Below are 57671 nucleotides of genomic sequence, written 5' to 3' on the forward strand. Positions count from 1 at the left end.
TATTGGTTTTTGTTTTGTTCGGGGGGGGGGCGGGTCACCACCAAATTTTCGTTGGGGGGGTGGGTGGGGGGGGGGGGGGGGGGGGGGTTGGCGCCGCCGCCCCCCCACCCCCCGCCGCGGTGATCCGTTAAGCGACCTGCAGCTCTACGACGTCACCGGAGACCAGCCCGTAGGAGGCCAACGTCTGGGAGCTTTCCAGCTCGACGCTGCCGTCCTTGATCAACAGTCGCTGCTGTTGCACCGGAATCCCGGTCTCCGTCTCGAGCGCCGCGGAGAGGTCCTTCACCGTGGCGGCGGCGTCGAGGCTGACCTCCACGGGCCCGCTCTCGAGAGTGACCACGAGCACGGTGAGGGGGTCGGCGGTGGGGTCGCTGAGTTCCACCGGTGCCTGTCGGCCCGCGGGTGAGCCGGGAACCGCGGCAGGTTCGCCGGGTACTCCGGGCACTGTGTCCTCGCCGGGTACTGCGGGTACGGCAGGTGCCCCCGGCGCGGCAGGCAGTGGCGGTACTTCGGGGACAACCGGAAGCGCCGGCAGCGCAGGCAGTTGCGCCGACGCGGTGACCGGCAGCAACCCGGCGGTGGGAACGGCCATGGCGGCGGCGATGAGTCCGACCGTCATGCCGCGACGTAATCGGGTACTGAGAGGCAGACGTGCGTGGTGCTGAACTCTCATCGTGGTGAATCCTTTCATCGTCCTCGTGGGACGCGTTGGGGAATCGAACCAGGAAATCGAGATGTCACGCTGTGTGCACAAGTGGCGCTGTGTTCTCGCGGGCGTCCCCGCGAATCCAGTGTGCCACCGCACCACGCTGTCGCCGGGCTGCCTGCGCGCACGTGCGCGGTCGGACCGGGTGGGTAGTCGGCTACACCGCGCCGTACCTGCGCGAAGTGAACACTCGAGTGCCTTCCGGCGTGTCGAAGGTGGCGGTGGTCGAGGCGCCGATGATCAGCAGCGTGCGCATGTCGACCTCGTCGGGATCGAGCTCACCCAGGGTGGTCACCCGCACCGATTCGGTCGGCCCGCCCACATCGCGACCCAACACCACCGGCGTGGTCGGCTTCCGGTGTTCGAGCAGCACGTCGCGCATCGCACCGACCTGCCAGCGTCGTTGCGAGGAGGCGGGGTTGTAGATGGCGATGGCCATATCGGCCGCGGCGACCGCCGAAAGACGTTGCGCGACAACCTCCCACGGCTTGAGCCGATCCGACAGCGAGATCATCGCGTAGTCGTGCCCCAGTGGTGCGCCGACCCGACTCGCCACGGCATTGGCGGCGGTCAGCCCCGGAAGCACGCGGACGGGCACGTCCTTGAACTGCGGTTCGGCCGACACTTCGAGGACGGCCGCGGCCATGGCGAACACACCCGGATCGCCCGAGGAGACCACCGCGACGCGAGCGCCGCGCTTGGCCAGGTCCAGGGCCATCGCGGCGCGCTCGGATTCGACCTTGTTGTCGCTGGCGTGCCTGCGCTGACCCGCCCGTTCGGGAACACGGTTGATGTAGGTGGTGTAGCCGACGAGATCCGTCGCCTCGGCGAGCGCCGCGGTGACCTGCGGAGTGGTCCAGTCGGCATCGCCGGGGCCGAGGCCGACAACCACGACTTCGCCTGGCGCGACTACGGATTCGAGGTCGGTGTCGGGCGTGGTAGCTGCCCGGTCGACGGTGTCGCGAGCCGGGATCTGCGTGGTCGGGGTCGGGCCGGGGACGAGCACGATCGAGAAGTACGGCACGTCGGCTTCGTCCACATCCGCCGCGGCGAGCACCCGCTGACGGGTACTGCTCGCGCGCTCGACGTAATATGCATCGCCCAACCGACCGGAATCCGAAAGCGCCTGTCGCACACCGGGAAATGTGCGCCCCAGCTTCATGATGGCGGCCGCCTCGGTGGTCCGCAGCCGCTGCGTCAACTCCTCGACCGGCATGGTGCCCGGCAGCACCGTCAACACCTGCTCACCCTCGACCAGCGGTGTCCCCAGTGCCGCGGAAGCCGCACTGACAGAAGTGATTCCGGGAACGATCTCCGCGTCGAACCGATCGGCCAACCGCCGGTGCATGTGCATATAGGAGGAGTAGAACAGCGGATCACCCGCGGCCAGCAGCGCGACCGTGCGCCCCGCGGCCAGGTGCGCGGCCAACCGTTCAGCGGCCTGCTCGTAGAACTCGTCGATCGCACCCTGATAGCCGCCGGGATGATCGGTGGTCTCCACGGTGACCGGGTAGACCAGGTGTTCCTCGATCTGCCCCGCGCGCAGGTACGGCTGCGCGATGGCGCGCGAGATGCTGCGCCCGTGCTTGGCACTGTGGAACGCGACCACATCGGCTTCGGCGATGAGCCTGGCCGCTTTCACGGTGACCAGTTCCGGATCGCCCGGACCCAGGCCGATACCCCACAGTTTGCCGGTGATCGCACTCACTCCTGTTCGCTCGCAATAGCATTCAGTGCCGACGCGGTGATCGCGCTGCCGCCACGGCGTCCGCGCACGGTGAGATATTCGATCCCGCCGAAGTCGATCAGCGCCTGCTTGGATTCGGCGGCGCCGATGAACCCGACCGGGATGCCGATGATCGCGGCGGGTCGCGGGGCGCCCGCGTCGAGCATGTCGAGCAGGTGGAACAGCGCGGTCGGCGCGTTGCCGATCGCCACCACCGCACCGTCGAGTTGGTCGCGCAACAGTTCCAGCGCCGCCACCGATCGGGTGTTGCCCAGTCGCGCGGCCAGGTCGGGCACGCGCGGGTCGGTGAGATTGCACAGCACCGCGTTGTCGGCGGGCAGCCGCTTGCGGGTCACCCCGGAGGCGACCATGTTCGCATCGCAGATGATCGGCCTGCCCGCGTGCAGTGCGGCGCGCGCGGCGGCGACCACGCCGGGGGAGTAGGCGATGTCGGCGGCCAGGTCGACCTGCCCGCACCCGTGGATCATGCGTACCGCCACCCGCTCGACATCGGCGGGGAAACCGGCGAGATCGGCTTCGGCGCGGATCGTCGCGAACGAGCGCCGATAGATCTCGGCCCCGTCGGTGAGGTAGCTGGCACGCACATCGGACATGCCGACAACCCTAGAACCTGCCCCCGACATGCTGTTCGCCGCGGTCGGCTCCGGCCCGCGAGCTCAGGTGCGCGGGCGTTCCAGAATGCGCGACATCACCAGCGAACTGCGGGTGCGCCCCACGCGCGCGTTCTCCCTGATCCGCTCGACGGTCACCTCGATCTCGGCCATATCGGTGGCCATCACGTGCACGAGCGCATCGGCTTCGCCCGCGATCGTGCACACCCCCACGACCTGCGGAATCGGTTCCAGGGTGCGCCGCAGCTCGGCGGGGGAGATGTTGTCGCGGTAGTAGACCTCGACGTAGGCCTCGGTCGTCCAACCCAGCGCCGCCGGGTTGACCTGCGCGGTGAATCCGGTGATCTGCCCGCTGGCGACCATCTTGTCCACCCGCCGCTTCACCGCGGGCGCGGACAGCCCGACCACCGACCCGATCTCCTGGAACGAGGCGCGGGCGCGCACGAGCAGCTCACCCAGAATGCGTCGATCAATATCGTCCACGTCGCTCCCTTGTCTTGTCGAACAATGATTCTGCATTTCGGGACCAATATGCGCAACGAATCGGTGTTACCTGCGCAACGGAACGGCGATTACGGTCGTGGAAACCGTCCGCGCAGCCACCGGGAGCCCTGTTGACCGCCGTCACTCCACTTCGCGTATCCGCACCCACGCGCGTCGCCTCATTGCGCCGCTACGTGCTGTGCCGCCCCGACCATTTCGAGGTGACCTACGCGATCAACCCGTGGATGGACCCGGCCGCCCCGGTCGACCGGGCGCGGGCGCTGGCCCAGTGGGACGTACTGCGCGCGACCCTGGAAGCCCACGGCCACACGGTGGACACGGTGCCCGGCGAGCCGGGTCTGCCCGACATGGTCTTCGCCGCCAACAGCGGCATCGTGATCGGCGGCCTGGCCATGTCGGCCCGCTTCGCGCACCCCGAACGCGCCGCCGAGGGCCCCGCCTTCCACCAGTGGTTCGCCGCCCGCGAACTGCGCGAACTCGCCCCCGCCACCGAAATCAACGAGGGCGAAGGCGATTTCGCGTTCGCGGGCCAACGGATCCTGGCCGGTGTCGGATTCCGGTGCTCGCTGTCCGCGCACGCGGAGGTCGCACAATACTTCGACCTGCCGGTGATCTCCCTGGAACTGGTCGACCCGCGCTTCTACCACCTCGACACCGCCCTGATGGTCCTGGACGACACCACCATCGCCTACTACCCGGCAGCCTTCAGCCCCGCCGCCCGCGACACCCTCGCCCACCTGTACCCCGACGCGATCCTCGCCGACGACAACGACGCGGTCTCCTTCGGCCTCAACGGCCTCAGCGACGGCCGACACGTCTTCCTCGACCCCGGCGCCACCTCCCTCATCGCGGCATTGCGCGAGCGCGGCTTCACCCCCGTACCCGTCGACGTGTCCGAACTGCGCAAGGGCGGCGGCGGCGTGAAGTGCTGCGTGCTCGAGCTGCACAACCGCCGCGACACGACCGCAGGCTAGCCCGGAAGCGACCCCAGCGCATTCCTAGCTGAATGTGGGTGAGTTACGCGTGCACGTTCGGAGATCATGCACGCGTAACTCGTTGGCGCTCATTCGTATTCGGTGCCACCGTCGCGCAACAGGTACGCGGCGGAGACAATTTTGCCGATCGTCCGGCCACCGAGGATCGGCGACTGCCTTTCGACGGCAGGTCGAACTACCAGCCCCTCACGGATATTGGTGCCCGCTCCGCTGACGGTCTCGGTGCCCTCGGCCAACGCCATCAGCAACTCGGCGTCGTAGGCGCCCTCGTAGAGCACCGGCACGCGCGGCAGGGTGAGGCCGAGATCATCGAGCAGTGCGGTGATCTCGTGATGTCCGAGCCAGCGAACCGGCTGCCCACCCGCGTCCACCGCGATGTCGAACAGGCCGAACCCCAGCGACTCGTCCTGGGCGGCGGAAGCACCGTAGTGCAGGTCCTGCACACCCGCGCCGTACACCTCACCGAACAGCCCGATCCGGTCCGCGCCCAGCGAGGCGGCGAGTTTGCGGGCCGCCTCATCGAGCCCGTGGGCCCGAATGGCACGCCAGTACAGGTTGCCGTCGGCCGCGGTCAGCGACAGCGACCGGCCACCAACCCCCTTGGACGACACCAGAATTCGATCACCCTCCCGCACATGGGTGAGCAGGCAGGCGGTGCCGTGAATCTTCTCCGTGGCCACCACTGGCTCCCCGGCGCTGAAGATATCGGGAAATCGCTTGATGTTCTCGACATCGACCCACCGCAGCAAATCCGGTGCCGACTCGACCTGCCCCGACATCGAAACCGGCACCGGCGGAACCCATTTCACGATCCCCAGCGATTCGGCGAAATCGGTTCCCGCGTCCGCGGCCTCCTCGAGATCCACTCCACGCAGCGTGCTAGGCCTGCACACGATGCCCTGCGAAACCTCACCCCGTAGCCGCACCGCCTTCACCCGATTACACAGCGACCCAGCTAGTTTCCCGGTCAACCCGAGCTCGGCGATCAGCTCCCCGGGCAGCACCGACTGCTCCGGGATATAGACCGCGACATCGCCGGTCACGTACTGCCCCTTGGCGACAACGGCCCGATACAACCCGACCTGCGCCAACTCCAGCCGATCAGCATTCGGATGCGCGACAACCACCAGTCGCTCAGCCGTCACCTGCAATGTAGACATAGGAACCCCCTCGTAGTGAGAACGCAAGACTACGAACGATCCAACAATCCGTCGACCGAGTTTCCAGGCGCGAACAACGATGGAAGGTCAGGGCTTTTCGTTGGAACGTGACCGAATGCGGTCGCGCAGGCCGTCGAAGTACGCGTCGTCGCCAGCGTCCGCAGGGCCCGGCTCGGCACCTGCGAGGAGGATTTTCCGGAGTTGGGTTCGATTCCGCTCACGGTCGATGAGCTCACAGATGTAGTCACTGCACGAGTGGTAGCCACGCCGCGCTACCTGTTCGTCGACGAACGCCTGCATCGAATCCGGTAGTGAAACGCTCAGGGTGGCCATCGGGCAATGTTAGAAAGCTATGACCCACACCGTCAATGGTCGACGCGGTAGCCGTTTGCGGTGGCGACGACGTCGGTGACCGGGCCTTGTGGACGGCCGCAGCGGCGGTCGCAGCCGGACCAGTGTTGGCGGCCTGCCACGGTGACTTCTTCGGCGGGTAGGAGCGCGTCTTCTGTTGGGGCGTCCGGGTATTCGGGCAGGACTCGGTCGGATTCGATGGCGGCGGTGAGGTCGGCGCGGACGTCGGTGAGGGATTTGGCGCAGCCGGGGCGGCCGGCGCAGGCGCTGACCTGCAGCCAGGGGGAGGTGGCGTCGAAGATCAGGCCCATCGGGGCAAGGACCCGTACCACGGTTTCGGCGGGGCCCTCCGCGAGATCGGGGATCACCAGGCTGCGCCACGGGGTGACGAACACGGGCTGTTCGATCGCGGCGAGGAACTCGGTGGTCCTGGCCGACAGGGTGCCCAGCGGAACCCCGGCGCCGAGGGTGACCAGGCCGTTGTCCTGGTCGAGCCAGCCGATCGGAATGTCATGTGCGGCACCGAGTTCCAGCGGCGCTCCGGCGGGAGAGCGGTCCAGTGCCTCGATCACCGATTCGACCCCACCGGGGATTTCGTGCAACCGCCACTGTCCGGTTTCGCCGGTGCCACGCAGGTCGAGGAAGCCGCGCGCCGCGTCGAGCATGACGTCCACCGCCTCGCCCGCGGTGACGCGAAGCCCGGTGTCGGCGCCGGCCAGCAGCAATGCGAACTCGTCGTCGCCGACAGCGTGAATGCCGATGTCGCCGTGCAGCGTGCTCACATCACCGCGACCGTCGTCGAGGGTGAACAGCACCCGCCCCGGCAGATCACCCAGCCGCGGATCGGCCAGCAACCCGGCATCCAACCCGACCGCCAGACCCTGCACGTCGGCGAAACCACCGATGCGCCCCGACAGCGGCGACGCGACAATATTGCGCACCCGCTCATGGGTTTCGCTGGGCAACAACCCCGCCGCACCCAAACGCAAGGCGAGCTCGGACGCGTCCCGCACCTGCCTGACCTGAATGTTTCCGCGCGAGGTCAACTCGAGATTGCCGTTGCCCAGATCGCGGGCAGCATCGGCCAACACCTGCAACTGCGCCGATTCCAGCCGTCCGCCGGGCACGCGAATGCGCGCCAACGGCCCATCGGCGGCCTGATGCAACCGCAGAACCCCTGGGCAAGAATCGGGCGCACTCCTGGTCATGATGGTCCAGCCTACGACCCATCCGACCGCGATAGGTCGGCGGTGAGTCACCCAGCCGGCCGCTACGGCGAGGTCGTGCGGTCCGACGTGACCGGGCCGGGTCGCGTGATGGCGCGGCCGTGCGGCCTGGACTCGCGTCACGGCATCGCCGGACCCGATGTGACCAGGCCGACTCGCGTGACGGCCCGGTTCGCGGGTACTCGCCTAGGGTGAGTGGCGGATCCTTCGCCAGCCCAGCACCGACAGGAGAGTCACCGCATGCTGCGTGAGTTCGTGGACAAGCGTGTCGTTCCCGCCCTCGACCGGGTCGCCCACGCGCAGGCGCCCGTGGTGAACCGGTATGTCGAGTGGTTGAGCACCCGCCACCCCGACGATCCGCCCGTGGAGATCGTGCAGCGCCTGTCGCGCCAGTACCTGTTCGTGGTCACCGCCAGCGGTGTCACCGTGGGGCTCACCGCCGCGGTGCCCGGGGTCGGCACGCTGATCGGCCTGGCCGCGACCGGCGTGGACTCCCTGGTCTTCCTCGAGGCGTCGTCGGTGCTGTCGGTCGGTGCCGCCGCGGCGTACCGACTCGACACCGAGGACCCGCGCCAGGCGAAACTGGTATCGAAGGTCGTGCTCGGCGACGCGGGCACGAAACTGCTCGACGAGACCGCGGGCCACAAGACCGGCAAGTGGCTCACCGTGGTCACCGACCACATTCCCGGCCTGTCGAGCATGCCCGACTCCCCGGCCAAGCGTTTCATCGTCAACTACCTGGTCAAACGCACACTGCTGCTGTTCGGCACGCTCATTCCCGCCGGCATCGGCGCGGTCATCGGCGGCGTCGGCAACCACGCGCTTGGCCAGCTGGTGATCGCCAACGTGTACCGCAACCTGGGCACCGGCTCCCCGGACATGCTGGCCGTGGGCACCGAGGTCCCCGCGACTTGACCTTCGACTCGGTCGAACCCCGAGGATGATTCGGTGCCCGACACCGACCTGATCACCATCGGAGCGTTCGCCCGCGCCTGTGGCCTGAGCGCCAGCGCCCTGCGCTTCTACGCCGACGCGGGCGTCCTCGCCCCCGCCGTCGTCGACGACGTCACCGGCTACCGCTACTACACCCCCGACCAGTCCGACACCGCCCGCCTGATCCGCCACCTACGCGCGGTGGACATGCCGCTGCCGGCGGTCGCGGCCGTGCTCGCCGAACCCGACCCGTCCCGCGCCGCCGAGCTGGTCGACCTCCATCTCGCCGACCTGGACCGCCACCTCACCGAGGTCCGAGCCGCCGCGACCGCCGCCCGCACCGCACTGCGCACCGGTCGTGCCGTGTCCGACAAAGCGCCGATATCGCCCGACGGCTGCGAGGCCGACGCACCAGGCGACCCGATACCCACCACCGACCACACCGTGTGGTTGAGCGGACCGATGCTCGCCGCCGCCATCGACCAAGTCGCCACCGCCACCATCACCGACCCGACCATGCCGGTCCTCGACACAATCCTGTTCGAGACAGCCCGGCACGAGCTGACCCTCACCGCCACAGACCGCTACCGCCTGACCACCAGAACACTGCGCCCCACCCGCGGCGCCGAGACAGCGTGGACCGCCACGATCAATGCCGAAGATCTCCGCACAACAGTCTCCTGGCTGCGCCGCCAACACTCCGTAGCTATCCGACCCACCCCCGAGGGCATCGAATTCACCACGCCCGCTACGGATTCCGAGGTCAACCCGGCCGCCGGGCAACCCAGCATCGATGAAAATGCCCACCGCCACTGCCGCCGTTCAACCGAAAACTTCCCCGACTACCGGGCAATGCTGACCGCACTACCCCCAGTCCGCACCAGAGTCGTGATCGCCCGCACCGACCTGCTCACCGCACTGGAATCCGCAGACACCCCCACCATCACCCTCCACACCCACCCGAGCACCCTGTCCGTCGGCCACCATTCCCTACCCGCCACGGTCACCGGCCCCGCAATGACACTCCACTTCCCGGTCACCACCCTCTACCCAGCCATCGCAGCCGCAGTCGGCCCCGACGTCATGCTCGACCTCATAGCCCCCGACCACCCCGCCCGAGTCCGCTCCGCCGACGAAGGCGCCCTATCCACCCTGGCCATGCCCTGCCAACCCACTCCTTGATCAAGATCACCAGGCTCTGGTGGATTTTCCTTCTCGGGCGATGTTTGCGCCATTGCCTGGTGATCAATCGTCCAGGAGTGGGAACGGCCTGGAAAGTTGTGGGTGGGGTGGGCCCAGTAGCATCGACATGCTCGGCGGGCGTCGAGGAAACCGGTGGAAATCCGGTGCGGTCGCGCCACTGTGAACAGCCAGACCCTCTCCGGCGAGCACCGCTGCACCCCCGATGGGCGCGTAACCCGAGGAAGGTCTCACCCTGTGATCCTGCTGCTGTCCACCTCCGACACCGATCTGCTCAGTGCCCGCGCGAGCGGCGCGCAATACCGGTGGGGCAATCCCGCCCGGCTGCTGGTCGAGGATCTGCCGGAGCTGCTCGACGGCGCGGACCTGGTGATCGTGCGAATCCTGGGCGGCAAGCGCGCCTGGGAAGACGGTCTGGACGCGATCCGCGCGAGCGGGGTGCCGATGGTGGCGCTGGGCGGTGAGATCGCGCCCGACGCGGAGCTGATGGAATGCTCGACCGTGCCGGTCGGTGTCGCCGCCGACGCGCACAACTACCTCGCCGCGGGTGGGTCCGAGAACCTGCTGCAGCTGCACAACTTCCTGTCCGACACCGTGCTGCTCACCGGTCACGGTTTCGAGCCGCCCGCCCAGCTGCCCACCTGGGGCGAACTCGACCGCTCCGCGCGCATCCTCGAACCGCACGCCCCGACCGTCGGCGTGGTCTACTACCGCGCCCAGCACCTGGCGGGCAACACCGCCTACATCGAGGCGCTGTGCAAGGCGATCGAGGCCAAGGGTGCCCGCCCGCTGCCGGTCTACGCGGCCTCGCTGCGCACCGCCGAACCCGAACTGCTCACCCTGCTCGGCCGCGCCGACGCGCTGGTGGTGACCGTGCTCGCCGCCGGTGGCAGCAAGCCGGCGACCGCCTCGGCCGGTGGCGACGACGAAGCCTGGGACGTGGCCGCACTGGCCGCCCTCGACGTGCCGATCCTGCAGGGCCTGTGCCTGACCAGCGGCCGCGCGCAGTGGGAGGTCAACGACGACGGTCTGTCCCCCCTCGATGTCGCCACCCAGGTCGCGGTGCCCGAATTCGACGGCCGCATCATCACAGTTCCGTTCTCGTTCAAGGAGTTCGACGCCGACGGCCTGTCCGCCTACGTCCCCGACCCCGAACGCTGTGCGCGAGTCGCGGGCATCGCGGTGCGTCACGCCCGCCTGCGCCACATCCCGACCGCGGACAAGCGGATCGCGCTCATGCTCTCGGCCTACCCGACCAAACACGCCCGCATCGGCAATGCCGTAGGCCTGGACACGCCCGCCAGCGCCATCCGCCTACTCACCGAAATGCGTGCCGCCGGTTACGATCTCGGCGATATCAACGAGATTCCCGGCTTGGTCGAAGGCGACGGCGACGCGCTGATCCACGCGCTGATCGCCGCGGGCGGTCAGGACCCGGAGTGGTTGAGCGCGGAACAGTTGGAGGGCAACCCGATTCGCATCGGCGCCACCACCTACACCCGCTGGTTCGAATCCCTGCCCGCCGACCTGCGCGAGGCGGTCGTCGAAGCGTGGGGCCCGCCGCCCGGCGAACTGTACGTCGACCGCTCCGCCGACCCCAAGGGTGAAATCGTCATCGCCGCACTGCGTTTCGGCAATGTGGTGCTCATGGTGCAGCCGCCCCGCGGCTTCGGTGAGAACCCCGTCGCGATCTACCACGACCCCGACCTGCCGCCCAGCCACCACTACCTCGCCGCCTACCGCTGGCTGTCCTCGCCCGACGGTTTCGCCGCCGACGCGATGGTGCACCTGGGCAAGCACGGCAACCTGGAATGGTTGCCCGGCAAGACAATCGGCATGTCCGCCTCCTGCGGCACCGACGCCGCACTGGGCGACCTGCCGCTGATCTACCCCTTCCTGGTCAACGACCCCGGCGAGGGCACCCAGGCCAAGCGCCGCGCCCACGCCACCCTGGTCGACCACCTCATCCCGCCGATGGCGCGCGCGGAAACCTACGGCGACATCTCCCGCCTGGAACAGCTGCTCGACGAGCACGCCAACATCTCCGCTCTGGACCCGGCCAAACTGCCCGCCATCCGCCAGCAGATCTGGACCCTGATGCGCGCGGCCAAAATGGACCACGACCTGGGCCTGGCCGAACGCCCCGAAGAAGACGTCTTCGACGACATGCTGCTGCACGTGGACGGCTGGCTGTGCGAGATCAAGGACGTCCAGATCCGCGACGGCCTGCACATCCTCGGCCAGGCACCCGAGGGTGAAACAGAACTCGACCTGGTGCTGGCGATGCTGCGCGCCCGCCAACTGTGGGGCGGCGAACAGAACGTGCCCGGCTTGCGAGAAGCGTTGGGGCTCAGCGAAGCCGGTGACGAATCCCGCGAGCGTGTCGACGTGGTGGAAGGCCGCGCCCGCGAACTGCTGGGTGCGTTGCAGGCGACGGACTGGTCGGTGGACGCGGTCGATCAGCTGGTCGACGACTACGCCACCGCGATTCTCGCTGGGGGAGTAGACGATTCGGCCACGGCCGCAGGTCTTGTGGCGGATCAGGCGGACGCAGCTGCAGATGACGTTGCCGCGAATTCCGCAACTCCCGCGACCCCGGCGGACGCCAGCTCTCCCGCGACAGGCAGCGTCGCCGTGAGCGGCCGTCTGCAAGCCGTGAAAGCCGTATTGCGTTTCGCTGCAACCGAAGTCGTCCCCCGCCTACGCGAAACCAGCATCGAGATCACCCGAATCCTGCACGCCCTCAACGGCGGCTTCATCCCCGCGGGCCCCAGCGGCTCCCCCCTGCGCGGCCTCATCAACGTGCTGCCGACAGGCCGCAACTTCTACTCCGTCGACCCCAAAGCAGTCCCGTCGCGCCTGGCCTGGGAAACCGGCCAGGCGATGGCCGAATCCCTGCTGGCCCGCTACCTGGCCGACCACGGCGAATACCCGAAGTCGGTAGGCCTGTCGGTATGGGGCACCTCCGCCATGCGCACCTCCGGCGACGACATCGCGGAAGTCTTCGCCCTGCTTGGTGTTCGACCCGTGTGGGACGAAGCGAGCCGCCGCGTCACCTCCCTCGAGGTGATCTCCCTCGACGAACTCGCCCGCCCCCGCATCGACGTCACCGTCCGCATCTCCGGCTTTTTCCGCGACGCCTTCCCGCACGTGCTCGCCCTGCTCGACGACGCAGTCCGTCTCGTAGCCGACCTCGACGAGCCCGCCGAGTCGAATTACATTCGCGCACACGCACAATCGGACCTGGCCGAACACGGCGACACCCGCCGCGCCACCACCCGCATCTTCGGCTCCAAGCCCGGCACCTACGGCGCGGGCCTGCTCCAACTCATCGACTCCAAGAGCTGGCGCACCGACGCCGACCTCGCCCAGGTCTACACCACCTGGGGCGGTTACGCCTACGGCCGCGACCTCGACGGCGCCCCCGCCGCCGACGACATGCGCACCGCCTACAAGCGCATCGCCGTGGCCGCCAAGAACACCGACACCCGCGAACACGACATCGCCGACTCCGACGACTACTTCCAGTACCACGGCGGCATGGTCGCCACCGTCCGCGCGCTGACCGGCCGCAACCCCGAGGCCTACATCGGCGACTCCACCCGCCCCGACGCCGTGCGCACCCGCACGCTGTCGGAGGAAACCGCGCGCGTGTTCCGCGCCCGCGTGGTGAACCCGCGCTGGCTCGAGGCGATGCGCCGCCACGGCTACAAGGGCGCGTTCGAAATGGCCGCCACCGTGGACTACCTGTTCGGCTACGACGCCACCACCAACGTGGTCGCGGACTGGATGTACGAAAAGCTGTCGGAGAGTTACGTTTTCGACGACGTGAACCGCAAGTTCATGGAGCAGTCCAACCCGTGGGCCCTGCACGGCATCGCCGAACGCCTCCTGGAAGCCGCCGAGCGCAAGCTGTGGGAGCGCCCGGAACAGGAAACCCTCGATAAGCTGCGCCAGGTCTACCTGGAGACCGAAGGCGAACTCGAGTAGTCCACCGAATTCGCCTGCTCGACCTGGAGCAGAATCCGGTCACGGTAGATCCGCAGCGCCGCGATCACCGCCAAGATCGCGGTGAACAACCCGCAGGCGACGCGCACCGCATGGGCCACCCAGATCTCCTGGACCGTGCTGTGCAACTCGTCGACGGTGTACAACGCGCGATCATCGAACAGGATCGGCCAGCGCGGCCACAGGTACAGCATCGAGAGCAGGAACATTCCCGAGATATACGGCACGATCGACGCGAGCAACCAGCCACGAGCCCGCCTCGTCCACAGGCTGACAGCGACCGCGAGAACCGCGCTCAGCGTCACGAACATCCCCAGTGGGCGCATCACACCGCCGACCGACACCACGGCGGTGAACTCGTCGGCCACCTCCAGTGATGCCGGGATATCGTGAAAGTAGTTCGGATACAGGAAAATCGTCTCAGCGATCATGGTGCACAGCACCAGGGTCGCCGAGACGGCGTAGACGGTCGTGGTCGTGAGTGCGGCGGTGAGTTTTCGCAAGGCGTACTCCTGTTCGGGTCTGTCATCGACGCTATGCCACCGTCGCCCCCGAGACATCCGGCGTCAGCCCTGAACTCAGGTCAGGGAATCCACCCAGGCGCTGCCCGTCGTCGCAGCAGCCCCGGAAACCGCGAGCGAGAAGTTCGGCCCGCTTGCCGCAAAACTGCAACACGTTCTAGTGTGAGGCATGGTGTGCCGCCGCGATCGCGCCCGGTACCCACGAAGAAGAAAGGGGCACGATGAGTACCTCCCCTGGCTATTTCACGCACGCCGACGGCGTCTACACGCCCATGCGGTACGCGCTGAGTCTGTGGGCGCCCAGCACGCTGTCCGGGCCGCCCGTGTGCGGGCTGATGGCGCGCGAAGTGGAAGCGGGCTACTGCACCGACGGGTTCGCCCCGGCACGGTTCACCGTCGACCTGCACCGTCCGGTCCCCGCAACCCCACTGACGATCACCAGCGAACTCGTGCGCGACGGCAACCGCGTCCGCTCGGTGACCACCACCGCGCTGGCCAACGAACGCAGACAGATCCGCGGCGATGTCATCGACAAACTGTCCGAATCGTTCGCGGTCAAACAGCCGCAAGCCCAGTGAACGCCATCGCCACGGTCGCCCCGCACAGCACCGCCCCGACGGTCGTGGTGGTCAACAGATAACCCAGCGCGATTGCCCGCGCCACCGGCAACAACCACAACACCACCGCGGGCACCAGCAGCACCGCCAGCGTCGACCCCCAACTGACCCAATACGACACAGCGATCGGCTCGATCTTCGCGAACGAAACAGTCCGCGGCATCGGCACCTGCCACGCGTTCTGCACCGCGAAAGTCGCTGGCACCAAAACGAATACAGCCACGAACAACCCCGCCGCCACACCCCACCCCGACCGCCACCTGACCTGCCCCGCCACCGCTACACCCACACCCGCACCTTCCCACGCCGTCACCGCCGAGCCCTACTTTGCCTCAGGGAGCGTCGGCGCGCTGGGAAGGCGTGCGCGGTGAGTGTTCGCTACGCGGAAATCAGCGTGACGATGAGTTCGTCGGCGATCGACTCCGCCTTCACCATGCCCGAACCCAGATACAGGGTCGCCGCGCGCGGGCGGCCGTCGGCCAGCGGCACCACCGAAACCGCGTCGACGCGACGGCCCGCGAGCTCGTCGTAGGGCGCTTCGTCGGTGACGTCGAAAGCGGTGTACTTGCCCGAGTTGGCGACGTATTCGATGTTGACCGGGTCCACCAGCGGCTCGAACGGATCCCGCCACGGCGACCCGCCGATGCGCAGTTCCGCGCCGTCGACACCGGCATCGAACAGCAGCGTCGACCCGTCGTGGAAGGTGAATTCGATCGGGCCTTCGGTGCGGTCGATCTCGTCGCCCAGGACATAGAACATCCGGCGGACGGCGACGATAGTCCCGTCGACCGCGGCATTGAGCGCCGTGCGGCCGTGCTCGTCGGTGTCGGACATAGGGTTTCCTCTACAGCGGTCGATGCCGGGCGGATGAAACATCATGTCGCCGCGCGCCCACCGCACGCAACTCCGCCCGGCGTGTTCGCGCCGCGCACACCACTCGTACAGTGAATTCATGGTGGACGACACCACCGGGGCGGTGGAACGCGCGGCGCGGCTGCTGGCCGGGCGCCGCGTCGTGGTGCTGTCCGGTGCCGGCTGCAGCACCGACAGCGGCATCCCCGATTACCGCGGTGCCGATTCGCCACCGCGCACCCCGATGACGTACCAGCAATTCGTCGGCGACCCGGTTTTCCGGCAGCGGTATTGGGCCCGCAATCACCTGGGCTGGCGCCGCATGGACGCCGCCCGCCCCAACCCCGGCCACCGCGCCGTCGCGCACCTCGAGCGCGCGGGTGCGGTGTCGGGCGTGATCACCCAGAACGTCGACCTGTTGCATACCAAGGCCGGCGCCCGCAAGGTGATCGATCTGCACGGCACCTATGCGCGAGTACGTTGCCTGCACTGCACCACCATGATTTCCCGGATGACCCTGGCACACCGTCTCGAAATCGCGAATCCTGGTTTTCTGGAAGATGTTTCGGCCACCGGTATCGAAGTAGCGCCCGATGCCGACGCGGTCGTGACAGATACCGGACAATTCCGGATGGTCGACTGCGAATCGTGCGGGGGAATGCTCAAACCCGACATCGTGTATTTCGGCGAGAATGTGCCACCCGACCGGGTCGAAGCCAGTTTCGCCATGGTCGATGACGCCGACGCGTTACTGGTGGCCGGGTCTTCGCTGACCGTGATGTCAGGCTTGCGTTTCGTGCGCAGAGCAGCGAAAAACGGTGTACCAGTGGTGATTCTGAATCGAGGACGCACCCGCGGCGACGAACTGGCCACTCTGCGAATCGACGCGGGCTGCTCGGAAACTCTGTGCGCGCTGGCAACGGAATTGACCGGCTCGCAACCGGCGTCCGCACGCGCGGATTCGGGTCGTTTCATAACGAAATGAACGGTAACTTGATCCCTCGGTGACGGCGGCGGATTCGACGTGGGTAAGCTCTGCGCACCAGTGCATGAAGAGTTCCACCCGCGGCGCAAAGTTTTCCTCGCAGCGGGGTTGTCGGCCCTGCAGCGGGTCGAATGATCGACCCCCACTTGCCAGCCGATCAGAACCAGGGCTTCTCCATGACCGATACCGTCGTTGCCGAATCACGCCTCACGCACCGCCAGACACTCACGATCCTGTCCGGCCTGCTACTGGGGGTGTTCCTAGCCGCGCTCGACCAGAACATCGTCAGCGTCGCGATCGTGCGGATCGCGAACAGTCTCGACGGGTTCGACGAACAGGCATGGGCGACAACGGCATACCTGATCACCGCCACCGTTGCCACCCCCCTGTACGGCAAACTCGCAGACATCTACGGGCGAAAACCGTTCTACCTGCTGGCGATAGCGCTGTTCGTGATCGGTTCCGCGGCCTGCTGTTTCGCCACCACCATGTACCAACTCGCGGGCTGCCGTGCATTCCAGGGCTTGGGCGCGGGCGGTCTGATGTCGTTGGCGTTCACCATCGTCGGTGACATCGTGCCCGCCCGCGAAAGGGTCCGCTACCAGGGCTATTTCCTGATGGTGTTCGGCATCGCGACAGTGCTGGGCCCGGTCGTGGGCGGCTTCCTGTCCGACTACGAGAGCCTGGGCGGCATCGAAGGCTGGCGCTGGGTATTCCTGGTGAACGTGCCCGTCGGGGTGCTGGCGTTCGTGGTCGTGGCGAAAGTGCTGAACGTGCAGCACCCGCGCCAACGCAGCCGCATCGACTGGCTCGGTGCGATCACCCTGGTCGTGGGTGTGGTGCCGCTGCTGATCGTGGCCGAGCAGGGGCGCGTGTGGGGGTGGACCGACTCGAAATCGCTGCTGTGCTACGGCATTTCGGCCGGCGGCCTGCTGCTGTTCGTACTGGTCGAATTCCTGATGAAGGACTCGGCGCTGATCCCGCTGCGACTGTTCCGCAGCTCCACCTTCAGCCTCGCGATCCTGGGTGGCTTCCTCGTCGGCGTCGCGATGTTCGGCGCGATCACCATGGTGCCGCAGTATCTGCAGGTCGTGCGCGGATTCTCGCCGACCCAAGCGGGCCTGCTGATGTTGCCGCTGGTGCTGGGCATCATGGTCGGCGCGCAAGTATCCGGGCTGATCACCAAAGCCACCGGCCACTACAAAGTGCTCCCCGTCCTCGGCGCCCTCATCCTGGCGATCGGCTGCGCCCTGTTCGCCCGCATCACCTACAACGGACCGCTCTGGCAGCCCCTCGCGTTCAGCGCGATCATGGGTTTCGGCCTCGGCGGGTGCATGCAGACGCTGATCATCGCCGCCCAGAACGCCGTGCGCCGCACCGAAATGGGCGTATCGACCGCCGCGGCGACCTTCTTCCGTCAACTCGGTGGCACCCTCGGCGTCGCGGTGTTCCTCACGGTGCTGTTCGACCAACTGCCCGGTTCGATCCTGGCAGCCTTCGGCGGCACCCTGCCACCCGGTTTCGACGCCGCCCGACTCGCGGACCTGCAGAGCGACACCAGCGGCATCGCCGCCCTGCCCGACGAGCTGCGCATCCCCATCCTCGAAGGCTTCACCGACTCGATGCACAGCGTGTTCCTGCTCGCCGCCGACCTCGCGATCGTGGCCTGCATCGTGCTCGTGTTCATGAAAGAGATTCCGCTGCAAGATGATCCGGCCCCCGAGGAACCCGCCGACACCACCTTGCTGCGCGATGTGAGCCTGCACGACGCCCACGAAATGGGCGGCCGACTGCGCCCCGCCGCCACCGGCCGCGTCATCGCGGGCCTGCTCCGCCGCGACGACGACCGCCCCGTCCCCGCCGCCACCCTCACCCTCATCGACCAACACGGACACCAGGTAGCGCGCGGCAACGGCGACGCCGACGGCGCCTACGTCATCGAAGCGCCCCGCCCGGGCAACTACGTCCTCATCGCCGCCGCCGCAGGCCACCAACCCGAAGCGGTGAGCGTGTCGATCGGCGAACGCGCCCAACACGTGGACCTGATGCTGATCGGCGCGGGCGAACTCACCGGCGTCGTCCGCTCGGCCCGCCGCGGCGACCCACTCTGGGGAGCGACGGTCACGCTGACCGACCCCCGAGGCGAAGTAGTCGGTGCGGCGATCACCGGCGAGGACGGCACGTACGTGTGCCGCGACGTGGTCAGCGGCACCTACACACTGGTCGCGGTCGCCGACCACATGCGACCATCGGCCGTCGCGCTGACCGTGCCGGAAACGGGCTCGCTGGTCCGCGACATCGACCTCGAACCGATGGCGATCCTGCTCGGTTCGGCCTGGGTGGACGGCGACAAACCCGTCCCCGACGTGCAGATCACCGTCCTCGATTCCGGCGGCGACCCCGCCGCGACCGCCCTGACCGACGACAAGGGCCGCTACTTGGTCCCCGACCTGCCCGAAGGCGAGTACACGATCGTCGCGCGCGGCTACCCACCGGTCGCGAGCCAGGTGTCTGTGACCCGCGGCGAGATCACCCACGACGTGACATTGGGATACGAGAACGAGGAGTCGATGAATCGGCGGTGAGGTCCGACTACGTCGCGATCGATCCGCGGCACCCGCCGCCGCCCTGAACGAGCAGATCGCGCTGGTGGTCAGGCGGACTCGGCGACCTGTTCGGCGCGGTAGGACTCGGCCAGTTCGGCCAGCGGGATCGACAGGGCCTCGGCCAGTCCGACCACAGTGCCGAAGGCGGGGGAGGGCATCCGTCCCGATTCGATTTTGCGCAGGGTTTCGGGGGAAATACCTGCTTGCAGGGCCACCTCGGTGAGGCCGCGGTCGCCGCGGGCCGTGCGCAGGCGGCGGCCGAGGCGGCGGCCTGCTTCGACCTGTGCGGGGCTGAGCGGGAGGCGGACCATGCTTGCGATGGTAGGTCGTCGCGGAGGGGTTCGCCAATGTCTGTGCTGGTCCGATGCCGGGAAGGTTCGGGGATATCGGGTTTCGCTTCGCGGGGGCGGTTGCGGTGGTAGGTGTCAGGGGAGGTTTATCGAGGTTCGAGAGGTATGGATATGTCGCGACGGTTCGAGGGCAAGGTCGTTTTCATCACGGGGGCGGCCCGTGGGCAGGGCAGGGCCGAGGCGGTGCGATTCGCCGAGGAAGGTGCGAACGTGATCGCGATCGACGCGTGCGCGGAGTTCGCCAGCACCTCGTACGCGGGCGCGACGGAGGACGATCTGGCCGAGACCGTGAAGCTGGTCGAGGCGGCCGGTGGCAAGATCGCCGCGAGCAAGGTCGATGTGCGTGATTTCGAGGCGCTGTCGGCCGCGTTGACGGCGGGGATCGAGCAGTTCGGACGCCTGGATGTGGTGGTGGCCAACGCGGGGATCTGTTCGGCGGCGATGTCGTGGGAGATCACCGCGCAGCAGTGGCAGGAAACCATCGACGTGAACCTGACCGGCGTGTTCCACACCGCGAAAGCCGCTGTGCCGCACCTGATCGAGCAGGGCGAAGGTGGTGCGATGGTGTTCACCAGTTCGGTCGCGGGCATCAAAGGCATTCCGTTCACCGCTCACTACGTCGCGACCAAACACGCGGTCACCGGCTTGGCCAAAACCATGGCCAATGAGCTGGGTGGGCACCGGATTCGGGTCAACACTGTGCATCCGGCGGGCGTGGAGACCGGGATGCAGGTGGCCGAGATGATGCCGCTGTTCGAGGAATACGGCACCACCCTGGCGCCGATCTTCATGAACGCGCTGCCCAGCTACATCTGCCAGCCGGAGGAGATCGCGGCGACCGTGGCGTGGCTGTGCTCGGACGAGGCGGGTCAGATCACCGGTGCGCAGATCCCCATCGACATGGGCAACCTCAACCGCTGAGATTGGTATTTTTATACCACCGCGCCTACGCTCGGTATGAAAATACCGAGTGGAGGCGTGATGGTGGAATTGAAGTCACCCGCGGAGATCGAACGGATGCGGGTCACCGGCCGGTTCGTCGCCGATGTGCTGGCCGGCGTGCGTGCGCTGGCGGACGTCGGGGTGAATCTGCTGGAGCTGGAAGCGTATGTGCGGGAACGGATTCGCGAACGGGGGGCGGCGTCCTGCTACTGGGACTACTCGCCCTCGTTCGGTCGCGGACCGTTCCGCAACACGGTCTGCCTGGCGGTGAATGATGCTGTACTGCACGGACTTCCGCACGACTATGTCCTGCGCGATGGCGATCTGCTGACCGCCGACCTGGCCGTGTCGATCGACGGCTGGGTCGCCGACTCGGCGATCTCGTTCAGCGTCGGCACGCCGGTGCCCGCGGATCAACGCCTGGTGCGCGCCACCGAGGAAGCCCTGTCCGCCGGAATCGCTGCCGCACAACCCGGCAACCACATCGGCGACATCTCCGCCGCCATCGCGAAAGTCGCACGCGCATACGGATATCCGGTCAACACCGAATTCGGCGGACACGGTCTCGGACGCACCATGCACGAGGACCCGCACATCGCCAACGACGGCCGCCCCGGCCGCGGATTCCGGCTACGCCCCGGACTCACCGTCGCTATCGAACCGTGGTTCGCCGCAACCACTGCCCAGGTGTACACCGACGACGACGGCTGGACCATCCGCTCCGCCGATGGTTCCCGCTGCGCGCACAGCGAGCACACCATCGCCGTCACTGCCGACGGCCCGACGATTCTCACCCTGCGAAACTGACCGGTCGCCTTGCTCGACCTGCGAATACTGTGTTCCCGCAACCTGATTCGAATTCCGCCGATCCAGTGATATGTCACATAGCCATGCCGCATCATTGGTTCATCGGGCTGATCTCGGGGTAGGTCGGATCAGCAAGTCGGAGGGAAAATCCATGAACTTCAAGCAGTTGTTGGCTGCCTGCGTGCTCACGATCGCAGCGACCGGCATCACCGCCGTCACCGCCAACGGTGCCCCGTTGAGCGGGCCGTCGGTGGCGGGCATCGACGGTGCCGTGGCATACAACGCCGCGGTGGCGCACGACGGTTCGGAGGCGACCGTCGAACTCACCGCGGGCACATTCGAACTCACGCCGGACGCCGGTGTCGCCGTCCTGGCACCCAACGGCCAGCGCATCGGCTACATCCCCACCACCGTGGCGACCGTAGCCGGTCCCGCCATCAGCGTGATCCCGCAGCTCGACGCCGCGGCCACCACCCTCACCCTCACCCCCGTCGGCGCACCGATCGCGAACCCCGCGGCCCTGCAGAACATCGACCAGACCGGCAACATCGTCGCAGGCATCGCCATCGGCTGCGTGGTCGGCGCCCTGATCGGCCTGATCTTCCTGTTCGTCAGCGCCATCCCCGGCTGCATCATCGGGGCGGTGATCGGCGGCATCATCGGCTCCAACCAGTAGTTCCGAACCCGTTGTGGTGGGCGTGAATTCGCGCCCACCACAACGGTTCGACTGAACCGGAAACGTTGCGGGGGAGGCAGCGTTCCGGTTCTTGTGCTGTTCGCGAAGCGGCACACCGGCCTCGACGATGTCGCTATGGTCGAACTCTGAGTTCGGCATCGCAACCAGCCCGATAGACCGACTAGGAGACCGACTGTGAAACTGCTCGTCACCGGCGGCGCCGGCTACATCGGCGGCGTCACCGCGCACCAGCTCGTCACCGCGGGCCACGAAGTCCACGTGCTCGACAACCTCGCCACCGGCTTTCGCGAAAACGTCCCCGCCGAGGCGACCTTTCACCAGATGTCGGTGCATGATGTCGCCGAAATCCTCACCGCGGAAGCGGGATTCGACGGCGTGCTGCACTTCGCCGCGTCGATCGAGGTCGCGGAATCCGTGCAGAATCCGGACAAGTACTGGCACAACAACATCGAGGGAACCCTGGCGCTGCTGCGTGCGATCCGTGCAGTGCGTATGCCGCGACTGATCTTCTCCAGCACCGGCAGCATGTACACCGGCGACGGCACCACCGCCTTCGACGAAACAGCCGAGGTGCGGCCCAAGAACCCGTACGCGGCGACCAAAGCCGCCATCGACCAGATGATCGCCGGCGAGTGCGGGGCATCGACCACGCTGGGCGCGGCATCGCTGCGCTACTTCAACGCCTCGGGCGCGGTGCTGACCAGCGACGGCGTCCACCTCGGCGAACGCCACGACCCCGAGTCACACCTGATCCCGATCCTGCTCCAGGCCGCCACCGGCGAGCGCCCCCGTTTCACCCTCTTCGGCACCGACTACCCCACCCCCGACGGCACCTGCATCCGCGACTACGTCCACGTCGCCGACCTCGCCGCCGCCCACCTGCTCGCGCTCGACGCGGTGCGACCGGGCCGGCACGAGATCTTCAACCTGGGCAACGGTCGAGGATTCTCCAACCGAGAAGTGATCGACACCGTGCGCGAGGTGACCGGCTCGGACTTCCCCGTAGACATCGAAGCCCGACGCCCCGGCGACCCCGCAGCGTGCGTCGCGTCGTCGGCCAAAGCGCACGAACAGCTCGGATGGGTCCCGCAGAAGACTGAACTGTCCGAAATCATCGGCGACGCTTGGCGATTCCACCGCTCGATGCTCGCACCCGCTGTGCCGTAAGGGTTTCACTCGCGGCCACGAGCGTCGCCTGAACCCCGTGGTCTCGACGGTGCCCTGTCGTGGGACTTACTTGTGCCCAGACCTATTCGGGCCTCGGTTGATGAACGCTCCGTCGGTGAGCACTGGGACGGTGGCGTCCGCGTCCAGTTCGATGGCGATTGCGACATCGTCGGCGAAACCTATCGCGGCGAGTTCGCGGCCGCTCGCGCAGTCGGTGATCAGGGTGCCGACATCCGCTGAACCGTCGAATAGCGTTGCGACCGTGCGTGCTTCGGGTGATGGTGTCGTGAGTCCTCGATCGATCAGGGCGGCAGCGAGTGCTCCCGCGCCGAGCAAGTCTTCGAGAGCTGGTCGCACGGTGTCGGTGCCGGGCCACTGCTCGCCGGCCGGGATGATCGCGATCGGCTGATCGGGAGTACCCCAGTTCTGCGCGACGAGCCAGTCGGCGACGGCGCTGACATTGCGTAGACAAGCAGCGACAACTGGCGTGCCTTCGACAGCGGCGGCGATCGCAGAACCGTTGGGGGAGGGTAGAACCAGGCGTTCAGTGAAGGGTGCGCGGCGCAGCGTCGCCGGGGACAACGACCACGGACCGCTCTCCCGTCGTCCGACCGCCAACTCGGCACCGCGCTCCTCGGCAAACGCTCGCGCCGTTTCATCCCGCCACCGATACGGAAACACCGCAGTTCCCGCCGCAGTCGTCACCGACACCGCAGTCGTAAACGACAGCACATCGATCACCACTACGCACGCTGCCCCGCTCGCCAGCGCCGCCGCCCCGGCCCGCCCCCACTCGAGCCGAACCCCGAATCCTCGCTGTTGTGCCCATTGTGGCGTGGATCGCACCGCTGACCTCCTGATAGACGAATCTGCCAGTCCACCACGCGAATGCGCACGCAGCCACCCATAGCCTCATCGCGCACGCAATGCTCGGGTCACTCTGGGAACGCTCGAGAATGCCGAAGTCAGGACCCGAATCATCGCGGACTCCGGTCTTGGCAAGTTGAATGTCGGTGTGGCTGGCTAGGATTCGCGTCGTGTCACATATCTTGCACGTGTACCTTGTCGATCTGGCAGAGCTCGAGGCAGTCATCGGATCCAAGGACGAGGAGTTCCTGAACAGGCTGATCGCCGAGGTGTCCGACGATCATGATCCGGAGCACGGCTGCTGCGAACCGTGCGATCTTCCTGACTGTGAAGGTCCCGACTGCGAGGAGTGTGACCCCTGCGAGGACGCGCAGCATCCGCAGGCGCTGCGAACCATCTTCGCCGGCGGGCCCTTCGACGAGGACCGCCCCGATGCCTACATCTCGGCTTTGGAACTGGTCTGCGAAGACCTCGGCCGATACATCGGCGACGTGAGTTTCTGGTTCGGCTATAACGGTCTTCCCGACGTGATTCTGAGCCTGGCCTCCAACATGGACGGCCATGACCCGTTCCCCTATACCGACTCGAACGGCTGGGGCCACATCGGGAAGGAAAGCTGCGCGGAACAACTGGCAGAGTGGGAGACCATCGCCGCAGGACCCGACGACCGCGGCGGCTACGCCGACAGCATCGTCGAGTGGTTGCGAGAATCCAAGACCGCCGACAAGGATCTCATCGGCTTCTGGGCAGGATAGGGTCGCCGCAGTACGCGCGGTGTTGCGCTACACGGGTCACTGTGCGGCGAAGTGCTTGTCCGCCAACATTTCTCTGATGCCCGACGGTTTGGCGTGCACTCACGCTGAAGCTATTCGGCGATCCGGTCTCCGAAACTCATTGGTTCGGTCGAGGAAGCGTGATCCAGAAGCGTTGCGCGGGGCCGAGATCGGTGTCGCTAACCCCTTCGAAGACGCCGCCCAGTCTCTGGATCGTTTTCGCAGAGGCGACGTTGTCGATGGCACAGACGAGCAGGACGCGGTCCATATCGAGCTGGCGGGCTTGGTCGAGTGTGCGCTCGAGTGCCCAGGTGGCCAGCCCGCGTCGGCGTGCGGTCGGGCGGATGCCGAAGCCGATGTGGCCTGCCCAGCGGACGTGGTGGCGCAGCGCGATCCCGCCGAGGATCTGCTGGTCGTCGACAATCCACCGATAGGTCGTGTGCGTAGACTCGTCGACCAGTCGTGCCACCCAGGCCGCGAATCCGGCTGGCGAATCGACCTCGTCGGCTGGTGTCAGCCCGAACCCGTCTTCGTGGGGGCCGGGACCCCACTCGTGATGCGCGTTGAGCCAGGCGCGATGCAGGTGCGTGGTTGGTGCGATGAGGTCGAGCACAAGGCGACCGTAGCGCGCTGACCGCATTCAGGAAGACCGATCCAGAGGCCGGGACAGTCGGAGTGGATGGAATTGATCAGAGGTGTCGTTCGAGAATTTCGTGCTCTTCGGCGGAGGTCAGGCCGGCCTTGCGGGGGCGGTTGAGGCCGCGGGACTGTTCGTCGGTCAAGGTGGCGTGGACGGTGTCGGATAAGGGGCGGGGTTTCAATCCGGCGGCGAGGGCGGGGGTGGGGTCGTGGGTGACCAGGCCGTGTTCCTCGGTGGGTAGCCACAGTGGGAGGGACTTCGGGCCTGACCAGGGGGTGAATCCCGATTCGGTGAGAGTCGCCGGGGGGATCGGGATCAGTTCGAGGTCGGTGGGGCCGACGAGTTGTGCGGTTTCTTGCAGGATCGATCCGAGGTCGGTGATGGGGCCGATGGCGTCGTAGGTTCCGGTCAGGCGCGCTTCGGCGGAGGTGATGATCCAGGCGGCGAGGTCTCGGACGTCGATGTGTTGGATGGGTTGGTGCGTGGCGTCGGGGATGATCGCGCGGCCACCTCGGGCGAAGCGGGCTGTCCAGTAGCCGAAGCGATCCGACGGGTCGGAGGGGCCGGTGATCAGGCCGGGGCGGACCACGAAGGAACGCTGCTCGCCCATGCGTTCGCGAACTGATATCTCGCTGGCGACTTTGATGCTGCCGTAGCGTTCCGAGGTCAGTTCGGTGCGATCGTGCGCAGGCTCCCAGATCGGTTCGCGCAGTGAGGCTTCCGTGCTCTGGCCCACCGTGGCGGAATCGGCGTAGACGCTGATGCTGGACACGAATGTCCAATGCTGGGTTCGGTCGGCCAGCACGTCCAGCGCGTCGACGACCCACCGTGATGCCGCGCGCGCCACGTCGATCACCGCGTCGAAGTGATCGTCTGCCAGAACGTCGAGGGCACCGGGGGTTTCGCGGTCGATGCTGAGCAGACGCACGCCCTCGGGTACCTGCCCGGATCGGCCGCGCGCAACGCAGGTCACCTCGTGACCTCGCGTTGCCGCCTCACGAGCGATCTGTGCGGACAGGAAGAGGGTGCCGCCGAGAACGAGGACTCGCATGGGTTTCACTGTTCCACTCATCAGCTATCAGGGAGGGCGAGTTCGCCACTGGCGAAAGCAATCTCGATAGACGACGACCGACGACTTCAGATCAGAAGCCGTGGGATTCCGCTTCCTCGATCATCGGGTCCGGCCACGCCTGCTCGATCGCCAGGCGTTGGTCTTCGGGCAGGTCCGGGCGCCAGCCCACGGTATGCCAGAAGTCTTCGCGGCGGGCCTGGCTCATCGGGGTTGTGTCTTCGGCCATCGGCGCTCTCCATCCACGGCGGACTGTCAGATTACGCTGGCTGGGTGAATCATGGTGCGCTGCAACGGGCCCTGACCGATCCGGGTCCTAGATTGCTGCCGGACGCGGTGACGGTTCTGCTGGGGAAGCTCGACGCGCCTGCTCGGCTCGCCGCTCACCTTCGTGCGGTGCACGATGTCGCCTGGCAGTTGGCCGACTGGATGGAGCTGCGCTATCCGGCGGTGACGTTCGATCGGGCGCTGGTGCTGTTCGGGGCCGCCACCCATGACATCGGCAAGGTGATTCATCGCGACGAGCTGTCGAAACCGGGTTCCCACCATGAATCTGCTGGCTACGAACTGCTTTTGGCGCAGGGATTCGACGAAAGAGCGGCTCGATTCGCGCGAACTCACGCCTGCTGGACGGAGTCCGACATTGTCCTCGATGACTTGATCGTCAGCCTGGCGGACAAGATCTGGAAGGGCAAACGGGTACCCGATCTCGAGCAATTGCTGGTGGAGCGTCTCGTGACTGCCGATTGCCAGCAGGCGTGGGAGATCTTCCTGGTGCTCGACGACGAGCTGGATCGGATTGCCGCAGACGCTGACCAGCGGTTGGCCTTCCAAGCCAACTACGGAACATCGACCTGACCCTTGTCGTCGGCGTCAGAAGCCGTGATCAGTCTGCGGCGGGCGGGGACAGTTCTGCGAGGGTGGTGCGTTCCTCGGGGGTCAGGTCGAGGGCGGCGAGTTCGGACTTCCAGTGGGCTTGTTTGTCGGAATCACCTGCGAGAGTTGTTAGTTCGATGAGGGCGGTGTAGGCGCGAGCTCGGTCCAGGGGGGTGGCGGTGGTGGTGAAGCGGCGTAGGCCGGTTTCGAGGGCTCGGGTGGCGGCTCGGTCGTCGGTTTTGAAGTCGCGCAGGATTCTGGCGTTGTCGAGGACTTTGGCTAGGCCTTCGAGTTCGTGGGAGCCGCCGTAGTCGAAGTCGGGTTCGCCGTGCTGGATGACCGTGATCCAGTTGCCTACCGGGTCTACCAGGGTGAAGCGGGTTTGGCCGGGGCGGAAGCGGGTGATTCGGGGGCAGCCCTTGATGGGGATCTTGCCGAAGTGTGCGCGTAGGGCCGCGGTGTATTCGGCGTGGCGGGCGGCCACATCGTCGACCAGCAGCAGGGCTGCCGCGTGTTCGGCGGGGAGGTCGATGCCGGGTGGGGCGGCGACGAAATGTAGTGCGCAGCTGTCTTTTTCGATGGAGCCGTAGACGTACGGGCGGGATTGCTCCCAGGTCACGGTGAAGCCGAGCGCTCGGTAGAAATCGAGGGTGCTCGTCAGGTCACCGGCCCACAGAATCGGTACCGCGAAATCAGTCACCATTCGAGCCTACGAACGTTTTCGCATAAGCGCCCATAGAAGTTTCGGCGACGGCAATGCCACGACGCCCCAACCGCAACTGGCAAGCGCGTCGCGGCGGTGCCCGATTAGGCTGCGGGCATGAGCAACGGCCTCGGCGAAGTGGCGACCGCGAACTTCGTCCTACTCACCACCTTCCGCAAGGATGGCACTCCCGTGGGCACCCCCGTGTGGGCCGTGTCCCGCGACGACAAGCTGCTGGTCTGGACGGTCACCGACAGCTGGAAGGTCAAGCGCATCCGGCGCAACCCCGACGTGACCCTGCAACCGTGCAATGCGCGCGGGGACGCACACGGCGCCGTGGTGAAGGGCACCGCGCGCTTGCTCGACGCCGCCGAAACCGAGAAGGTGCGGTCTGCGCTGCGCCGGAAATACTGGCTGACCGGCCCGCTGGTGATCCTGGGCAGTACGCTGCGCCGCGGCAAGGCGGCCACGATCGGCATCGAGATCACGCCCGCCTGACGTTTGCCTCGAACCGATATGTAGAACCGTCGGTATCGGATACTGTGAGGTTTCGGCAGCACTTCCGAAGGGACTCACATGGCCGTGAAACGCAACCGAGCCGTCATCGTCGGGGGTGCGCGCACACCGTTCGTGCGCGCCTTCACCGACTTCACTCGCTTGGACAGTATCGCCCTGGCCGGCACCGCGGTTCGCGGGTTGATCGAGCGGACCGGCATCGCGCCCGGCGAGATCCAGTCGATCGTGTGGGGCGGGGTGGTACTGCCCAGCCATGCGCCGAACATCGCGCGCGAGATCGCCCTCGATCTGAACCTTGATTTCGGTTGTGAGGGGTACACGGTCACTCGCGCATGCGCCTCGGGTCTGCAGGCGGTGACTTCGGCGGCCGCGGCGATCGAGCGCGGCGAGTACGACATCATGATCGCCGGTGGCAGCGATTCCACCAGCAATGCCGAGATCAAGCTGCCGCAGAAGGTCGTGCACGCGGTCGCTCCGGTCGCGCTGGGTAAGCCCAAGGCGATGGACTACCTGGACGTGGTTCGTCAGCTCGCGCCGTTCACCGACATTCTGCCGCGTCAGCCGAAGATTTCCGAGCGGACCACCGGTGAGGTGATGGGGGAGTCCGCGGAGAAGATGGCGCGGATCAACGGCATCTCCCGCGCCGATCAGGACGCTTTCGCTGCCCGTTCGCATCAGCGTGCGGCGGCCGCGATCGCCTCGGGGCGTTTCGATGACGAGGTCGTGCCGATCACCACGCCTTCGGGCAAGTTGATCGAGACCGACGGGCTCGTGCGCGCCAACACCAGCATCGAGAAGCTTGCCGCACTGCAGCCGGTTTTCGCGAAGAACGGCACGGTCACCGCGGGTAACGCCAGCCCGCTCACCGACGGTGCGTCGGCCGTTCTGCTCATGAGCGAGGAGAAGGCTCGGGCCCTCGGGTTCACTCCGCAGGCAGCCTTCCGCTCCTGGAGTTTCGTCAGCGTCGACCCCGCCGACCAGGTTCTGATCGGCCCGGCGATCTCGATGCCGCGCGCCCTCGACAAGGCGGGCATGACCCTGGCCGATATCGACCTGGTCGACATCCACGAAGCCTTTGCCGCACAGACACTTTCGGTGCTGAAGATGCTGGAAAGCGCCGAGTGGGCCAAGACTCGCCTCGACCGTGACGAAGCCGTCGGGTCGGTCGACATCGACAAGCTCAACGTCCACGGCGGCTCGATCTCGCTGGGCCACCCCTTCGGTGCGACCGGTGCTCGCATGGTCACCACAATGGCCAATGAACTGGCCCGCACCGGGAAAGAGACTGCACTGCTGGGGATTTGCGCCGCCGGCGGGATCGGTGCCTCGGCGGTGCTCGAGCGCGTCTGAGATCGAGCGGGCGCCCCGGGGTGGGGACGGTGCGCCCGGCGGATCAGCTGCGCAGGTCGGCGGAATACCGGCTCAGTGCGGCGGCGGCGTCGAGCATGGCGATGCCCTGGGCGGTGAGGTTGCGTTGCCAGTGGTCGAGGGCGGTCGACAGGGCTTCGGTGCTGCCTGCGGTGCGGATCTGCCCGATGACCGCGGCGATGCGGTCGAGGCGGTAGTGACCGCGGCGCAGGATGTGGGCCAGTTCGGCGTCGCGCAGGTCGGTGGGGCTGTAGTGGCGGTAGCCGGTGGTCGGGTCGCGTTGCGGGGTGAGGATTCCGGCGTTTTCCCAGGCGCGCAGGGTCGCGGGGGTGACTCGCAGGTGGTGGGCGAGTTCGCCGATGGTTCTGGTGTTCGCTGAAGCTGTTGTGGCAGAGGGTGGTTCGGCGACGACGTGGTCGACGGCTCGGCGCACCGAGGACAGTGTCTCTCGGTCTTGGAGGAGCTGGCTGTGCGCGCGGTCGATGGTGGTGAGGGCTTTGTCGAGGTCGTCCTCGTGCAGTGCGCGCATGATGTGGCCCGCGGTGGCGTGGCCGTAGGCGGGGATCAGGGTGAGGTAGGTGCGCAGTGCGGTGGCGTGCAGGTCGGTGTAGATCCGGTAGCCGGTGGGGGTGCGCTGCGCCGGTGGCAGGCAGCCGGCTTCTTCGTAGTTGCGCACCGCCTGGGTCGAGATCGCGTGTTCGCGGGCCAGGTCGGACGGTCGTAGGGTTCTCACTGGTTTGGGACTTTACGACATATTCGGCGAAGAGTTCCAGGTGAAGTCTCCACCGTTCTTTCAACGATACGATTGATACACATGAGTCAGAAAATTTGCGACTTCGTCCCTTCGTCTTGTGAACTGCTCGCACTTGGGGAACCGACACACAAGGAACCCGGCTTCGCCTCGATCCGCAACGAACTGTTCGTCGAGTTGGTGGATCGAGGGTTCCGGTCGGTCGCGCTCGAAACGGATCGGGTCGCCGCGCTGGCCGTCGACGAGTTCGTCAGAGGTGGCGACGGTGTCCTCGACGAGGTGATGCGGACGGGCTTCTCCCACGATTTCGGCGAGCTCACCGGCAACCGGGAGTTGGTTGCGTGGCTGCGCGACTACAACAAGGGCCGGACGGCCGAGGATCAGGTCGGATTCCACGGATTCGACGCCGCGATGGAAACCATGAGCGCGCCCAGTCCGCGCACCTACCTCGAATTCGCCCGCGACTACCTGGAACTCGACTTCGACATCGCCGGACCTGCGGGCAGTGACGAGCGATGGAGTCGTAGCGAGGCCGTCTTGGACGCGAAGATGTCGCCCGGTGCCACTGAGGAGGCCGAGCAGTTGCGGGCCATGGGCGACGACATGCTCGCCCTGCTCTACACCCGCGCGCCGGAGCGGATCGCGGCCACCTCGCTGCACGAATGGCAAAGGGCAACAATCCATCTCACCGCCGGTCTCGGACTGCTCCGCTATCACCGCCAGGCAGCCGCACCCACCGAAGACGGTGTGCGATGGAACAGTCTGGCAGCCTCCCGCGACACGCTCATGGCCCAGAACCTGCTCGACATCCGGTCCCTCGAAGCACGCCGCGGGCCCACCCTGGTCCACTCGCACAATCTGCACCTGCGGCGCAACACCAGCACCATGGACATGGGGCCGATGGAGCTGGTGTGGTCGGGTGCGGGGGCGATCGTCGGGGCGCTGATGGGGGAGCGGTATCAGGTCGTTCTCGGCAGCTTGGGGCGCAGTGACGGCCTCGAACTGGCCGAACCCGCGCCGGGAACCTACGAAAACACCCTCCAGAACCGTATCGACACTTGGGGTTTGGTCCCGGCCGCGGAGCTCGAACCGGGACTGATCCGGATCGACGTCACCCAGGAACAGGGCTATTTTCCGCTGGACGCGGACACCATCGCGGGCGCGGACGCGATCCTGCACCTGAACGCGGGCACCTGTCAGGCCGCGGAGTCGCGCACCAGTTCCTCCAGGTAGGCGGCGACGCCGTCCTCGTCATTGCTGGGCAGCACCCGGTCTGCGAGGGCGAGCACCTCGGGTGCCGCGTTGGCCGGCACCAGCGCGGTGCCCGCCCACGTCAGCATCGCGACGTCGTTGATCGCGTCCCCCGCGGCCGCCACCTGCGACCGGTCGATGCCGTGGATCGCGCACAACCGTTCCATCGCACTGGCTTTCGACACACCCTCGGCCGCCATCTCCATATAGGCGGCACCGGAATGGGTCAGCTCCACACCGGTCACTCCGACCGCCGCCGCCGTCCGATACAACTGCGCGCCGGGCAACTCGGGATGCCGGGCCACGATCTTCACCATCGACTCCAGACCTGTCGGCAACACCTCCGACACCTCCATCTCGTGCGGGTGCCGGTGGTGATCGGTGAACGTGCACAGCGCCGCGTAAGCGGGCTCGGCGACGAACCGGGTCGCCCCGACGTTCGCGAACACCACGCCCGGAATCAGCGTGCGGATCTGCGCCATCGCCGCCACAGCCGCACCGGAATCGATCGAGACCGTGTCGATGATCTCGGGGGTGCCGTCGGCCAGGTCGAGCAGCACGGCCCCGTTGGCGCACACCGCTTTACCGCGGAACCCGCACGACTGCGCCAACTCGTGCACCGAATGCCGGGCCCGCGCCGTCGCCCACACGACCTCGATGCCGGCTGCCTGCGCGTTCGCCATCGCCTCGGCGGTGCGGGCGGAGACGGTGCGGTCGGAGCGCAGCAGGGTGCCGTCTAGGTCGGTGGCGAACATCTGGATAGCAGTCACCAAGCCATGCTGTCATGCACCCCGCCGACAACCCGGTCGGGTCGCACGACCCCTGGACCCGCTAGGTCGCCTGGCTCACCGACGACATGTGAAAGTCGGGGATGCGTAACGGTGGCATGGCGGTGCGAGTGAAATAGTCCTTCCATTCGCGGGGGAGGGTGATCTCGGTGGCACCGGCTTCCGAGACTCGCCGCAGCAGGTCGAGAGGACTCTCGTTGAAGCGGAAGTTGTTGACCGCGCCGGTGACCTGGCCGTCTTCGACCAAGTAGACGCCGTCGCGAGTCAAGCCCGTCAGCAGCAGCGTGGCCGGGTCGACTTCGCGGATGTACCACAGGCAGGTCAGCAGCAGGCCGCGTTCGGTGCGGGCGATCATGTCGTCCAGTGAGGCGTCACTGCCGCCGGTGAGCAGCAGGTTCTCGGCGGGAAGTGTTGTCGGAGCGGAGAATTCGGCGGCAGTGGCACGCGGGTAGACCAGCGATTCGATGACGCCGTTGCCGATCCAGTCCACACGTTGCGCGGACAGGCCGTTGTCGAACACCGACAGGGATTCCGACGACGACGGTGTCGCCACGAAGGGCCGGTATTCGAGGCCGCTCGCGCTCGGATCGGAGTACAGGGTCAGCGGAATGTCGCCCAGCCGCTCGCCGATTCGGGTGCCGCCGGCGCGGGAGAACGCGGTGTGGCCTTCGTGCGCGCCGCGACCCTCCATGCTCCACGCCAGGTAGATCATCAGATCGGCGACAGCCGAAGGGGGTAACAGGGTTTCGTAGCGGCCCGCGGGCAGGTCGATGCGGCGCTTGGACCAATCCAGGCGTCGGGACAGTTCGGCGAGCAAACCGGGGGTGTCGACGTCGGTGAAGTCGGCGGTGCCCACGCCCACCCACGCGCTCGCCAGATCCTTGCCCTCGCCGCGCTTGCCGTTGATCTCCACCGAACCGGTCGGCTGCGAGAACCGTCTACGAACCCCGGTCGAGGTGCCCAGCCATGTGGTGTGCACCTGGTGGTGGGCGAAACCGTACAGGCGGTCGGTGCCGTCGAAACCGGTCGACAGGTCGCGCGCCAACTCGGCGAACACGTCGATCTCGGTGGCACCGGGCTCGTGATCCCAGGTCGCGGTGTCGTCGTCGGTGGGTTCGAGCAACGGCATCGCGTCGGTAGCGGGTGCGGCGGTGCGCGCGGCGTCCTCGCTGGCCCGCACCACGGCCTCGATGTCGGCGGGATCGACGCTGGTGGAACTGATCGATCCCACGCGCGCGGAGTGCGGCCCGTCCCGGAACACCGAGATCACCGCCCAATCCCGCGAAATCGACGAACCGTTGGTGGTCATCGAATTGCCGGCCCACCGCAGTGACGCCTCGTGCGCGTCGGTGACGATCACGATCGCCTCGTCGGCTTTCGACGCCGCCAACGCACGCTGCACCACCGCGCCCGCCGGGAACAGACCTTCGCTCACTGGCCACCCTCCGTCCGGGTATTGAGAATATTGACCCCGCGCACCAGCACCGACGGGCAACCGTGACTCACCGCCGCCACCTGACCCGGTTGGGCCTTACCGCAGTTGAACGCGCCACCCAACTGCCAGGTGCTCGGCCCGCCGACGGCTTCCATCGACCCCCAGAAATCGGTGGTCGTGGCCTGGTACGCCACATCACGCAACTGTCCGGCCAGTTCACCGTTGCGGATGCGGAAGAACCGTTGGCCGGTGAACTGGAAGTTGTAGCGCTGCATATCGATCGACCACGATTTGTCGCCGACGATGTAGATGCCGTCCTCGACCCGGGAAATGAGCTCCGCGGTGCTGGTGTCATTCGACGGATCGGGCTGCAACGACACATTCGCCATCCGCTGGATCGGAACATGGTGTGGCGAATCGGCATACGAGCAGCCGTTGGACCGGTCCAGCCCCAACCGCGGGGCGAACACGCGGTCCAGCTGGTAGCCGACCAGCACGCCGTCGCGCACCAGATCCCACTGCTGGCCCGCCACACCCTCGTCGTCGTACCCGACGGTGCTCAGGCCGTTGACCTGAGTGCGGTCACCGGTGACATGCATGATCGGGGTGCCGTATTGCAATGTGCCCAGCTGATCGGGAGTCGCGAACGAGGTTCCCGCATAAGCGGATTCGTACCCGATCGCACGGTCGTACTCGGTGGCGTGACCGATGGATTCATGGATGGTCAACCACAGATTCGTCGGATCGATCACCAGATCGGTCGGCCCCGCGACCACACTGGGCGCCTTCACCTTTTCGGCCAACCAGCCGGGAATCTGCGCGAGTTCGCCCGTCCAGTCCCACGTTCCGTCCGCGCCGGTCACATACTCCCAGCCCCGGCCCGCGGGCGCGGCGAGCGTGCGCATCGTCTCGAACACCCCCGACGCGGAATCGACGGTGACGGCCTCCAACTGGGGATGCAGACGCACCCGCTGCTGGGTGATCGACGAACCGGCGGTGTCGGCGTAGAAGGACTGCTCCTTCACCTGCAACACCGACGCGGTCACATGGTCGACACCATCGGCGGAGGACAGTCGCTCCGAATAGTCCTGCAGCAACGCCACTTTGTCGGCCGTGGACACCGTGAACGGATCCAGGTCGTAGGCCGACACCCACGAAACATCGGAATAGATCGGCTCGTCGGCCAGCTCCACCCGCTCCCGATTCAACGAACGCAGCGCACGCGCCACCGTCACCGCACGACGCGCCACCTCCGCCGCGGTCTCGGGCGTGAGCGCGGCATGGGAGGCGAAACCCCAGGTGCCGTCGACGATCACCCGCACCGCCAGACCCAGCTCGGTCGCGTCGGTCACCGCCTCGACCCGACCGTCACGTAACCGAATCGACTGCGTCACCAACCGTTGCACGCGCAGATCCGCGTGCTCGGCACCGGCGGCACGCGCGGCCGACAGCGCGGCTTCGGCCAGCGCGCCCAGCCCCAGGCTCAGGAACTCGGGGTCCACATCTCGGGAAGTCGTGGTACTCACCGGACCCACGCTAGCCGGTGCCACTGACACATGTGCGCCACCTCGGTCCGCACACCCACTGCCTGCGCGCATTTCGGGTCGTCACGCGCGAAAACCCGGCTCCGGCAGCCATTACCGTGACGCGCGGACCCCGGTCCTCCCGCGGCAGCACCCGAAAATGCCGTAGGGTGCCCGCCGTGCCGCCATCTGCCCTGCGCGATCGAAAAAGGGAACGAACCCGTCGTGCGATCCTGCTGGCCGCCGTCGAATTGTTCGAGGCCAACGGGTACGAGGAAACGACCGTGGCCGACATCGCGGCGCAGGCCGAGGTCGGCACCCGCACCTTCTTCAACTACTTCGCCAGCAAAGAAGAACTGCTGTTCCCCGAAACCGACGAACGCGTGCGCGCCGCCGTGGCCGCGATCGCCACGCGTCGACCCGGTGAAGCACCGGTGGAGGTGTTGTTGCGGGCGTTGCGGGCCGCAGGCGACGAACCCGGTGAACACCTCGTCGACGATGTGGGTTCGCGGGTAGCGGCACTGCGCGCACGGGTGTCGCGGACCGTCCCGGCGGTCAGTGGTCGTGCCGCGCACGCGCAGCTGCTCGCCCAGCGCGAAATCGCCCACCAGCTGCACCTCGCGTTCCCGAACGAGCTCGACGAGATCGGTGCCGCCGCCCTGGTCGGGGCCGTGGTGGGTGCGGTGTCGGGCGCGCTGACCGTGCTGTTCCAGCAACCACAGCACGGCATCGAAGACGGTGAACGCCTGCACCGCAAGATCCACGAAACCACCTCGCGCGTGCTGCAACCGTGGCTGGCCGCCGCCGCGTCACCGGTGAACTAGCCGAACTGCTGCCATCCGAGCCGGATCACCATCACCACCACGACAACCAGCAACACCACCCGAACGAACCCCGCCCCCTTGGCCAGCGCCATGCGCGAACCGACAAGGGCACCAAGCACATTCGCCACCGCCATGCCGGCACCCAGACCCCACAGGATGTGCCCGGTCGAGCCGAGGAACAGCAGCGCACCCACATTCGACCCGCAGTTGATCACCTTCGCCATCGCCGCCGCCCGCACGAATTCGGTGCCCAGCAGGGTCGCGAACGTGATGATCAAGAAGGTGCCGGTGCCCGGCCCGAGCAGTCCGTCGTAGAGGCCGATCAGACCCGCGGCCAGGCCCACCACCCAGATCACCTTGCGCCGGGTCGGCGGATGCGTGGCCATCGTCAAGCCGACCGACGGCCGCAGGGTCACGAACACCGCGACGCCGACCAGCACCACCATCACCAGCGGAATGAACAGGTCGCGGTCGATCAGCGACACCGCCGCCGCACCGCACGCCGCCGTGATCGCCGCGATCACCGCACCCGGCAGCAGCACCTTCCACTGCATCGGCACCTTGCGCGCGAAGGTCGCCACCGCGGTCGCCGTGCCCGCCAACGCGGCCAGTTTGTTGGTGCCCAACGCGGTCTGCGGGGCGATGCCGGGCATGACCAGAAACAGCGTCGGCAAGATGATCAGTCCGCCGCCGCCGACCACCGCGTCGACCCAGCCCGCGGCCGCCGCGGCTATCAGTAGGACCGTCCAGTCTCCCAGTTGCACGCGTCCAGGCAATCAAGATCACGGCCGGAAAGCCAGCCGGGGCCTACGCTGGGCCGGTGCGCCGGTTCAGCCTGTGGCTACGTGGTCGACCCATCGTCGCCGATTCGATTCTCGCGGGATTGCTGCTGTTCCTCGATGCCCTCGGGGTGGGCGACGAACGCAACAAGGTCGTCTACCTGATCTTCTCGGTGATTCTGCCGTTGCCGCTGATCCTGCGACGGGTGTATCCGCGCGCGGTCGCGGCGGCGATGTTGGTGTTGTCGTTTCTCAACACCCTGATCGGCTATCTCACCGACGATCAGGCCGCCGACCACATCGCGCTGATCGGGCTGGGGGTGATGCTCTACACGCTGGTCGCCTACGTCGGGCGGCGTCAGGGGCTGATCTACCTGGCTTTCCTCGTGCTCGACCTGGCCACATCGGTGGTGCTGCTCAATGAGCCCAAGGGCGGAGATCTGGCGATGGCTGCGCTGATCTACGCGCTGTGCTGGACGCTGGCCGAGTTCAACGGGGCCCGGCACGCCTACGACTCGGAGGTCGCGGCGCGTCTGGCGGTCGCGGACTACGACAGGGAACGGCGCGCGCACGACGCGGTCGCCGCCGAACGCACCCGCATCGCTCGCGAACTCCACGATGTCGTCGCGCACGCGGTGAGCGTGATCATCGTGCAAGCAGACGGCGCCAAATATGCCCTGCGCCAAGACCCCGACACCGCCGAACGTGCCCTGGCCGCCATCGCGGGCACCGGACGCGACGCCCTGCGTGAATTGCGCCGCACCGTGGCACTGCTGCGCACCGAGCACGCACCCGAAATGTTGCCCCAACACGGCAGCGCCGGCATCGCCAAACTGGCCCAGATGATGCGCGAAGCCGGCCTGGCCGTGGACCTCGAGCTCACCGGGGAACTCGACGACATCGCCCCGGAAGTCAGTCTCGGCGTGCATCGCATCGTGCAGGAATCGCTGACCAACACCCTGCGGCACGCGGGCGCCGAACCGAAGGCGGTGGTTCGGGTGCACCGGCGTGAGCAGGACATTCTCGTCGAAGTGACCGACAGCGGTGGCGTGCCCGCGCAGGTGACAGCCGGTTCGGAGATCCCCGGCACCGGGATGGGCCTGGTGGGGATGCGCGAACGGGTCGCGGTACTGGGTGGCACGTGGCGTGCGGGCAGGCTCGACGACGGTCGCTGGCAAGTGCGGGCCGACCTGCCGCTGCACACCGATTCGGACTGAGCCGTCTTTCGCCAAAAGACGGCGAAACGTCGACGTCCGGGCCCACTAAGGTGGGGCAATGCCGATCAGCGTGCTCGTGGTGGATGATCAGGAACTCATGCGGATGGGCCTGAAGATGGTGCTGGGCGCGCACCCCGACATCGACGTGATCGGCGAAGCGGGCAACGGCGACGAAGCCGTGCGGCGCGCCAGCGAACTGCGACCCGACGTGGTGCTCATGGACGTGCGGATGCCGGTCGTGGACGGGGTGACCGCGACCGCGCGGATCGTGGCCGCGGGGCAGGGCGTGCGCGTGCTGGTGATGACGACCTTCGACCTGGACGAACACGCTCTGGGCGCGTTGCGTGCCGGTGCCAGCGGGTTCCTGCTCAAGGACACCCCGCCCGAGGACTTGATCTCGGCGATTCGCAGCGTCGCGGCCGGTGACGCGGTGGTCTCACCCAAGGTCACCAAGCGGCTGCTGGACCGGCTGGTCGCCGAGGACCCCACCAGCCTGCGCGACCCGAAAATCCTCGACGTGCTCACCGCGCGCGAACGCGAAGTGCTCGAGCAGATCGCGGTGGGTCGGTCCAATGCCGAGATCGCCGCCGCGCTGTTCCTGTCCGAGGCCACGGTGAAAACCCACGTCGGCCGGGTGCTGACCAAACTCGGACTGCGCGACCGGGTACAGGCGGTGGTGCTGGCCTACGAAACCGGGTTGGTGCGGCCCGGTGGTTGAGGTCATGGCCGGGACCGGGAGAAAAACCGGGCGCTCGTGCGTTGACCTGATAGATCGTCCGAAAGGATCGTAATGACCGCCCTGCTGTTCGTGTTGTACCTCGTCGTCGAGATCGCCGCCCTGATCGGTCTCGCCCAGCTGATCGGCATCGGCTGGGCACTGGTCGTGCTCGTGGCGGTGTCGGGCGTGGGGTTGGTGCTGCTCGGACGTCAGGGCGCGCGTGTGTTCGACCGATTCCGGCGCGCCTCCCGCGGCGAGGTGACGCCCGAGAGCGCGGTCGCCGACGGGGTGATCGTGGCCACCGGATCGGTGCTGCTGTTCGTGCCCGGCCTGGTTACCGGCGTGATCGGGCTGCTCGCGTTGTTCCCGCCGACCCGAGCGGTGCTGCGGCCTGTCCTCGAGAAGCTGGGTACAAAACGCTTCGGTCCGCTGCCGTCGTTCGCGCCCTCGCCGTATCGGGGGATGGTCGTGGACGCCGACGGTGACGTGGTCGACGGAACCGTGGTCGGGCAGTGGTACGACGACGGTCACACCGGCGGACCCCGCGCACTCGGCCCCGCCTGAGCCGACATGCCCGCGCACCGCGCGAAAGGGTTTAGAGTACCGGCATGGCCACCGAGCAGATCACCGTCACGGTGAGCGAGGAACTGGCCGACGCGGTGCGGAGAGCGAGCGCAGCGGCCGGACAGTCGATGTCGGAATTCACCATCGCCGCATGGCGGCTGGAGCTGATCGCCGTGGAGGCGGGCGGGCACTGTATCGCCGAATTCGGCGACGCCGAGATGCGCGCGGCACTGTCCCTGCCGACCTGACATTTCGCCGATACGGCAGACTGGGGCACCGTGAGTACCCAGTTGCTGATCGGTGGCCGTTTCTACAGTTCCAGCTCCCCGGACGCCACCGCGATGGCGGTGACCGACGGCACCGTGGTGTTCCTCGGCGCCGAAGCGCCCGGCCGGGCGATGCACCCCGACGCGGAGATCATCGACCTGAACGGTGCGTTCGTGGCACCCGCGTTCGTCGACCCGCACGTGCACGTCACCGCGCTGGGACTACAGCTGACCGGGCTCGACGTCAGCGGCGCGCGATCGCTGACCGAACTGCTGGACACGGTGCGCGCGCACGCCGCGCGACAGCCCGACGGGGTGATCATCGGCGAAGGATGGGACGACACCACCTGGCCCGAACAGCGCCCGCCCACCGTGGCCGAACTCGACGAGGCCGCCGGGGGCAGGCTCGTCTACCTCGCCCGGGTCGACGCGCACTCGGCCGTGGCCTCCTCGGCGCTGCTGGACGCGGCGGGCGACCTCGGCGATCAGCGAGGCCAACTGCTGCGCGCCGACGCCCACCACCGGGTGCGCGCAGTCGCATTATCGAAACTTACTCGCGCACAGCGTGATTCGGCGCGCACCGCAGCCCTGGACGCGGCAGCCGCGCACGGCATCGTCGCCGTGCACGAATGCGCTGGACCCGAGATCTCCAGCCGCGACGACATCCGCGAACTGCTCGCCTTCGAGCACGGCGTGCAGGTGCGCGCCTACTGGGGCCAGGCCGTGCGCACCGCCGACGAAGCGCGCGCGCTGATCGACGAACTCGGCGTACACGCCCTGGGCGGCGACCTGTTCATCGACGGCTCGCTCGGCTCGCACACCGCGCTGCTGCGCCAGCCCTACGCCGACGCGGCCGGCTGCGGCAAGAGCTTCCTCGACGAGGACACGGTCACCGCGCACATTCGCGCCTGCACCGAAGCGGGCATCCAAGCGGGATTCCACGCCATCGGCGACGCCGCCATGGACACCGTGGTGGCCGGATTCGCCCGTGTCGCAAGCGAACTCGGCGGACCGGCGATCGCGTCACGCGGCCATCGCGTCGAACACGCGGAGATGACCGACGCCGCCGCGATCGAACAACTCGCCGCGCTCGGGGTGATCCTGTCCGTGCAACCGGGCTTCGACGCGGCCTGGGGCGGACCCGACGGCATGTACGCCACACGCCTCGGCGCCGAACGCGCCTCCGGCCTCAACCCGTTCTCGGCGATGGCGGCAGCGGGCATCTCCCTGGCCATCGGCTCCGACGCACCCGTCACCGCCATGAACCCCTGGGCACAGGTCCGCGCGGCGGTGCACCACCGCACCCCCGGCCACGGCCTTTCCCCCCGCGCCGCCTTCGCCGCCGCCACCCGCGGCGCCTGGCGAGCGGGCGGCGTCCGCGACGGCCTGGCAGGCACGCTGGTCCCCGGCGCCCCCGCCTCCTACGCGGTCTGGGACGCCGGCGACCTGGTGGTAGCCGCAGCCGCCGACACCGTCCAACGCTGGTCCACCGACCCCCGCTCCCGCGTCCCCGGCCTACCACGCCTTGACCCCGACGCCACCCTCCCGACCTGCCTGCGCACCGTGCACAACGGCACCACCATCTACACCGCCTGACCCGCCGTCAGCAACGAATCACGGAGCGCCACACCATGATCGACCCCGCCACGGAAAACCGCCCCGACTCCGCACCCGACGAGGCGAGTCCCAGGAGGACGCACCACATGGTCGCGCGAATGCTCGCCGCTGTCGTGGGTGGGTTGCTGCTGTTCGGCAGTTTCCCGCCGCGCCCGCTGTGGTTCCTCGCACCGGTGGCCATCGCGCTCCTCACCCTGGCCGTGCGCGGACCGGGCAAGCTGCGCGCGGGGTTCGGGTACGGAATGCTGGGCGGGCTGGCGTTTTTCGTGCCGCTGCTGCCGTGGACCGGGATCTATGTGGGCCCCGTCCCGTGGTTGGCGTTGTCGACAGTGTGCGCGGTGTACTTCGGGCTGTGGGGTCTGCTCGCGCGAGGGTTGAGCGCGCTGCCGGGGTGGCCGGTATGGCTCGCGCTGGCCTGGACAACCAGTGAATGGGTCAGGTCGAGTTTTCCGTTCGGTGGATTCCCTTGGGGCCGAGTCGCTTTCGGACAGGCCGACGGCTGGTACCTGCCACTGGCCGCCTACGGTGGCGCACCGCTGATCGGCTTCGCGGTCGCCTTGACCGGCACCGGTCTCGCCGCACTGGCGCTACACCTGATCGCCTACGCGAAAACCCCCACACCCCGCACCCTGCGCACCGGAATCGCCACGGCCGCAGTGACAATGGCTATCATGCCGCTGGCCGGACTGGCCCTGCGACCGACCCTGCCGGCCCCCGACGCGGGCATCCGAACGGTCACCGTCGCCGCCATCCAGGGCAGCGTGCCGCGCCTGGGCCTGGACTTCAACGCTCAACGCCGCGCCGTGCTGGACAATCACGTCCGACGCACCGAGGAGCTGGCCGACGCCGTGTCGCGCGGCCAGGCCGCACAGCCCGACATCGTCATCTGGCCCGAGAACTCCTCCGACATCGACCCCCTGCGCAACGCCGACGCCGCTGCGGAGATCACCGAAGCGTCCGTGCGCATCGGCGCCCCGATCCTGGTCGGCGCCGTCCTGGTCAACGGCGACCGCACCACCACCAACTCGGTGATGGTGTGGAACGGCGCCGCGGGCCCCGGCGACCGCCACGACAAGAAAATCATCCAACCCTTCGGTGAATACCTGCCGATGCGTAGTTTCTTCCGTTTGTTCTCCTCCTATGCCGACCGCGCAGGCTATTTCGTGCCCGGAAACGGTGACGGAACGGTCACCGCGGCCGGGGTGCCGATCGGCGTGGCGACCTGTTACGAGGTCGCGTTCGATCGGGCATTTCGGGAATCCCTCGACGCGGGCGCGCAATTGCTCACGGTGCCCACCAACAACGCCACCTTCGGCCGCAGCGAGATGACCTACCAGCAGCTGGCCATGTCGCGGGTGCGCGCGGTCGAACACGGGCGCGCGCTGGTGGTCGCAGCTACCACCGGCGTGAGTGGCATCATCACCGCCGACGGCGTGCTCAGCCAGCACACCGAGCAGGTCGTACCCGCCGCACTGGTGGCACAGCTACCGTTGCGCGACACGACCACAATCGCCACCCGAATCGGCGCATGGCCCGAACTGGCGTCCGTTATCCTGACCGCGATCGGCGTCGGACTGCTGTTTCTTCGACGCCGCCGCGCGAATCCGACTCAGGCCGTGCGGAGTTCGGACAATTCTGAATAAGCGGTTTGTTTCAACCCGGGGGAAGCGGCACGAAGTTGCTGCTGCAGGGGTGTAATCCACTGATATAAAAATAAATCAGATCGGTAGCCATCCGGCCGCCGTAGTACTCCGAATCATGGGCGTGGATAAGCCACGCCCTGGGCCGTCGTGTGCCCGGGCGCTGCTCGGGGAGATGTGACACAAGGCAGAAACGGAGTGCTTGATGAGTTCTTTGGCCACCGACCACGTCAGCTCATGCGTCACCGACGAGGATCCGGGCCAACCGTTCGCCCTCTCGCCCGGTCAGACAGCACTGTGGTACGCGCAACGGATTCGGCCCGATATTCCGCTCACCATCGCTCATTACGTGGAACTGCACGGTGACCTCGACGTCGGCCGGTTGCTGTACGCGAACGAGCGCTACGGCGCGGAATCCCAAGTGGGACATGTCCGTCTGCTCGAGATCGACGGCGTGCCGCACCAGCGCGTGGACCCCACCTGGCGGCCCGGCTGGGCCCGGATGGACCTGCGCGACGAAGCCGACCCGCGCGCCGCCGCGCTGACCTGGATGAACACCCACGCCAGCACCCCCAGCGACATGGAGCACGAGCCGCTCACCATCAACGTGGTCATCCGCGTGGGGGACCAGGAGTGGTTCTGGTACCAGCGCGGGCACCACATCGTCATCGACGGCTACGGCGCCATGAACGCCCTGTCGCGCACCGCCGAGATCTACACCGCCACCGGCGAACAGCGCGAACCGACGGCCTCGCGCGCGGCCGCCCTGGTTGACCTGTACGCCGATGAATCCCGCTACCGCGAGTCCAGCCGATTCCGTGCCGATCAGCAGTACTGGATGGAACAGCTGGCCGGTGTGGGCGAGCCGATGACGCTGTCGTCGGTCACCGCCGCGGGCGACACCCACGACGCGGGCAGGCACCGCGCCACCGCGGTCCTGGACACCGACCTGGACACCCTGCTCACCGAGGCGATCGCCACCCACGGTTCGGCCAACTCCGCGCTCATCGTCGCCGCGCTCGCCGCCTACGTCCGTTCGGTCACCGGCGACCCGGATGTCGTGCTGAGCCTTCCTGTTTCGGCCCGCACCACCGTGGCGCTGCGCCGTTCGGCGGGCGTGGTGTCCAATGTGGTGCCGCTGCGCGTGCGGTTCGACGAGCACACCACCGTCGCCGACGTCGTGCGCCAGACCGAACTGCAGATCACCGGCGCCCTGCGCCACCAGCGGTACCGCTCCGACGACATCCGCCGCGACTGCGGGTACTCCCGCGACGCGCGCGGGTTCTTCGGGCCGATGGTCAACATCATGCTGTTCCACGACGAGTTGAAGTTCGACGACATCGCAGGTCAGGTGCACGTGCTGGCCACCGGACCCGTCGAAGACCTGTCGATCAACATCTACAACGGCGACGGCGGCCGCATCCAACTCGACTTCGAAGCCAACCCGAAGCTCTACGGCGAGACCGAGAACGCCGCCCACCACGGCCGCTACCTCGACTTCCTGGCCCGCTTCCTGGCCGCCGAACCGACCACGCCGGCCAACACGCTCACCGCGATCACCACCGCCGAACACGCCAGGGTGCTGCGCGAGTGGAACGCCACCGCGATGCCGGTCCCCGCCGCGACACTGGTGTCGCTGTTCGAAGACCAGGTGCGCCGCAGCCCGCACACCATCGGTCTCGAATTCGGTGACCGCACACTGGGTTACACCGAACTCGGTGACCAGGTGAACCAGTTGGCGCGCGAACTCATCGCCCGTGGCGCGGGGCCCGAGACCACGGTCGGCGTGTGCCTGCACCGCAGTATCGATCTGGTGGTCGGGATCTACGCGGTGCTCGCCACCGGTGCCGCGTATCTGCCGTTGGACCCCGAGCATCCGGTCGACCGCATCGAAGCTGTTGTGACGCAGGCACTTCCGGTGTGTGTGCTCACCGCCGCGCGCGACGGGGTCCGGCTGCCCGAGGGTACCGAGCGGCTCGACGTGGACACCCTCGATGTCAGCGCGCACGATGTCGCGCCGATCACCGATGCCCAACGGCGCGCGCCGCTGCGCGCCGATCACCTGGCCTACGTCATCTTCACCTCCGGTTCCACCGGTAAACCCAAGGGTGTCGGTGTCACGCACGCCGCCATCGTGAACCGGTTGCGGTGGATGCAGGCCGAATACCCCCTCGATTTCACCGACGCGGTCCTGCAGAAGACCCCCGCCACCTTCGACGTGTCGGTATGGGAGTTCTTCTGGCCCTTGCAGGTCGGTGCCCGGCTGGTCGTCGCCGCCCCCGAAGGACATCGCGACCCGGCGTACCTGGCGCGGATCATCACCGAAAAGTCCATCACCACAGCACATTTCGTGCCGTCGATGCTGTCGCTGTTCGTCACCGACCCGCGCGTGCGCGGCGGGGCGGGGCTGCGGCGGGTGTTCTGCAGTGGTGAGGCGCTGCCCGGCGCCACCGTCACCGATTTCCATGCGGCACTGCACGGTCCCGACGGTGGGCCGCAGCTGCACAACCTCTACGGGCCCACCGAGGCCGCGGTCGACGTCACCTACTGGCCGTGCCCGGCCGACGCCACCACCGTGCCGATCGGTTCGCCGGTCTGGAACACCCAGACCTACGTGCTCGACCCGCAACTGCGCCCGGTGCCGCCCGGTGTCGTGGGTGAGCTGTATCTGGCCGGCGTGCAGCTGGCCCGCGGCTACCTGGGCCGCCCGGATCTGAGCGCCGACCGGTTCGTGGCCAACCCGTTCACCCCCGGCCAGCGCATGTACCGCACCGGTGACCTGGCCCGCTGGCAGGTCGACGGCGGCATCCTGGAATACCTGGGGCGCACCGACTTCCAGGTCAAGATCCGCGGGTTGCGCATCGAACTCGGCGAGATCGAAGCGGCACTGTTGGCGCAGGACGACATCGCTCGCGCGGTGTGTGTGGCCCGCGCCGCCCGCACCGGTGACGATGAACTGGTCGCCTACGTGGTCGCCGCGCCCGGCGCGCAAGCACCCGACCCGACCGCGCTGTTGGCGGTGCTGCGCCGTGGTCTGCCGTCGTACATGGTGCCCTCGGCGCTGGTCGTGCTCGACGAACTGCCGTTGAGCGCCAACGGCAAGGTCGACCGCAAAGCGCTGCCCGCACCGGAGGCGGGTGTGCGGCTCACCACCGGTGCCGACGCGCCGCAAACCGAACTGGAATGCGCCCTGGCCGAGATATTCACCGAGGTACTCGCCCTGGACGGCACCGCGATCGGGGTGCAGGACAGCTTCTTCGACCTCGGCGGCAACTCGCTGGTCGCCGCGCGGGCCGTGGCCCGGATCAACACCACCCTCGACGCGAACGTCAGCATCCGCGAGATGTTCGAAGCGTCGACCATCGCGTCGCTGGCCGCGTACATCAGCACCCACCGGTCCGAAACCTCCACGCCCAGACTGGTTCCCGTGCACCGGCCCGAACGGGTGCCGCTGTCGCTGGCCCAACAGCGGCTGTGGATTCTCAACCGGTTCGCCGAACACGCCGCCGCCTACAACATGCCCCTGGCCTTGCGACTGACCGGAACCCTCGATCTCGACGCGCTGCGTGCAGGACTGCGCGACGTGCTGGACCGCCACGAGAGCCTGCGCACCAGCTTCCCCGAAGGCCCGGAAGGTCCGTACCAGCTCATCCATCCGGCCGCGGGCGTGGAACCCGAACTCGAGCCCATCGACGTGGACGCCGCCGACATCACCGCATTGGCCGCCGAAGTGGCGGGCCGCGGATTCGATCTGCGGACCGAGACTCCGCTGCGGGTCGCGCTGTACCGGGTCGGCGGCGACGACCACCTGCTGCTGGTGGTGCTGCATCACATCAGCGGCGACGGCTGGTCGGTCGCCCCGCTGGCGCGGGACCTGATGGTCGCGGTGTCGGCGCGCGCGAGCGGTACCGCACCGCAGTGGACGGCGCTGCCGGTGCAGTACGCCGACTTCGCGATGTGGCAGCGCGAACTGCTGGGCGAGGAAACCGACCCCGAAGCGCCCATCGCGGCGCAACTCGTGCACTGGCGTGGCGCACTGGCCGGGCTGCCCGACCAACTCGACCTGCCCTTCGACCGCCCACGCCCGCTGCACCGCGCCACCGGCGGCGACACCGTCGCCTTCACCATCGACGCCGAAACCCGCCGTGCCGCAGCAGAACTGGCGACCGGTCGCGGGGTCAGCATGTTCATGGTGTTGCACGCGGTGCTGGCCACCCTGCTGGCCCGGGTGTGCGCGAGCACCGACGTCACCATCGGCACGCCGATCGCGGGACGCTCCGATCCGGCCCTGGACGAGCTGGTCGGCATGTTCGTCAACACCCTGGTGCTGCGCACCGAAGTCGATCTGAGTGCCGGGTTCGATCGCATGCTCGACCTGGTCCGCGAAACCGACCTCGACGCCTTCGCCAACCCCGACGTGCCCTTCGAGCGCCTCGTCGAACTGGTCAACCCCGACCGCTCCACCGCCCGGCACCCGCTGTTCCAGGTGATGCTGTCCTACGACCGCACCCCCGAACTGCGCGTCGAATTGCCCGGTGTGACAGCCGAACTCGTACCGATCGAGCTGGGCGTGGCCAAGTTCGACCTGCAGCTCGAGGTCCGCGACAACCACGACGACGGACCATTGCACGCCGAATTCGGTTTCGCCACCGACGTTTTCGATCGCGCCACTGTGGAAGCCATCGCCCGGCGGTTCGCCGCTCTGCTGGCCGCCGCCGTCGCCACCCCCACCACACCGATCGGCGACCTCGACGTGCTCGAACGCCGCGAGATCGCGCGACTGGTGCCCGTGGCGGGCGCTCCTGCCGAACCGGCGGGCACGCTGGCCCGGCTGCTCGGACAGACCGCGCAGCGCCTGCCCGACTCGGTGGCGGTGCGGTACCTCGGCCTCGACACCACCTACCGGGAACTCGACGAACGCTCGAACCGGTTGGCGCGCAGCCTGATCGCGCACGGCGCCGGACCCGAATCGGTGGTCGCGGTCGCGTTGCCGCGTGGTCTCGAGTCGATCGTGGCCATCTGGGCCGTCGCAAAATCCGGTGCCGCGTACGTGCCCGTGGACCCGGCCTACCCGGCCGACCGCATCGCGCACATGATCGGCGACTCCGGTGCCGCACTGGGCCTGACCCTGCCCGAACACCTCGCCGCACTGCCCACCACCACGGGAAAGCACCGGAAAGCACCGGAGTGGATGGTGTTCGGCACGGCCGACTTCGAGGCCGATTGCGCGGTCCGCTCGGGCGCTCCGCTGTCCGACGCCGATCGCCGCCATCCGATGCGTGCCGGTCAGCCCGCGTATTTGATCTACACCTCCGGCTCGACCGGCACCCCGAAGGCCGTGGTGGTCACCCACGCCGGCATCGCCTCGCTGGCCACCGAGCAGACCCAGCTGTTCAAGGTCACCGACCACGCGCGCACCATGCATTTCTCCTCGCCCAGCTTCGACGCCTCGGTGCTCGAGTTGCTGCTCGGCTTCGCCGCGGGCGCCACCATCGTGGTCGCCCCGGCCGATCTGTACGGCGGTGCGGAACTGGCGAGTTTCCTGCGCTCGGAACGCATCACGCACGCCTTCATCACCCCGGCGGCGCTGGCGACCGTGCCCGCCGGGGATTTCCCCGCGCTCAACACCGTCATCGTCGGTGGTGAGGCCTGCTCGGACGAACTCGTCGACGCCTGGGCCACCAAGTACCGGATGCACAACATGTACGGCCCGTCCGAGGCCACGGTCGCGGTCACCGCGAGCGCGCCCATGGTGGCGGGGGAGCCGGTGCCGCTGGGCGCGCCCGTGCGCGGCATGCGGCTGTTCGTGCTCGACGGCCGGTTGAACCCGGTGCCGCCGGGGACCCCGGGTGAGCTGTGCGTGTCGGGGCCTGGCCTGGCCCGCGGATACCTCGGCAAGCCGGAGCTCACCGCGCAACGATTCGTGGCCAATCCGCACGGGCGTGTCGGTGAAAGGATGTATCGCACAGGCGATCTCGTGGTCGCCGACATGACCGGCCGGTTGCGGTTCCTCGGTCGCGCCGATGATCAGATCAAGATCCGTGGCTTCCGGATCGAACTGCGCGAAATCGACCATGTGCTGCGCGAACATCCGGGCGTGCGGTCGGCGCTGACCGTGGTCCACGTCGACGAGCAGGGGCAGCAGCGGCTGGCGTCCTACGTCACCGCGCACGGCCCGATCGACGCCGCCGCCGTACTCGACACCGCGCGCGGCGCACTGCCCGGCTACATGGTGCCCGCCGCACTCGCGGTCCTGGACACCATGCCGGTCACCCCGGCGGGCAAGCTGGACCGAAAGGCGCTGCCCGCACCGGAATTCGCGGCCACCGGGGGCTCACGCGCACCACGCACCCACCTCGAGATGCGCGTCGCCGCGGTGTTCACCGAGATCCTGGGACGCCCCGTGCCCGGCGCGGAGGACAGCTTCTTCGACATCGGCGGCAACTCACTGCTGGCCACCCGCCTGGCCGCCGCCCTGCACGCCGACTTCGAAGTGGACCTGCCCGTGCGGCAGATCTTCGAGGCGCCGACCGTGGCCGGGATCGCCGGGCTGATCACGGAAGCGCCCCGGACGCAGCGGGTGGCGCTGGCGGTACACACCCCGCGCCCGGGACGCATACCACTGTCGTTGCCGCAGCAACGGCTGTGGTTCCTGAACCGATTGTCCCCCGAATCCAGTGCCTACAACATCGCGTTCGTCTTGCGAATCGGCGGAGATCTGGACGTGCATGCGTTGCGGGGCGCGGTCACCGACCTGGTGGAACGCCACGAGGTACTGCGCACCGTCTTCCCCGAAGACCTGTCCGGCGCCCAGCAGGTGATCCTGCCGCTGGCACAGGCGATGCCGACCATCGAGGTCACCGACACCGCACCCGAGCAGGCCCGCGCCGAGTTGACTTCGCTGGCCCGCCAGGGATTCGACCTCACCCAACAGACCCCGTTGCGAGTGTCGTTGCTGCGCACCGCATCCGACGAACATCTGCTCGGCGTGGTCGTGCACCACATCGCCGCCGACGGCTGGTCACTGGGCCCGCTCACGCGCGACCTGGCACTGGCCTACGTGTCCCGCACGACCGGCACCGCATCGGGTCCGGCACCACTGCCCGTGCAGTACGCGGACTTCAGCCTGTGGCAGCGCGCGGTGTTGGGCGCCGACGACGACCCGGACAGCGTCTCCGCGACACAGTTGGCGTTCTGGCGGGAAACCCTGGCCGAACTGCCCGACGAACTGCCGCTGCCCTTCGACCGGCCGCGCCCGGCCGAACCCACCGGGGCGGCGGGCACGGTGACCTGCCAGGTCTCCGCACCGCTGCAGGCCGCGCTGGACGAGCTGGCCGGCGCCACCGGTGTCAGCCTGTTCATGGTCGTGCGCTCGGCACTGTCGGTGCTGTTGCGCAGCGTCACCGGCGGCCGCGACATCCCCATCGGCACCCCCGTGGCCGGTCGCACCGACATCCAGCTCGACGACCTGGTCGGCATGTTCGTCAACACCCTGGTCCTGCGCTCCGACGTCGACCCCGGCCGCAGCTTCACCGACCTGCTGCACGCCGACCGCGACGCCGAACTCGCGGCGCTCGCGCACTCCGACGTGCCGTTCGAACGGGTCGTGGACGCGCTGGGACGGGAAAGCAGGGCCAGCAACCGGCACCCGCTGTTCCAGGTCGCGCTGAGCATGCAGGACAACCCCACACCCGAACTGGAACTGCCCGGCCTGCGCCTGGCCGCGGAAGAACTCGACATCGCCCTGGCCAAATTCGACCTGGAACTGCGGATCGCGCCCGCATCCGACACCGGTCTCCGCTTCGAATTCGTCTACGCCACCGAACTTTTCGACGCCGCCACCATCGACACCCTCGCCGACCGGTTCGTGCAGATCCTCACCCAGGTCACCGCCGACCCACGGCAACGGGTGTGCGATCTGGACCCGCTGACCGTGCCCGAACAGCGTGACCGCGTCCCCGCCCAGGGACCCGCCGCGGTCACCCCGATCATCCTGGCCGACATCCTCGACGGTGCCGCCACCAAGTACCCGCACCGGCCCGCGCTGCGCTGGTTCGCCGGCGGCAGCGTCGCGGGCGAGGTGGGCGAGCTCGATTACGCCGAAGTCGCCGACCGGGCGCATCGCCTGGGCCGTGCGCTGATCGCGCGCGGCATCGGCACCGGGGACCGGGTGGCCGTCGGCCTGACCCGTTCGCTGGACTGCGCACTGGCGATCTTCGGTGTCGCGGCCAGCGGCGCGGCCTTCGTGCCCGTCGACCCGCGCTACCCGGCCGACCGGGTGCGGCACATGCTCACCGACTCCGGTGCCCGCGCGGTGCTCACCGCGAGCACCGACGCCGACGCACTGCGCGAAGCCGCGGGCACCCTCGACACCCAGTGGTTGCTGATGGACGGCGACGATCTCAACGCCGAACTGGCAGGCTACGACGGCGATCCGATCACCGATTCCCAGCGGATCCGCCCCGTGCGCAACGCCGATCTGGCCTACCAGATCTACACCTCCGGCTCCACCGGACTGCCCAAGGGCGTGACCGTCACCCACGGCGGTCTGGCCAGCCTCGCCCTCGACCTGCACGAACGCATGGGCCTGGACCGGTTCTCCCGGACATTCTTCTTCTCCACCCCCAGCTTCGACGTCTCGGTGCTGGACATGCTGCTCGCGGTCTATTCCGGCGCCGAAATGGTGATCGGGCCGATCGACATCTACGGCGGCGACGAACTGGGCGCACTGCTGGAACGCGAACAGATCACCCACACCTTCCTCACCCCCGCGGTGCTGGCCTCCATCGACGCCACCCGCTGGCCGCTGCCCAGACTGCGCGGACTGATGGCCGGCGGTGAGGCGGTGCCGCCGGATCTGGTCGAAAGCTGGGCCCCGGGGCGTCGGTTCATCAACGCCTACGGGCCCACCGAGTTCACCGTCATCGCCGCGATGTCGGAACTGCACGTCGGCGTGCCGGTCACCATCGGCACGCCCGTGCGCGGCTCCCGTGCGCTGGTGCTCGACGAACGCCTGCGACCGGTGGTCACCGGCGTGCCCGGCGAGCTGTACATCGGCGGTGCCGGTATCGCGCAGGGCTACCACGAACGATTCGGCCTGACCGCCGGACGATTCATCGCCGACCCGTGCGGTCCGGCAGGCAGCCGCATGTACCGCACCGGTGACGTGGTGCGCTGGACCGCCAACGGCGAGATCGATTACCTGGGCCGCAGCGACCACCAGGTCAAGGTGCGCGGCTTCCGGATCGAACTCGGCGAGATCAGCGCCGTACTCGGCGCACACCCACAGGTTCGCTTCGCCCACACCGAGGTTCGACGGATCTCCGGCGACGACCGGATCGTGGCGTGGGTGCAGCTCAACGAAGGCACCGACCCCGCCGAACTGGCCGCGGTGGCCGAGCTCGCGAAGGTCCGGCTGGCCGGGCACATGGTGCCCGCGTCACTGAACCTGATCGACCGGGTACCGCTGACACCCGTGGGCAAACTCGACCGCACCGCACTGCCGGAACCGGAATTCACCGCCACCGCGGGCCGGGCACCACGCACCGGCGCCGAACGGTTGGTGGCCAAGGTGTTCGAGGACCTGGTCGGTGCGACCGAGGTCAGCGCCACCGACAGCTTCTTCGACATCGGCGGCAACTCGCTGCTGGCCACTCAGTTGGTCGCCCGGTTGGCCGCGGCCAGCAATGTGCGTCTCGAGGTGCGCACGGTGTTCGCGACGCCCACCGTCGCCGAACTCGCCGCACTCATCGAAACCGGGCCGTCCGGCGACGAACACCGACCCGACCTGGTCCCGCAGGTGCGCCCGGAACGGATCCCACTGTCCGCGGCACAGCGCCGACTGTGGTTCCTCAACCGGTTCAACGCGGGCGGCGACAACCAGTCCGCGGGCGCCTACAACATCCCGGTCGTGCTGCGCCTGCACGGTCTCATCGACCTCGATGCACTCGTTGCCGCTTTGCACACGGTGCAACGACGGCACGAGACGCTGCGCACGGTGTTCCCCGAAACCGGCGGCGAGCCCGAACAGTTGGTCCTGGACCCGGAGATCGCCGCGGTCACCCTGTTCCACGCCACGGCCACCCCCCATGAAGTCGAAACCGCCGTCACCCGCTTCGTCACCCCGGGCTTCGACCTGTCGGTCTCGGTGCCGATGCGCGCGGCGCTGATCACCGTCGACCACACCGGGAAGTCCGTCCCGGCGAAGGCCAAATACGCCGTAGCCAGTTCGACCGAACACGTGCTGGTGCTGGTCGTGCACCACATCGCGATGGACGGGTGGTCCCTGGAACCCCTCGCCGGCGAAGTCGCCGCCGCGTACCGGGGGATCCAGACCGGGGAACCGTTCGGCGAACAGATCCCGGCGATCCAGTACGCCGACTACACCCTGTGGCAGCAGGAACTTCTGGGCACCGAAGACGACCCGGACTCGCTGATCAGCAAACAACTCGAGCACTGGACCGGCGTGCTGGACGGGCTGCCCGAACTGCTCACCGTGCCCGCCGACCGGCCACGCCCGCCGGTGCCCTCCTACCGGGGCGGCACCGTCGACTGCGCGGTCGACGCCGCCACGCACCGGGCGTTGCGCGGCATCGCCACCGACAACAACGTCAGCATGTTCATGGTGCTGCACGCGGCCCTTGCGGTCCTGCTGCACCGGGTCACCGGCGACGAGGACATCACCGTGGGCACCGCCAGCGCGGGCCGCGGCCATCCGGCGCTGGACGCGATGATCGGCATGTTCGTCAACACCCTGGTGTTGCGCACCGAGGTCGCGCAGGACCGGGCGTTCATCGACCTGCTGCGCACCGTCCGCGACGGTGACCTCGACGCCTTCGCCAACGCCGACCTGCCTTTCGAACGGCTGGTCGAAGTGGTGAATCCGGCCCGCTCGCAGGCACATCACCCGCTGTTCCAGGTGATGCTGTCGGTGCGCAACACCCCCGTGCGGATGCTCGAACTGCCCGGCCTGCGGATCGAAGCCGTCGACGCCGACGCCGGCATCGCCAAGTTCGACCTGCAGTTCACCTTCACCGAAACCCAGACCGCCGACCGGATCGGCGACGGCATCGACCTGTCGGTGAACTACGCCGCCGACCTGTTCGACGAGGTCACCGCCCGCCGACTGGGGGACCGCCTGGTTCGCCTGCTCACCGCCGTGGCCGCCGACCCGCACACCGCGGTCGGCGACCTGGCACTGCTGGACGCCGTCGAATGGACCGCTCTCGCACCGGTGCACGGCGCCCGCCCCGACGCCCCGCTGACCCTGGCCGGGGTTTTCGGTGCCGCGGTCGCGCGCTCCCGCGACGGTGTCGCACTGTGCGCGGGTGACACCGTGGTCACCTACGACGCGCTGGACCGGTGGACCAACCGCCTCGCGCGGGTCCTGATCAGCCAGGGCGTCGGCCCGGAAACCCTGGTAGCCCTCGGCATTCCGCGTTCGGTGGAATCGGTGGCGACCATGCTGGCCGTGGCCAAGGCAGGCGCGGCGTTCGTGCCCGTCGACCCGAACTACCCACCACAGCGGATCAGTCACATGCTCACCGATTCCGGTGCGGCACTGGGGCTTACACTGCTCGAGCACCGCGATCGACTGCCCGGCGACACCCGCTGGCTCACCCTGGACGACCCGCAGACCAGGGCCACCGTCCTGGGCACCGACGACTCGCCCATCACCGACGCCCAGCGCACTCACCCACTGCGCCTGCACAATCCGGCCTACGTGATCTACACCTCCGGCTCCACCGGCACCCCCAAGGGCGTGGTCGTCACCCACGGCGGCCTGTCCAACTTCGCCGCCGAGACCGCCGACCGTTTCGACGTGCGGCCCGGCAGCCGGGTGCTGCACTTCGCCACGCCCAGCTTCGACGCCGCCATGCTCGACCTGCTGTTCGCCCTCGGTGGTGCGGCCACCCTGGTGATCTCCCCGGCCGGAGTGGTCGGCGGTGAGGAACTGCGGCAGGTGTTCATCCGGGAGCGGATCACCCACGCGTTCATCACCACCGCCGCACTGGGCACCGTCGACCCCACCGGCGTGCACTCGCTGGCGCACGTGCTCACCGGCGGCGAAGCACTGCCGCCGGAACTGATGGCGCGCTGGGCACCGGGCCGCAACTTCTACAACGTCTACGGCCCCACCGAGACCACCATCGTCACGCTGATGCCGCAACCGATGAGCCCGCAGGGCCCGATCACCATCGGTGGCCCCATCCGTGGCGTCGCGGCCACCGTGCTCGACCGACGGCTGCACCCCACCCCGATCGGTGTCACCGGCGAATTGCAGTTGGCCGGTGAGGCTTTGGCGCGCGGCTACCTGAACCGGCCGGGTCTGACCGCCCAGCGGTTCGTCGCCGACCCCTACGGGGCACCCGGTGCGCGGATGTACCGCACCGGCGACCTGGTGCGCTGGCGGGACGGCACTAAGTCGGCGCTGGACGTGGAATACGTGGGCCGCACCGACCACCAGGTCAAGGTCCGTGGTTTCCGCATCGAACTCGGCGAGATCGACGTCGCGTTCGCCCGCCACGCCGACGTCGAGCTCGCGCTCACCATCGGCCACACCACCGGGGCCGGCGTCACCGCACTGGTGTCGTATGTGAAGGCACGCAACGGCACCGCGCCCAGCGTGCCCGAACTGCTCGAACACGTCGCCGCGCACGTGCCCAATTACATGGTCCCGCAAGCGATCATGATGCTGGACGAGGTGCCACTGAGCCCGGTGGGCAAGCTGGACCGGTCGCGGCTGCCCGAGCCGGTGTTCACCGCGTCGGGTGGTTACCGGGCGCCGGTGACCCCCGCAGAGGTGGCGCTGTGCGCGGTGTTCACCGAGGTCCTCGGGGTACCGCGCGTCGGCGTGGACGACGGGTTCTTCGAACTGGGCGGCAACTCGCTGCTGGCCACCAAAGTCGTTGCCGCACTGCGTGAGCAGGGCTACGAGATGCCGGTGCAGATGATGTTCGGCGACGCCACCCCCGCGGGGATCGCCGCCAAGCTGGACGATCTGGACCCGGACGCGGTGATCGAGGCCGCCACCGGCCCGGTGCTGGCGCTGCGCCCGTCCACCAGCCCGCACGACACCCCGCTGTTCTGCGTGCACCCCGCCATCGGCCTGGCCTGGTGCTACGCGGGACTGCTCGCGCACCTGGCACCGCAACGTCCGGTCTACGGCCTGCAGGCCCCGCACGTGTCCGGCGACGACGGCTTCACCTCGATCCCCGAAGCCGCGGGACACTATGTCGCCCAGATCAAGTCGATCCAGCCGCACGGCCCCTACCACCTGCTTGGCTGGTCGCTGGGCGGGCTGATCGCGCAGGAGATCGCCGTGCAGCTGCAAGACGCGGGCGAAGATGTCGAACTGCTGGCCATGATGGACAGCTACCAGCTCGGCGACCGGTGGCTGGACACCTCGATGCCGACCGTGGCCGACATCCTCGGCGAATTCGGCGCGGACCTGGTCGACGGGGCACCGCTGCCCGCCGACCTGGACCTGCACGAAGCGGCGGACCTGCTACGGGCACAGCCGGGCCCGTTCGCCGCGCTCTCGGTCGATCACCTGCAACGCCTCTACACCGGTTACGCCGACGGCACCGTCATGGCCAACCGGTTCCGGCCGCGCACTTTCGACGGCGATCTGCTGTTCTTCACCGCCGCGGCGGACGAGATCAACGCCGCCGACCCCGGCCGGTGCGCCGAGGCCTGGCAGCCGTTCGTCACCGGCAACATCCACAACCACGACCTGCCCTGCAGGCACTCGGGCATGACCTCACCGGAATCGTTGGCGGCGATCGGCCCCGTGCTGCATCGCCACCTCGACGCCGTCCCGGAGATCACCGTGTGCGGCAGCGGCCAGAAGGAGATGCGTCCGTGAGTCTTGCGGTAGAAGTACGTGGCCTGGCCAAGAGTTACGGCAAGGTACGCGTGCTGAAAGAGATCGACCTGGAGATCCCGGCGGGCACCGTCCTGGGCCTGCTGGGACCCAACGGCGCGGGCAAGACCACCACCGTGCGCATCGTCACCACGCTGTTGCGACCCGACGCCGGTTCGGTGCGGGTCGCGGGCATCGACGTGCTCGCCGACCCGGCAGCCGCGCGCACCCGGATCGGGTTGTCCGGCCAGTACGCCGCGGTCGACGCGAACCTGACCGGTTACGAGAACCTGCGCATGGTGGCCCGCCTGTACGGCATGGGCCGCAAACAATCCGTGGCACGCGCGGAGGAACTGCTCACCGCGTTCGGCCTCGACCACGCGGCAGGCCGACGCGCGGGCACCTACTCCGGCGGCATGGCGCGACGCCTGGACCTGGCCGGTGCGCTGGTGGCGCGCCCGCCCGTGGTGGTCCTGGACGAACCGACCACGGGCCTGGACCCGCGCGGGCGCCTGGACATGTGGCAGGTGATCGGCGACCTGGTCGACGACGGCACCACCGTGCTGCTGACCACCCAGTACCTCGAGGAAGCCGACCTGCTCGCGGACCGGATCACCGTCATCGACAAGGGCACGGT

Annotated in this window: 47 protein-coding genes (1 of these 47 running past the window's edge); 26 read left to right on the forward strand and 21 right to left on the reverse strand. The window is 68.0% G+C overall.

Features of this window, described 5'->3' with window-relative positions:
* Nucleotides 1-127: 127 nt before the first annotated feature.
* The 4 genes from ACFWU5_RS24885 to ACFWU5_RS24900 all read right to left on the reverse strand — a co-directional run bounded on the left by ACFWU5_RS24885 (nucleotide 128) and on the right by ACFWU5_RS24900 (nucleotide 3547).
* Nucleotides 128-673 (reverse strand): ubiquitin-like domain-containing protein, encoded by a 546-nt coding sequence (locus ACFWU5_RS24885; protein WP_379269156.1) that lies wholly within the window; start codon nucleotides 671-673, stop codon nucleotides 128-130.
* 190 nt (nucleotides 674-863) lie between these two features.
* Nucleotides 864-2405: a precorrin-3B C(17)-methyltransferase gene (gene cobJ, locus ACFWU5_RS24890; RefSeq protein ID WP_379269204.1), complete on the reverse strand. Its 1542-nt coding sequence runs from the start codon at nucleotides 2403-2405 to the stop codon at nucleotides 864-866.
* 5 nt (nucleotides 2406-2410) lie between these two features.
* A complete protein-coding gene (locus ACFWU5_RS24895; protein ID WP_379243180.1) occupies nucleotides 2411-3046 on the reverse strand; it encodes a precorrin-8X methylmutase in 636 nt (211 codons plus the stop codon).
* 63 nt (nucleotides 3047-3109) lie between these two features.
* Nucleotides 3110-3547, reverse strand: a complete 438-nt coding sequence (locus ACFWU5_RS24900) for an Lrp/AsnC family transcriptional regulator (protein WP_379269158.1) — start codon at nucleotides 3545-3547, stop codon at nucleotides 3110-3112.
* A gap of 131 nt (nucleotides 3548-3678) precedes the next feature.
* Here ACFWU5_RS24900 and ddaH point away from each other — a divergent pair, with 131 nt between their 5' ends.
* The gene (gene ddaH, locus ACFWU5_RS24905; RefSeq protein WP_379269160.1) at nucleotides 3679-4542 is read left to right on the forward strand and encodes a dimethylargininase; all 864 of its coding nucleotides are present in this window, start codon (nucleotides 3679-3681) and stop codon (nucleotides 4540-4542) included.
* A gap of 89 nt (nucleotides 4543-4631) precedes the next feature.
* Here ddaH and ACFWU5_RS24910 read toward each other — a convergent pair whose 3' ends face one another.
* The 3 genes from ACFWU5_RS24910 to cobG form a co-directional block, all read right to left on the reverse strand.
* Nucleotides 4632-5723, reverse strand: coding sequence for an RNA ligase (ATP) (locus ACFWU5_RS24910; RefSeq protein ID WP_379269162.1), 1092 nt, complete (start codon nucleotides 5721-5723; stop codon nucleotides 4632-4634).
* An 87-nt stretch (nucleotides 5724-5810) separates the two neighbouring features.
* Nucleotides 5811-6056 carry a type II toxin-antitoxin system ParD family antitoxin gene (locus ACFWU5_RS24915; RefSeq protein ID WP_379269163.1) on the reverse strand — a complete coding sequence of 82 codons (246 nt, stop codon included), beginning with the start codon at nucleotides 6054-6056 and terminating at the stop codon, nucleotides 5811-5813.
* A 32-nt stretch (nucleotides 6057-6088) separates the two neighbouring features.
* Nucleotides 6089-7282: a precorrin-3B synthase gene (gene cobG, locus ACFWU5_RS24920; protein WP_379269165.1), complete on the reverse strand. Its 1194-nt coding sequence runs from the start codon at nucleotides 7280-7282 to the stop codon at nucleotides 6089-6091.
* Nucleotides 7283-7324: 42 nt separating this feature from the next.
* Between cobG and ACFWU5_RS24925 the strand changes: the two genes are divergently transcribed.
* The 4 genes from ACFWU5_RS24925 (at nucleotide 7325) to cobN (ending at nucleotide 13423) form a co-directional block, all read left to right on the forward strand.
* Nucleotides 7325-7495 carry a hypothetical protein gene (locus tag ACFWU5_RS24925; protein ID WP_379269167.1) on the forward strand — a complete coding sequence of 57 codons (171 nt, stop codon included), beginning with the start codon at nucleotides 7325-7327 and terminating at the stop codon, nucleotides 7493-7495.
* 45 nt (nucleotides 7496-7540) lie between these two features.
* A complete protein-coding gene (locus ACFWU5_RS24930; RefSeq protein ID WP_379243168.1) occupies nucleotides 7541-8215 on the forward strand; it encodes a hypothetical protein in 675 nt (224 codons plus the stop codon).
* Nucleotides 8216-8248: 33 nt separating this feature from the next.
* Nucleotides 8249-9415 (forward strand): MerR family transcriptional regulator, encoded by a 1167-nt coding sequence (locus tag ACFWU5_RS24935; RefSeq protein ID WP_379269169.1) that lies wholly within the window; start codon nucleotides 8249-8251, stop codon nucleotides 9413-9415.
* Between the two features lie 255 nt (nucleotides 9416-9670).
* The gene (gene cobN / locus ACFWU5_RS24940) at nucleotides 9671-13423 is read left to right on the forward strand and encodes a cobaltochelatase subunit CobN (RefSeq protein WP_379269170.1); all 3753 of its coding nucleotides are present in this window, start codon (nucleotides 9671-9673) and stop codon (nucleotides 13421-13423) included.
* Here the strand turns inward: cobN and ACFWU5_RS24945 are convergent.
* A complete protein-coding gene (locus ACFWU5_RS24945) occupies nucleotides 13393-13944 on the reverse strand; it encodes a hypothetical protein (RefSeq protein WP_379269172.1) in 552 nt (183 codons plus the stop codon). The genes cobN and ACFWU5_RS24945 overlap by 31 nt on opposite strands.
* A 239-nt stretch (nucleotides 13945-14183) precedes the next feature.
* Between ACFWU5_RS24945 and ACFWU5_RS24950 the strand changes: the two genes are divergently transcribed.
* A complete protein-coding gene (locus tag ACFWU5_RS24950) occupies nucleotides 14184-14540 on the forward strand; it encodes an acyl-CoA thioesterase domain-containing protein (protein WP_379269174.1) in 357 nt (118 codons plus the stop codon).
* On the opposite strand, the gene ACFWU5_RS24955 is transcribed toward ACFWU5_RS24950, so the two are convergent.
* Together ACFWU5_RS24955 and ACFWU5_RS24960 are read right to left on the reverse strand one after the other, a co-directional pair.
* Nucleotides 14518-14868 (reverse strand): hypothetical protein, encoded by a 351-nt coding sequence (locus ACFWU5_RS24955; protein WP_379269175.1) that lies wholly within the window; start codon nucleotides 14866-14868, stop codon nucleotides 14518-14520. The genes ACFWU5_RS24950 and ACFWU5_RS24955 overlap by 23 nt on opposite strands.
* Before the next feature lie 89 nt (nucleotides 14869-14957).
* Nucleotides 14958-15413: a hypothetical protein gene (locus tag ACFWU5_RS24960; RefSeq protein ID WP_379243158.1), complete on the reverse strand. Its 456-nt coding sequence runs from the start codon at nucleotides 15411-15413 to the stop codon at nucleotides 14958-14960.
* A gap of 118 nt (nucleotides 15414-15531) precedes the next feature.
* Between ACFWU5_RS24960 and ACFWU5_RS24965 the strand changes: the two genes are divergently transcribed.
* Entirely contained in the window at nucleotides 15532-16416 is an 885-nt protein-coding gene (locus tag ACFWU5_RS24965; protein WP_379243157.1) for an NAD-dependent protein deacetylase, read from the forward strand.
* Nucleotides 16417-16592: 176 nt separating this feature from the next.
* Nucleotides 16593-19001 carry an MFS transporter gene (locus ACFWU5_RS24970; RefSeq protein WP_379269177.1) on the forward strand — a complete coding sequence of 803 codons (2409 nt, stop codon included), beginning with the start codon at nucleotides 16593-16595 and terminating at the stop codon, nucleotides 18999-19001.
* Nucleotides 19002-19069: 68 nt separating this feature from the next.
* On the opposite strand, the gene ACFWU5_RS24975 is transcribed toward ACFWU5_RS24970, so the two are convergent.
* Complete coding sequence (locus ACFWU5_RS24975) at nucleotides 19070-19333, reverse strand: helix-turn-helix domain-containing protein (protein ID WP_379269179.1); 264 nt, start codon at nucleotides 19331-19333, stop codon at nucleotides 19070-19072.
* 144 nt (nucleotides 19334-19477) lie between these two features.
* Between ACFWU5_RS24975 and ACFWU5_RS24980 the strand changes: the two genes are divergently transcribed.
* From ACFWU5_RS24980 to galE, 4 genes are all read left to right on the forward strand, one after another.
* Nucleotides 19478-20293: a mycofactocin-coupled SDR family oxidoreductase gene (locus tag ACFWU5_RS24980; RefSeq protein ID WP_379243150.1), complete on the forward strand. Its 816-nt coding sequence runs from the start codon at nucleotides 19478-19480 to the stop codon at nucleotides 20291-20293.
* 60 nt (nucleotides 20294-20353) lie between these two features.
* Nucleotides 20354-21121 (forward strand): type I methionyl aminopeptidase, encoded by a 768-nt coding sequence (gene map, locus ACFWU5_RS24985; RefSeq protein WP_379269181.1) that lies wholly within the window; start codon nucleotides 20354-20356, stop codon nucleotides 21119-21121.
* A gap of 151 nt (nucleotides 21122-21272) precedes the next feature.
* A complete protein-coding gene (locus tag ACFWU5_RS24990; protein ID WP_379243146.1) occupies nucleotides 21273-21797 on the forward strand; it encodes a hypothetical protein in 525 nt (174 codons plus the stop codon).
* A 195-nt stretch (nucleotides 21798-21992) separates the two neighbouring features.
* Nucleotides 21993-22985 (forward strand): UDP-glucose 4-epimerase GalE, encoded by a 993-nt coding sequence (galE, locus tag ACFWU5_RS24995; protein ID WP_379243144.1) that lies wholly within the window; start codon nucleotides 21993-21995, stop codon nucleotides 22983-22985.
* A gap of 66 nt (nucleotides 22986-23051) precedes the next feature.
* On the opposite strand, the gene ACFWU5_RS25000 is transcribed toward galE, so the two are convergent.
* Nucleotides 23052-23831: a 2-phosphosulfolactate phosphatase gene (locus ACFWU5_RS25000; protein ID WP_379269183.1), complete on the reverse strand. Its 780-nt coding sequence runs from the start codon at nucleotides 23829-23831 to the stop codon at nucleotides 23052-23054.
* A gap of 191 nt (nucleotides 23832-24022) precedes the next feature.
* On the opposite strand from ACFWU5_RS25000, the gene ACFWU5_RS25005 reads away from it, so the two are divergent.
* Nucleotides 24023-24607 (forward strand): hypothetical protein, encoded by a 585-nt coding sequence (locus ACFWU5_RS25005; protein WP_379243140.1) that lies wholly within the window; start codon nucleotides 24023-24025, stop codon nucleotides 24605-24607.
* A 136-nt stretch (nucleotides 24608-24743) separates the two neighbouring features.
* Here ACFWU5_RS25005 and ACFWU5_RS25010 read toward each other — a convergent pair whose 3' ends face one another.
* The 3 genes from ACFWU5_RS25010 to ACFWU5_RS25020 all read right to left on the reverse strand — a co-directional run bounded on the left by ACFWU5_RS25010 (nucleotide 24744) and on the right by ACFWU5_RS25020 (nucleotide 26563).
* Nucleotides 24744-25238 carry a GNAT family N-acetyltransferase gene (locus ACFWU5_RS25010; RefSeq protein ID WP_379243138.1) on the reverse strand — a complete coding sequence of 165 codons (495 nt, stop codon included), beginning with the start codon at nucleotides 25236-25238 and terminating at the stop codon, nucleotides 24744-24746.
* A gap of 76 nt (nucleotides 25239-25314) precedes the next feature.
* Nucleotides 25315-26316 (reverse strand): NAD-dependent epimerase/dehydratase family protein, encoded by a 1002-nt coding sequence (locus tag ACFWU5_RS25015; RefSeq protein ID WP_379243136.1) that lies wholly within the window; start codon nucleotides 26314-26316, stop codon nucleotides 25315-25317.
* Between the two features lie 91 nt (nucleotides 26317-26407).
* The gene (locus ACFWU5_RS25020) at nucleotides 26408-26563 is read right to left on the reverse strand and encodes a hypothetical protein (RefSeq protein WP_379269185.1); all 156 of its coding nucleotides are present in this window, start codon (nucleotides 26561-26563) and stop codon (nucleotides 26408-26410) included.
* A gap of 92 nt (nucleotides 26564-26655) precedes the next feature.
* On the opposite strand from ACFWU5_RS25020, the gene ACFWU5_RS25025 reads away from it, so the two are divergent.
* A complete protein-coding gene (locus ACFWU5_RS25025; RefSeq protein ID WP_379269186.1) occupies nucleotides 26656-27192 on the forward strand; it encodes an HD domain-containing protein in 537 nt (178 codons plus the stop codon).
* A gap of 28 nt (nucleotides 27193-27220) precedes the next feature.
* On the opposite strand, the gene ACFWU5_RS25030 is transcribed toward ACFWU5_RS25025, so the two are convergent.
* Complete coding sequence (locus ACFWU5_RS25030; RefSeq protein WP_379269188.1) at nucleotides 27221-27913, reverse strand: VOC family protein; 693 nt, start codon at nucleotides 27911-27913, stop codon at nucleotides 27221-27223.
* A gap of 117 nt (nucleotides 27914-28030) precedes the next feature.
* Here ACFWU5_RS25030 and ACFWU5_RS25035 point away from each other — a divergent pair, with 117 nt between their 5' ends.
* A complete protein-coding gene (locus ACFWU5_RS25035) occupies nucleotides 28031-28411 on the forward strand; it encodes a PPOX class F420-dependent oxidoreductase (protein ID WP_379269190.1) in 381 nt (126 codons plus the stop codon).
* Between the two features lie 78 nt (nucleotides 28412-28489).
* A complete protein-coding gene (locus tag ACFWU5_RS25040) occupies nucleotides 28490-29779 on the forward strand; it encodes an acetyl-CoA C-acyltransferase (RefSeq protein WP_379269192.1) in 1290 nt (429 codons plus the stop codon).
* A gap of 43 nt (nucleotides 29780-29822) precedes the next feature.
* On the opposite strand, the gene ACFWU5_RS25045 is transcribed toward ACFWU5_RS25040, so the two are convergent.
* The gene (locus ACFWU5_RS25045; protein ID WP_379269194.1) at nucleotides 29823-30530 is read right to left on the reverse strand and encodes a TioE family transcriptional regulator; all 708 of its coding nucleotides are present in this window, start codon (nucleotides 30528-30530) and stop codon (nucleotides 29823-29825) included.
* Nucleotides 30531-30611: 81 nt separating this feature from the next.
* Between ACFWU5_RS25045 and ACFWU5_RS25050 the strand changes: the two genes are divergently transcribed.
* On the forward strand, nucleotides 30612-31781 hold the full coding sequence (locus tag ACFWU5_RS25050) for an erythromycin esterase family protein (protein ID WP_379269196.1): 1170 nt from the start codon (nucleotides 30612-30614) through the stop codon (nucleotides 31779-31781).
* Here ACFWU5_RS25050 and ACFWU5_RS25055 read toward each other — a convergent pair.
* From ACFWU5_RS25055 to ACFWU5_RS25065, 3 genes are all read right to left on the reverse strand, one after another.
* Nucleotides 31745-32554, reverse strand: coding sequence for an HAD family hydrolase (locus ACFWU5_RS25055; RefSeq protein WP_379269206.1), 810 nt, complete (start codon nucleotides 32552-32554; stop codon nucleotides 31745-31747). The genes ACFWU5_RS25050 and ACFWU5_RS25055 overlap by 37 nt on opposite strands.
* A 76-nt stretch (nucleotides 32555-32630) precedes the next feature.
* Nucleotides 32631-34010 carry a metallopeptidase TldD-related protein gene (locus tag ACFWU5_RS25060; protein WP_379269207.1) on the reverse strand — a complete coding sequence of 460 codons (1380 nt, stop codon included), beginning with the start codon at nucleotides 34008-34010 and terminating at the stop codon, nucleotides 32631-32633.
* Between the two features lie 8 nt (nucleotides 34011-34018).
* Nucleotides 34019-35548 (reverse strand): TldD/PmbA family protein, encoded by a 1530-nt coding sequence (locus ACFWU5_RS25065; protein WP_379269198.1) that lies wholly within the window; start codon nucleotides 35546-35548, stop codon nucleotides 34019-34021.
* A gap of 176 nt (nucleotides 35549-35724) precedes the next feature.
* Between ACFWU5_RS25065 and ACFWU5_RS25070 the strand changes: the two genes are divergently transcribed.
* Nucleotides 35725-36369, forward strand: a complete 645-nt coding sequence (locus ACFWU5_RS25070) for a TetR/AcrR family transcriptional regulator (protein ID WP_379269200.1) — start codon at nucleotides 35725-35727, stop codon at nucleotides 36367-36369.
* Here the strand turns inward: ACFWU5_RS25070 and ACFWU5_RS25075 are convergent.
* A complete protein-coding gene (locus ACFWU5_RS25075; RefSeq protein ID WP_379269202.1) occupies nucleotides 36366-37133 on the reverse strand; it encodes a TSUP family transporter in 768 nt (255 codons plus the stop codon). The genes ACFWU5_RS25070 and ACFWU5_RS25075 overlap by 4 nt on opposite strands.
* A 56-nt stretch (nucleotides 37134-37189) precedes the next feature.
* On the opposite strand from ACFWU5_RS25075, the gene ACFWU5_RS25080 reads away from it, so the two are divergent.
* The 8 genes from ACFWU5_RS25080 to ACFWU5_RS25115 form a co-directional block, all read left to right on the forward strand.
* On the forward strand, nucleotides 37190-38365 hold the full coding sequence (locus tag ACFWU5_RS25080; protein ID WP_379243117.1) for a sensor histidine kinase: 1176 nt from the start codon (nucleotides 37190-37192) through the stop codon (nucleotides 38363-38365).
* Nucleotides 38366-38423: 58 nt separating this feature from the next.
* Entirely contained in the window at nucleotides 38424-39083 is a 660-nt protein-coding gene (locus ACFWU5_RS25085) for a response regulator (protein ID WP_379243115.1), read from the forward strand.
* 72 nt (nucleotides 39084-39155) lie between these two features.
* Entirely contained in the window at nucleotides 39156-39647 is a 492-nt protein-coding gene (locus ACFWU5_RS25090; RefSeq protein WP_379243113.1) for an FxsA family protein, read from the forward strand.
* A 44-nt stretch (nucleotides 39648-39691) separates the two neighbouring features.
* Nucleotides 39692-39895, forward strand: coding sequence for a hypothetical protein (locus ACFWU5_RS25095; RefSeq protein WP_379243111.1), 204 nt, complete (start codon nucleotides 39692-39694; stop codon nucleotides 39893-39895).
* Nucleotides 39896-39925: 30 nt separating this feature from the next.
* Nucleotides 39926-41509, forward strand: coding sequence for an amidohydrolase (locus tag ACFWU5_RS25100; RefSeq protein WP_379243109.1), 1584 nt, complete (start codon nucleotides 39926-39928; stop codon nucleotides 41507-41509).
* A 107-nt stretch (nucleotides 41510-41616) separates the two neighbouring features.
* Complete coding sequence (lnt, locus tag ACFWU5_RS25105) at nucleotides 41617-43173, forward strand: apolipoprotein N-acyltransferase (protein ID WP_379243327.1); 1557 nt, start codon at nucleotides 41617-41619, stop codon at nucleotides 43171-43173.
* A gap of 202 nt (nucleotides 43174-43375) precedes the next feature.
* Nucleotides 43376-57037, forward strand: a complete 13662-nt coding sequence (locus ACFWU5_RS25110; RefSeq protein WP_379243107.1) for an amino acid adenylation domain-containing protein — start codon at nucleotides 43376-43378, stop codon at nucleotides 57035-57037.
* On the forward strand, nucleotides 57034-57671 hold the 5' portion of the coding sequence (locus ACFWU5_RS25115; RefSeq protein WP_379243105.1) for an ATP-binding cassette domain-containing protein. It continues 352 nt past the right edge of the window; only the first 638 of its 990 coding nucleotides appear in the window; it begins with the start codon at nucleotides 57034-57036; the stop codon falls past the right edge of the window. Before ACFWU5_RS25110 ends, ACFWU5_RS25115 begins: the two co-directional genes overlap by 4 nt.

Origin of the sequence: Nocardia sp. NPDC058640 (genome assembly GCF_042716995.1) — a bacterium.
In the GTDB taxonomy this organism is placed as follows: domain Bacteria; phylum Actinomycetota; class Actinomycetes; order Mycobacteriales; family Mycobacteriaceae; genus Nocardia.

Coding starts and splice junctions, on each gene's coding strand:
- ACFWU5_RS24910 (WP_379269162.1), bottom strand. CDS start 5,723: ATGTCTACATTGCAGGTGACGGCTGAGCGACTGGTGGTTGTCGCGCAT.
- ACFWU5_RS25020 (WP_379269185.1), bottom strand. CDS start 26,563: ATGGCCGAAGACACAACCCCGATGAGCCAGGCCCGCCGCGAAGACTTC.
- map (WP_379269181.1), top strand. CDS start 20,354: ATGGTGGAATTGAAGTCACCCGCGGAGATCGAACGGATGCGGGTCACC.
- ACFWU5_RS24885 (WP_379269156.1), bottom strand. CDS start 673: ATGAGAGTTCAGCACCACGCACGTCTGCCTCTCAGTACCCGATTACGT.
- ACFWU5_RS25095 (WP_379243111.1), top strand. CDS start 39,692: ATGGCCACCGAGCAGATCACCGTCACGGTGAGCGAGGAACTGGCCGAC.
- ACFWU5_RS25040 (WP_379269192.1), top strand. CDS start 28,490: ATGGCCGTGAAACGCAACCGAGCCGTCATCGTCGGGGGTGCGCGCACA.
- ACFWU5_RS25050 (WP_379269196.1), top strand. CDS start 30,612: ATGAGTCAGAAAATTTGCGACTTCGTCCCTTCGTCTTGTGAACTGCTC.
- ACFWU5_RS25055 (WP_379269206.1), bottom strand. CDS start 32,554: ATGTTCGCCACCGACCTAGACGGCACCCTGCTGCGCTCCGACCGCACC.
- ACFWU5_RS24980 (WP_379243150.1), top strand. CDS start 19,478: ATGGATATGTCGCGACGGTTCGAGGGCAAGGTCGTTTTCATCACGGGG.
- ACFWU5_RS25085 (WP_379243115.1), top strand. CDS start 38,424: ATGCCGATCAGCGTGCTCGTGGTGGATGATCAGGAACTCATGCGGATG.
- ACFWU5_RS24895 (WP_379243180.1), bottom strand. CDS start 3,046: ATGTCCGATGTGCGTGCCAGCTACCTCACCGACGGGGCCGAGATCTAT.
- ACFWU5_RS25110 (WP_379243107.1), top strand. CDS start 43,376: ATGAGTTCTTTGGCCACCGACCACGTCAGCTCATGCGTCACCGACGAG.
- ACFWU5_RS24990 (WP_379243146.1), top strand. CDS start 21,273: ATGAACTTCAAGCAGTTGTTGGCTGCCTGCGTGCTCACGATCGCAGCG.
- ACFWU5_RS24965 (WP_379243157.1), top strand. CDS start 15,532: ATGGTGGACGACACCACCGGGGCGGTGGAACGCGCGGCGCGGCTGCTG.
- ACFWU5_RS24960 (WP_379243158.1), bottom strand. CDS start 15,413: ATGTCCGACACCGACGAGCACGGCCGCACGGCGCTCAATGCCGCGGTC.
- ACFWU5_RS24950 (WP_379269174.1), top strand. CDS start 14,184: ATGAGTACCTCCCCTGGCTATTTCACGCACGCCGACGGCGTCTACACG.
- lnt (WP_379243327.1), top strand. CDS start 41,617: ATGGTCGCGCGAATGCTCGCCGCTGTCGTGGGTGGGTTGCTGCTGTTC.
- ACFWU5_RS24930 (WP_379243168.1), top strand. CDS start 7,541: ATGCTGCGTGAGTTCGTGGACAAGCGTGTCGTTCCCGCCCTCGACCGG.
- ACFWU5_RS24970 (WP_379269177.1), top strand. CDS start 16,593: ATGACCGATACCGTCGTTGCCGAATCACGCCTCACGCACCGCCAGACA.
- ACFWU5_RS24975 (WP_379269179.1), bottom strand. CDS start 19,333: ATGGTCCGCCTCCCGCTCAGCCCCGCACAGGTCGAAGCAGGCCGCCGC.
- ACFWU5_RS25015 (WP_379243136.1), bottom strand. CDS start 26,316: ATGCGAGTCCTCGTTCTCGGCGGCACCCTCTTCCTGTCCGCACAGATC.
- ACFWU5_RS25035 (WP_379269190.1), top strand. CDS start 28,031: ATGAGCAACGGCCTCGGCGAAGTGGCGACCGCGAACTTCGTCCTACTC.
- ACFWU5_RS25090 (WP_379243113.1), top strand. CDS start 39,156: ATGACCGCCCTGCTGTTCGTGTTGTACCTCGTCGTCGAGATCGCCGCC.
- ACFWU5_RS25030 (WP_379269188.1), bottom strand. CDS start 27,913: ATGGTGACTGATTTCGCGGTACCGATTCTGTGGGCCGGTGACCTGACG.
- cobG (WP_379269165.1), bottom strand. CDS start 7,282: ATGACCAGGAGTGCGCCCGATTCTTGCCCAGGGGTTCTGCGGTTGCAT.
- ACFWU5_RS24915 (WP_379269163.1), bottom strand. CDS start 6,056: ATGGCCACCCTGAGCGTTTCACTACCGGATTCGATGCAGGCGTTCGTC.